Source organism: Paenibacillus sp. TSA_86.1 (assembly GCF_052691815.1).
In genome coordinates this window covers 115,344-161,698 of sequence record NZ_JBQZGE010000013.1, presented here as the reverse complement: position 1 = coordinate 161,698, position 46,355 = coordinate 115,344, and the positions used below count along the sequence as shown (strand labels likewise).

General features: G+C 46.5%; 39 protein-coding genes and 9 tRNA genes (1 of these 48 only partly in view). 46 read left to right on the top strand and 2 right to left on the bottom strand.

What is annotated here, in order from left to right:
- Positions 1-112 precede the first annotated feature (112 nt).
- The 40 genes from ACUTVW_RS21290 to ACUTVW_RS21095 all read left to right on the top strand — a co-directional run bounded on the left by ACUTVW_RS21290 (position 113) and on the right by ACUTVW_RS21095 (position 37,491).
- Positions 113-204, top strand: a tRNA-Ser gene (locus ACUTVW_RS21290).
- Between the two features lie 42 nt (positions 205-246).
- Positions 247-323, top strand: a tRNA-Met gene (locus ACUTVW_RS21285).
- Between the two features lie 9 nt (positions 324-332).
- Positions 333-408: transfer RNA gene (locus ACUTVW_RS21280), tRNA-Val, on the top strand.
- Between the two features lie 5 nt (positions 409-413).
- Positions 414-489 (top strand) — tRNA-Thr (locus tag ACUTVW_RS21275).
- 9 nt (positions 490-498) lie between these two features.
- Positions 499-576 (top strand) — tRNA-Asp (locus ACUTVW_RS21270).
- A gap of 24 nt (positions 577-600) precedes the next feature.
- Positions 601-673 (top strand) — tRNA-Phe (locus tag ACUTVW_RS21265).
- Positions 674-684: 11 nt separating this feature from the next.
- Positions 685-770, top strand: a tRNA-Tyr gene (locus ACUTVW_RS21260).
- A 7-nt stretch (positions 771-777) separates the two neighbouring features.
- A tRNA-Lys gene (locus ACUTVW_RS21255) sits at positions 778-850 on the top strand.
- Between the two features lie 151 nt (positions 851-1,001).
- A complete protein-coding gene (locus tag ACUTVW_RS21250; protein ID WP_445647602.1) occupies positions 1,002-2,198 on the top strand; it encodes a PucR family transcriptional regulator in 1,197 nt (398 codons plus the stop codon).
- Positions 2,199-2,301: 103 nt separating this feature from the next.
- Complete coding sequence (locus ACUTVW_RS21245) at positions 2,302-3,426, top strand: ABC transporter ATP-binding protein (RefSeq protein WP_090924764.1); 1,125 nt, start codon at positions 2,302-2,304, stop codon at positions 3,424-3,426.
- Between the two features lie 405 nt (positions 3,427-3,831).
- A complete protein-coding gene (hprK, locus tag ACUTVW_RS21240) occupies positions 3,832-4,770 on the top strand; it encodes an HPr(Ser) kinase/phosphatase (RefSeq protein ID WP_434748540.1) in 939 nt (312 codons plus the stop codon).
- A gap of 193 nt (positions 4,771-4,963) precedes the next feature.
- Positions 4,964-5,998, top strand: a complete 1,035-nt coding sequence (gene lgt, locus ACUTVW_RS21235; protein WP_445647601.1) for a prolipoprotein diacylglyceryl transferase — start codon at positions 4,964-4,966, stop codon at positions 5,996-5,998.
- 6 nt (positions 5,999-6,004) lie between these two features.
- Positions 6,005-6,661 carry a pyrophosphatase PpaX gene (gene ppaX / locus ACUTVW_RS21230; protein WP_445647600.1) on the top strand — a complete coding sequence of 219 codons (657 nt, stop codon included), beginning with the start codon at positions 6,005-6,007 and terminating at the stop codon, positions 6,659-6,661.
- Positions 6,658-7,200, top strand: a complete 543-nt coding sequence (locus ACUTVW_RS21225) for an acyltransferase (RefSeq protein WP_445647599.1) — start codon at positions 6,658-6,660, stop codon at positions 7,198-7,200. The genes ppaX and ACUTVW_RS21225 overlap by 4 nt, the downstream gene beginning before the upstream one ends.
- A 587-nt stretch (positions 7,201-7,787) precedes the next feature.
- Positions 7,788-8,987: an ATP phosphoribosyltransferase regulatory subunit gene (locus tag ACUTVW_RS21220; protein WP_445647598.1), complete on the top strand. Its 1,200-nt coding sequence runs from the start codon at positions 7,788-7,790 to the stop codon at positions 8,985-8,987.
- A gap of 1 nt (position 8,988) precedes the next feature.
- Entirely contained in the window at positions 8,989-9,651 is a 663-nt protein-coding gene (gene hisG, locus ACUTVW_RS21215; RefSeq protein ID WP_445647597.1) for an ATP phosphoribosyltransferase, read from the top strand.
- A 139-nt stretch (positions 9,652-9,790) separates the two neighbouring features.
- Positions 9,791-11,095, top strand: coding sequence for a histidinol dehydrogenase (gene hisD / locus ACUTVW_RS21210; protein WP_445647596.1), 1,305 nt, complete (start codon positions 9,791-9,793; stop codon positions 11,093-11,095).
- Positions 11,088-11,729: an imidazoleglycerol-phosphate dehydratase HisB gene (gene hisB / locus ACUTVW_RS21205; RefSeq protein ID WP_445647595.1), complete on the top strand. Its 642-nt coding sequence runs from the start codon at positions 11,088-11,090 to the stop codon at positions 11,727-11,729. The genes hisD and hisB overlap by 8 nt, the downstream gene beginning before the upstream one ends.
- Before the next feature lie 3 nt (positions 11,730-11,732).
- Positions 11,733-12,359, top strand: a complete 627-nt coding sequence (gene hisH, locus ACUTVW_RS21200) for an imidazole glycerol phosphate synthase subunit HisH (RefSeq protein ID WP_445647594.1) — start codon at positions 11,733-11,735, stop codon at positions 12,357-12,359.
- 62 nt (positions 12,360-12,421) lie between these two features.
- Complete coding sequence (gene hisA / locus ACUTVW_RS21195) at positions 12,422-13,156, top strand: 1-(5-phosphoribosyl)-5-[(5-phosphoribosylamino)methylideneamino]imidazole-4-carboxamide isomerase (RefSeq protein ID WP_445647593.1); 735 nt, start codon at positions 12,422-12,424, stop codon at positions 13,154-13,156.
- A gap of 30 nt (positions 13,157-13,186) precedes the next feature.
- Entirely contained in the window at positions 13,187-13,948 is a 762-nt protein-coding gene (gene hisF / locus ACUTVW_RS21190; RefSeq protein ID WP_253498773.1) for an imidazole glycerol phosphate synthase subunit HisF, read from the top strand.
- Positions 13,941-14,687 (top strand): bifunctional phosphoribosyl-AMP cyclohydrolase/phosphoribosyl-ATP diphosphatase HisIE, encoded by a 747-nt coding sequence (gene hisIE, locus ACUTVW_RS21185; protein ID WP_445647592.1) that lies wholly within the window; start codon positions 13,941-13,943, stop codon positions 14,685-14,687. The genes hisF and hisIE overlap by 8 nt, the downstream gene beginning before the upstream one ends.
- Positions 14,688-14,701: 14 nt before the next feature.
- A complete protein-coding gene (gene hisJ / locus ACUTVW_RS21180; RefSeq protein WP_445647591.1) occupies positions 14,702-15,541 on the top strand; it encodes a histidinol-phosphatase HisJ in 840 nt (279 codons plus the stop codon).
- 89 nt (positions 15,542-15,630) lie between these two features.
- The gene (locus tag ACUTVW_RS21175; protein ID WP_445647590.1) at positions 15,631-16,578 is read left to right on the top strand and encodes a ribose-phosphate diphosphokinase; all 948 of its coding nucleotides are present in this window, start codon (positions 15,631-15,633) and stop codon (positions 16,576-16,578) included.
- Positions 16,579-16,842: 264 nt separating this feature from the next.
- Positions 16,843-19,104: a helix-turn-helix domain-containing protein gene (locus ACUTVW_RS21170; RefSeq protein ID WP_445647589.1), complete on the top strand. Its 2,262-nt coding sequence runs from the start codon at positions 16,843-16,845 to the stop codon at positions 19,102-19,104.
- 494 nt (positions 19,105-19,598) lie between these two features.
- Entirely contained in the window at positions 19,599-21,203 is a 1,605-nt protein-coding gene (locus tag ACUTVW_RS21165) for an extracellular solute-binding protein (protein ID WP_445647588.1), read from the top strand.
- Positions 21,204-21,321: 118 nt separating this feature from the next.
- Positions 21,322-22,221 (top strand): ABC transporter permease, encoded by a 900-nt coding sequence (locus tag ACUTVW_RS21160; protein ID WP_445647587.1) that lies wholly within the window; start codon positions 21,322-21,324, stop codon positions 22,219-22,221.
- Between the two features lie 75 nt (positions 22,222-22,296).
- The gene (locus tag ACUTVW_RS21155) at positions 22,297-23,169 is read left to right on the top strand and encodes a carbohydrate ABC transporter permease (RefSeq protein ID WP_445647586.1); all 873 of its coding nucleotides are present in this window, start codon (positions 22,297-22,299) and stop codon (positions 23,167-23,169) included.
- A 56-nt stretch (positions 23,170-23,225) separates the two neighbouring features.
- A complete protein-coding gene (locus ACUTVW_RS21150) occupies positions 23,226-24,179 on the top strand; it encodes a sugar phosphate isomerase/epimerase family protein (protein ID WP_445647585.1) in 954 nt (317 codons plus the stop codon).
- Between the two features lie 129 nt (positions 24,180-24,308).
- Positions 24,309-26,054 (top strand): hypothetical protein, encoded by a 1,746-nt coding sequence (locus tag ACUTVW_RS21145; protein WP_445647584.1) that lies wholly within the window; start codon positions 24,309-24,311, stop codon positions 26,052-26,054.
- Positions 26,055-26,264: 210 nt separating this feature from the next.
- Entirely contained in the window at positions 26,265-28,004 is a 1,740-nt protein-coding gene (locus ACUTVW_RS21140; protein ID WP_445647583.1) for a tetratricopeptide repeat protein, read from the top strand.
- 194 nt (positions 28,005-28,198) lie between these two features.
- Positions 28,199-29,158 (top strand): thioredoxin-disulfide reductase, encoded by a 960-nt coding sequence (gene trxB, locus ACUTVW_RS21135; protein ID WP_445647582.1) that lies wholly within the window; start codon positions 28,199-28,201, stop codon positions 29,156-29,158.
- Between the two features lie 165 nt (positions 29,159-29,323).
- Positions 29,324-30,355, top strand: coding sequence for an AI-2E family transporter (locus ACUTVW_RS21130; protein WP_445647581.1), 1,032 nt, complete (start codon positions 29,324-29,326; stop codon positions 30,353-30,355).
- Between the two features lie 407 nt (positions 30,356-30,762).
- Positions 30,763-31,713, top strand: coding sequence for an ROK family glucokinase (locus ACUTVW_RS21125; RefSeq protein WP_445647580.1), 951 nt, complete (start codon positions 30,763-30,765; stop codon positions 31,711-31,713).
- A gap of 51 nt (positions 31,714-31,764) precedes the next feature.
- A complete protein-coding gene (gene rapZ / locus ACUTVW_RS21120) occupies positions 31,765-32,664 on the top strand; it encodes an RNase adapter RapZ (RefSeq protein ID WP_434748518.1) in 900 nt (299 codons plus the stop codon).
- A gap of 13 nt (positions 32,665-32,677) precedes the next feature.
- On the top strand, positions 32,678-33,664 hold the full coding sequence (locus ACUTVW_RS21115) for a gluconeogenesis factor YvcK family protein (protein WP_145335930.1): 987 nt from the start codon (positions 32,678-32,680) through the stop codon (positions 33,662-33,664).
- 6 nt (positions 33,665-33,670) lie between these two features.
- Positions 33,671-34,603, top strand: a complete 933-nt coding sequence (gene whiA, locus ACUTVW_RS21110; RefSeq protein WP_434748516.1) for a DNA-binding protein WhiA — start codon at positions 33,671-33,673, stop codon at positions 34,601-34,603.
- Positions 34,604-34,828: 225 nt separating this feature from the next.
- Entirely contained in the window at positions 34,829-35,098 is a 270-nt protein-coding gene (locus ACUTVW_RS21105) for an HPr family phosphocarrier protein (RefSeq protein ID WP_342553700.1), read from the top strand.
- A gap of 171 nt (positions 35,099-35,269) precedes the next feature.
- Positions 35,270-36,025 (top strand): SIMPL domain-containing protein, encoded by a 756-nt coding sequence (locus tag ACUTVW_RS21100; protein WP_445647579.1) that lies wholly within the window; start codon positions 35,270-35,272, stop codon positions 36,023-36,025.
- A gap of 368 nt (positions 36,026-36,393) precedes the next feature.
- Entirely contained in the window at positions 36,394-37,491 is a 1,098-nt protein-coding gene (locus ACUTVW_RS21095) for a stalk domain-containing protein (protein WP_445647578.1), read from the top strand.
- A 224-nt stretch (positions 37,492-37,715) separates the two neighbouring features.
- Here ACUTVW_RS21095 and clpP read toward each other — a convergent pair whose 3' ends face one another.
- Both clpP and ACUTVW_RS21085 read right to left on the bottom strand, forming a co-directional pair.
- Positions 37,716-38,312, bottom strand: coding sequence for an ATP-dependent Clp endopeptidase proteolytic subunit ClpP (gene clpP, locus ACUTVW_RS21090; RefSeq protein ID WP_434748513.1), 597 nt, complete (start codon positions 38,310-38,312; stop codon positions 37,716-37,718).
- A gap of 179 nt (positions 38,313-38,491) precedes the next feature.
- Positions 38,492-38,566 (bottom strand) — tRNA-Arg (locus ACUTVW_RS21085).
- Positions 38,567-39,063: 497 nt separating this feature from the next.
- Between ACUTVW_RS21085 and ACUTVW_RS21080 the strand changes: the two genes are divergently transcribed.
- The 6 genes from ACUTVW_RS21080 to eno form a co-directional block, all read left to right on the top strand.
- Positions 39,064-40,089, top strand: coding sequence for a sugar-binding transcriptional regulator (locus ACUTVW_RS21080; RefSeq protein ID WP_445647577.1), 1,026 nt, complete (start codon positions 39,064-39,066; stop codon positions 40,087-40,089).
- Between the two features lie 125 nt (positions 40,090-40,214).
- Entirely contained in the window at positions 40,215-41,222 is a 1,008-nt protein-coding gene (gap, locus tag ACUTVW_RS21075; RefSeq protein ID WP_062837744.1) for a type I glyceraldehyde-3-phosphate dehydrogenase, read from the top strand.
- Between the two features lie 149 nt (positions 41,223-41,371).
- Positions 41,372-42,553, top strand: a complete 1,182-nt coding sequence (locus ACUTVW_RS21070) for a phosphoglycerate kinase (RefSeq protein ID WP_445647576.1) — start codon at positions 41,372-41,374, stop codon at positions 42,551-42,553.
- A 33-nt stretch (positions 42,554-42,586) separates the two neighbouring features.
- Positions 42,587-43,339, top strand: a complete 753-nt coding sequence (gene tpiA / locus ACUTVW_RS21065) for a triose-phosphate isomerase (protein WP_221790108.1) — start codon at positions 42,587-42,589, stop codon at positions 43,337-43,339.
- A gap of 1 nt (position 43,340) precedes the next feature.
- On the top strand, positions 43,341-44,885 hold the full coding sequence (gene gpmI / locus ACUTVW_RS21060; protein ID WP_445647575.1) for a 2,3-bisphosphoglycerate-independent phosphoglycerate mutase: 1,545 nt from the start codon (positions 43,341-43,343) through the stop codon (positions 44,883-44,885).
- 244 nt (positions 44,886-45,129) lie between these two features.
- A protein-coding gene (gene eno, locus ACUTVW_RS21055; RefSeq protein ID WP_434748508.1) for a phosphopyruvate hydratase crosses the window boundary here: on the top strand, positions 45,130-46,355 show its 5' portion. 61 nt of this gene lie beyond the right edge of the window; 1,226 of the gene's 1,287 nt are visible here — the first part of the coding sequence; the start codon lies at positions 45,130-45,132; its stop codon lies off the right edge, out of view.

The following is a 46,355-nucleotide window of genomic DNA, read 5'->3' as shown; positions in this document are numbered from 1 at the left end:
ACCAGTACTAATCGGTCGAGGGCTTATCCAATAGCAAGTTCAAATTTGCGTGAGTTTCGTTTCGAATCTAGTTTTCAAGGAGCAATCCTTGAAAAACGTTTAGATTGTCTTTGGAGAGATACCCAAGTGGCTATAAGGGGACCCTCTGCTAAGGGGTTAGGCTGAGTAATCGGTGCGAGGGTTCGAATCCCTCTCTCTCCGCCATCTTTACCTAAAGATGGACAAGCAATCAAACATTAATAATATGGCGGTGTAGCTCAGCTGGCTAGAGCGTACGGTTCATACCCGTAAGGTCGGGGGTTCGATCCCCTCCGCCGCTACCATATTACCCAGGAGGCTTAGCTCAGCTGGGAGAGCATCTGCCTTACAAGCAGAGGGTCGGGGGTTCGATCCCCTCAGCCTCCACCATATACGCCGGTGTAGCTCAACTGGTAGAGCAACTGACTTGTAATCAGTAGGTTGGGGGTTCAAGTCCTCTCGCCGGCACCATTAATGCCTGGAACCGTGGTGTAGTTGGCCTAACATGCCTGCCTGTCACGCAGGAGATCGCGGGTTCGAATCCCGTCGGTTCCGCCATTAATTCTTAATTAAATATAATATGGCTCGGTAGCTCAGTCGGTAGAGCAGAGGACTGAAAATCCTCGTGTCGGCGGTTCGATTCCGTCCCGAGCCACCTTTAATCCTGGAGGATTAGCGAAGTGGCCAAACGCATCAGACTGTAAATCTGCTCCCGTACGGGTTCGGTGGTTCGAATCCATCATCCTCCACCAGTTTTATGAGTCATTAGCTCAGTTGGTAGAGCACCTGACTTTTAATCAGGGTGTCGAAGGTTCGAATCCTTCATGACTCATCTTAAATAAAGAGTGATCGATCATTAATTTGATCGATCACTCTTTTTTTGCATGGACAGAAATAGTTCAAACTACTGGATAAAGAGCGCCACACACCAAGATATGATAAACTAATGATAAAAAATAAAGCAGAGTGGTGACGTTCATTATATGAAGCTCATACCTGATTTAAAACAGCAAATTGAATTCGTTATAAACACCACATTGGACGAATATGAAATCACATTGCATGAGTGGATGCAATCTATTGATAATCTGATGGGTTTGGACGAAAATAAATCACAGATCATGCAAAGCGAAGCTGGTGAAGAAAAATTTGAGTCTGAAGCAGATTCAACCATTTCATCAGATATTGTAAGTTTACACAATGGTGAGCGTATTTTTTTTAAAGTTGCCATGAATGAGCAAGAAAAAAGCATTGTGTGCTGGGCATGTGATGCTGGATCAATTACAATGGAGAATCGTCGCTTGATCGAGTTACTGATTCTCAGCAATGCAAGGTCAACTCTTAGTGGTGACGCACCGCAACTTGTGAATGATACCGACAAACAACTATCCTCACTTGGAGTATGGCTTCAAGAGCAGATTAAGGCTTATCAGACAGGCAGTCCGGAACCATTGCCCGATCCATTCACTTCTATCGCGGGATTTCAGGAAGAGAAGGTTCTTTTTCTGTTGCAAGGTGAGACCCCGGATTCACAGCGTGTGGACACGAAAGTATTGAATAAGCTGTTGGAAAGCTATTTTGGTGAAGGGATTACATTAATTCCACTTGGAAAACAGGAATGGCTCTTCATGGGGGATGAAGAAATTGTCACCGGTGAGGCAGATGAAGACACAGCGGAGGCGAGGAAAGATTCGCTCAATGCGTTTTGTATGGGATTATATGAGCTGGTTGCCAGTGAGTTCGCAGGAGTATTTCATCTTTCTGCTTCACTGCCGTGTAATCCAAAAGAAGCGCTGGTTCAGGTGACGGCCCTACTCCAGGAAAGTATGTATCTTGGACGTTCCTTCCATGTTACACAGCACATTCATCTTCCATGGGATTTGCAGCTGGAGCAATTAGTGGATAGTATATCGGAGCACCAAAGGCTGCGCTTTATTCGCGATACTGGCAAGGGTACACTAATCTTTAATGACAGCGAGACGCTGGCTACACTGGAAACTTTCTTTACTCTGGACTGTAACGTCAGTGAGACAGCGAAGCGTTTATTTATCCATCGCAATACGCTGGTGTATCGTCTGGATAAGATCAAACAGGAGATTGGTTATGATGTTAGACACTTCAAAGGCGCGATTGTTGTGCAACTTTTATTGCTAATGTACAAAGTGACGAAAAAGGTTTGATATTTTTGTGCAGTTTGCGAATAGTCAGATAACCAAGGGATAGGGTATTATAAATATACAAATTGTATTCGATTACAAAATGATCTCTGAGGAGGCAACAATCATGGCAGGAGTACGTTTAGAGCATATTTTCAAAAAATACCCGGGTTCTGATAAAGCAACTGTAGTTGACATTAACCTGGACATTAAAGATAAAGAGTTTTTGGTACTGGTAGGTCCGTCCGGTTGTGGTAAATCAACAACACTGCGTATGATCGCAGGCCTTGAGGAAATTTCTGAAGGTAAACTCTATATCGGTGACCGTGTCGTTAATGATGTTGCACCTAAAGACCGCGATATCGCGATGGTATTCCAATCCTATGCCTTGTATCCGCATATGAGCGTATATCAAAACATGGCATTTGGTCTGAAATTGCGTAAGGTTAAAAAAGATGAGATCGACAAACGTGTACGTGAAGCAGCTAAAATCCTCGACATCGAGCATTTGCTTGAGCGTAAGCCTAAAGCATTGTCCGGTGGTCAACGTCAACGTGTCGCTTTGGGACGTGCGATTGTCCGTGATCCACAAGTCTTCTTGATGGATGAGCCACTTTCCAACTTGGATGCTAAACTACGTGGACAGATGCGTGCGGAAATCACTAAGCTTGCTAAACGTTTGGAAACAACTGTTATCTACGTAACGCATGACCAGATCGAAGCAATGACGATGGGTGACCGGATCGTAGTTATGAAGGATGGTATCATCCAACAAGCTGCTTCTCCAGAAGAGCTTTATAACCACCCAGCGAACCTGTTCGTAGCTGGTTTCATCGGTTCCCCGACAATGAACTTCATCTCGGGTAAACTGGCTGAGCAAGGTGCAAGTCTTCACTTCGTAGCTCCTGGCGTGGACGTTGAAATCCCGCAAGGTAAAGCACAAGTGTTGAAATCCAGAGGATATGTTGGTAAAGAAGTTATTCTGGGTGTTCGTCCAGAAGACATTCACGAAGAGCCAGTATTCCTGGAAGCTTCCCCGAACTCTGTATTCTCTACTCACGTAGATGTAACAGAGAACCTGGGTCACGAAATGCTCCTCTACTTGAGCGGTGTAGGTAACGACACTACAATCGCACGTGTAGACGGACGTTCCAACACTCGTGATGGTTCAACAGTTAAAATGGCCATTGACATGAACAAAGTTCATATCTTTGACAAAGAATCCGAAGTTAACGTACTCCTTCAAGACTAATCCTACTACTCAGGGTCCTCGGCAACGATGGAATCTGGCAGTAACGCAATTATATAATGTAAATCGAGCCCCTTCCGTTTTTGCTGGAAGGGGCTTTTTTCAAGATTATTGGACGCATAATTATTTTAGTGGAGAAGCAGGTTCAGTACCGTTTTTCATCAAGAGGCGTTTATTAATGAGAAGCAGGGATAGCGGGGAGTCTGCGATTGCATTCGATCCAAAATTCATTTAAGATTATTTGAAGGTCTGTCCTTAAAATGCTGTACGTTGGAGCACAAAAGATCAACATCTTAAAGACGAAACGACCTGATGATGAGTCCTGTTGTGAATACGCTAATAATGGAAAGAAATGATACACGAGTTGAGGTACATAGAGGCACAGCGAATGCTGAAAGGAAGAGAAAAATGGCGAAAAAAGTGAAAGTATCCGAATTGGTACAGCAGTTTCAGATGGAAGTGGTTTCGGGGTCTCAGGGACTGAAAAGATTCATCACAGTAGATGATCTTAACCGTCCTGGACTGGAGATGGCCGGTTACTTTGAATATCATCCAAAAGAACGAGTACAACTGCTAGGAAGAACAGAGCTGGCCTTTTTTGCAATGCTGCCTGAACAAGATCGTCGTGAACGTATGCAGCGTCTTTGTACAGAGGAGACACCTTGTATTGTAGTGACACGCGGACTGGAAGTTCCACAGGAACTGATTGATATAAGTGAAGAGCAGAATCTGGCTGTACTCCGCAGCAACATGGCGACAACCATTCTTTCCAGCCGCATTACTGGCTTTCTGGAAGGAAAGCTGGCACCAACAGCTACTATTCATGGTGTATTGTGTGATGTATATGGTGTAGGTATGTTGATCACAGGCAGCAGTGGTATTGGTAAAAGTGAAACCGCTCTTGAACTTGTTAAACGCGGTCACCGCTTGATTGCCGATGACGCTGTAGAAATCCGCCAAACGTCCGACTTTCAACTTCACGGCACGGCACCGGAATTAATTCGTCACCTGCTTGAGATCCGGGGTGTCGGTATTATCAACGTGATGACTTTGTTTGGTGCGGGAGCTGTACGGAATAATAAACGAATCACATTGGTTGTTCGTCTTGAAGCATGGCAACAGGATAAACAGTATGACCGTCTGGGATTGGATGAAGAGACCACACGTATTATCGATACCGATGTACCTCTGGTTACCATTCCGGTTCGTCCTGGACGAAATCTAGCTGTAATTATTGAAGTGGCGGGTATGAACTATCGTTTGAAACAGATGGGACTTAATGCTGCACTCCAATTCACGAACAAGCTGACAGCAACCATTTCAGAAGATATGGAAGATATGGACTAGGATGAACGAAGAAAAGTTGCACCAATCAGCTGGAATAGTAGGGTAGGAAAATACCAGGCAATGGGCTATAAATATAAAGTTTAATGTTTTCATGAAGCATGACATTTGGCAGTCTGCGCGCTTTCTAACATGAAGGTTGTTGCAGGCTCCAACTGGCATGCTTACCGATGTGAATTGATAGGAGTGTGAATGAATGGATACATTATTACTGTTGAACCCGATTGCGTTCTCTATTGGCGCTTTAAAGGTTCACTGGTATGGGCTTATCTTGGGTACTGCGGCGCTGTTAGGGTTGCTGCTTGTTATTCGGGAGGGCAAACGATTTAATATTCCGCAAGAAGTGTTCATGGATATGGTTTTGCTAGGTGTACCTTCTGCAATTATTGGAGCCCGGATCTATTACGTGGCATTTAAGTGGGAAGATTATAAGGACAACTTCTGGGATGTCTTTAAAATATGGAATGGCGGTATTGCGATCTACGGCGCACTGATTGGTGCCATTATATGTGCAGTCATTTTCTTCCGTCGTAAAGGATATAACTTCTGGCGTATGGCGGACATCTGTGCACCTGGACTGATCGTTGGACAGATGATCGGACGTTGGGGTAACTTTGTCAACCAAGAGGCGTATGGCGGTCCTGTAGAGGAATCATTTTTAAGAGACAAGCTGCACTTGCCAGACTTTATTGTAAATCAAATGAACGTGGAAGGTGTATTTCATCATCCAGCCTTTCTGTATGAATCCGTATGGAGTTTTGCAGGGTTGATCCTGTTGCTGGTGCTTCGTCGTCAAAAGTTCATGCGTGCAGGTGAAATGTTCATGTCTTATTTCATCTGGTATTCCATTGGACGATTCTTCATTGAAGCTGTGCGTACGGATAGTCTGGCATTCCAGGCTCCGGAATGGGTCGCTTCATTCGTGAACGGATTATGGTCTCCAATGACTGCACTCGGCTTCGAACAAGGATATTTAGATCCCGCGTACGGTAACGTGCGAATTTCACAGCTGCTTGCAATAGGCATTATTGTTGCTGCTGTTGTGTTTATTGTTGTGAGAAGATTGACGGGGAAAGCAGATGCACGATACAGTGATCCGATTGTCTCATCAAAAGTTGCTGTAGATGACATTGGACATACGGCAACGGTAACTGGTGAAGAGGAGAAGGTAACAACCATACCAAGCTCTGCTCAAGATGATTCGAAGCAAGTTGAAGATAAAAAGGAGTAATGCAACGTGATTAACACGGTACTGTTCGATCTGGACGGAACGATTATTGATACCAATGAGCTGATTATCAATTCCTTTCTGCATGTAATGCAAGGCTGGAATCATGCTGCCCCATGGACAAGGGAACAGATTATTCCGCATATGGGAGGCACATTGGAGCAACAAATGCGAACCTTTTCAGGTCAGGAAGAGGTATCGGAGTACGTCAAAGGTTATCGGGCTTATAATGATATCCACCATGAAGCGATGGTTAGACCTTTTCCCCACGTAATCGAGGTGGTTGAGGCTTTGGATCAAGCAGGTATTACGATGGGTGTGGTGACGACCAAAATTCGTCCTTCTACATTAAAGGTGCTGGAGCGCTTTGATTTGCTGAAATATATGAAATCCATTGTGACCGTGACGGATGTAACTCATCCTAAACCTCATGCCGAACCGGTGCAGAAAGCGATGGCGGAGCTGGGGTCTAATCCTGCGCGCACCTTGATGGTGGGTGACAGTCCTGTCGATATTCAATCGGCACAAAATGCAGGGGCTCTCTCCGCTGGGGTACCCTGGTCGCTTAAAGGAGAGCAAGTGCTGAGCGGGTATAAGCCGGATTACATTTTGCATGATATGAGGGACTTGCTGGATATGGTTCTTGCAGGAACAGGCCGTTCATGAGAAAAGTAACCCGCTATCCGGTGGACAGCCAAAATGCGCTTTGGCATATCTACAAGACAGTGAGTCCGTGGAAGGGCGTTCATAATTTTATCTGGATTCAGTTGTCACGGTACTGCCCTGTTTTGCCTCTCAAGAACTGGATTTATCGGCGTATTCTCGGTATGAAGGTAGGGAAACATACGGCCTTTGGCCTGATGGTGATGGTGGATGTATTTTTTCCGGAAAAAATAACGATTGGTGAAAACTCGGTGATTGGTTATAATACCACGATTCTGGCTCACGAGTATCTTATCAAGGAGTACCGGCTTGGTGAAGTCATTATCGGAGATAACGTCCTGATCGGAGCGAATACAACGATTCTTCCAGGGATAACGATCGGGGATGGAGCGGTAGTGGCTGCCGGGGCTGTGGTACATAAGGATGTTGCCCCAGGGGCTTTTGTTGGAGGAAATCCTTTGCGTGATTTGTCACGTTCGGCAGAGTCGACAGAAGAAATGGTGTTCAAAACGGATGAACCTTCTCAGCGCAAGTTGCATTAAGTGAAGAGGTCATTACGTTTTCCAGTTTAAGGGATATAACAGAGGGTGTATGAAGTGATACACGGTGATACATGACCAATACATGAATCGTTTTATGAACGGATGTATGGAGGGAAGAGCTGCTGAGGGCAGCTTTTTTCGTATACAAAACTTGAATTGAAGCAAACGGTGAGGGGCATTAAGATATGGAAATGATAAGGTTGCCTAGCCAAGATAGGTTGCCAAGAGCAGTCATAGCCTAAGTTTGTTGACGATACAACGGAATCCATGTTATCATATCCCATATCCTTTAGTTTGTTAGCACTTTACCATGTGAAAGTAATTGAGACTAAAGAGGACAATCATTCTATAGAGAAAACGAGTTATTAATGTAAAAGGTGGAGCCTTCGTTGAGCTAGGGGAAATGGCTTTGCTGTAAATTAGGGTAACTAACATAGAACGGGGATTTGTCATACATAAATCCTGTTGAGATAGAGCTTTTAAAAGGTAAAGCAGTTATATAACTTCTGTCATCAAAGTGAGTATGCAAATATCTTCAGTCAACTTATATAACAATCCAAATTCTCGACTCGGGGTGAATTATATCCATGTCCAAACCAAAAGGCTTTGAAAAACCAACGGGCTTCCGTGACTATACACCACATGTGGTATCCAAGCTGCGTAAGATTGAACGAAATGTACTGGAGTGCATGGAGCGCTGGGGTTATCGCCAGATCATAACTCCAACGATTGAATATTACGACACGGTAGGAGTGGCTAGCTCTACATCGGATCGCAAATTGTTTAAATTGTTGAACAGCCGGGGAACGACACTGGTTCTGCGCTCTGATCTGACAGCTCCAATTGCACGTGTCGTATCATCGATGCTCAAAGATGAGGCGTTGCCGCTGCGTCTATCCTATCATGCGAATGTATTTCGTTCCATTGAAGAGGAGGCCGGACGTGAGGCTGAATTTTTCCAAACAGGTGTTGAACTTGTTGGGGACGATTCACCTGAGGCAGATGCTGAAGTGGTTGCACTTGCGATTGCCTCTTTGCAGGCCGCGGGTGTGTCTTCCTTTAAGATAGCGATGGGACATATGGGATTTTTGAATGGACTGCTGGAAGAAGTAATTCCGGGGCAGACCGCTGAGCAGGAGCAATTGAAGGAAGGTTTGCTTGGACGTGATTACGTGGGCTACCGCCAATCGATTGAAGCATTGAGCCTGGAATCTAAGCAGAAACAGCAGCTTGAAGCGATTTTGCGTCTGCGTGGCGGGAAAGAAATCTGCACACATGCGAGCGAACTTAGCTCAAGTGCTGAAGCTGCACAATCCATTGCACATCTGTGTGCGGTATTTGAAGTGTTGGAGGCTTACGGTGTCTCCGAGCATGTGTTGATTGATCTGACGATGATCGGGGATTTCTCCTATTATACAGGCATGACATTTGAAGGTTACGCGGCAGAGCTGGGATCACCTGTGTGTAGCGGCGGACGATATGACAATCTGTTGCAGCAGTTCGGGCGAGCTCTTCCGGCTACGGGATTTGCATTAAAAACAAACCGGATTATTGATGGTGTCCATGGCATTACTATTGAAGAGACGAAACCGGTACGTATTGAATATAGCCCGGATCGCCGTGCTGAGGCATTGGCCGAAGCAGCGAGATTACGCAGTTTGGGTCAAAATGTAGTTACATCTCTTCTTGCTGATAAAAAGGAAGAGACGACGCCTGTAACGAGCGAAACATCTACAGGGCAGGATGAACAGGTCATCATCTATGGATCGCAAAAAGGAGGACACTGAGATGTCGGATATTCTAAAGGTGGCAATGCCCAAAGGCCGCATCTATAAAAAGGCCTCCAAATTGTTCCGCGAGGCAGGTCTGGATATTCCTGAGGACGTGGATGATACACGCAAACTGGTCATTGAGGTACCAGAAGCCGGGATGGAGTTCATTATGGCCAAACCTGTGGATGTGCCAACATACGTGGAGTATGGTGTTGCCGATATCGGCATTGTCGGGAAAGATGTGTTGCTTGAGGAAGATCGGGATGTGTATGAACTGCTGAATCTGGGCATTGCCCAGTGCCGTATGTCGGTGATTGGGCTACCGGACTGGAAGGCAGGTATCCAGCAGCGAGTGGCGACCAAATATCCGCGAATCGCGTCCCAGTATTTCCGTGAGCAAGGGCAGCAGGTTGAGGTTATTAAGCTGAATGGTTCGATCGAGCTTGCTCCCCTGATTGGACTGGCTGATCGAATCGTCGATCTGGTTGAGACAGGGCAGACACTGCGTGAGAATGGACTTGTGGAAATGACGGAAATTCTGAACATTACCAGCCGTCTTATTGCGAATCGCGTTAGTTATCGAATGAAAAATGCCCGGATTCAGGCGCTGTGTGATGCACTTCAATTGGTGATTCCTGACGGGAATGAAGTATCTGCGGGAAGTTCGAGAAGATCATGAACAGATCAGTGAAGAATGATAGCGAATAGATCCGTGAACAGGGATAATGGATAGTTAAGTATGCACTTACAATGAAGTAGTCAAGTGACGTTAACATATACGCACCAATAGGAAATCGATACGTAAGGAGGTTGTACGTGTGAAGATTGTACCAGCACGGGAATTTGATCTGAAGCGGGAAGTGGAGTACGGCACGCCAGAGCAAAATGAAACGGTACGGCGCATTGTCGGTGACATTCGCCGGGAGGGTGATGCGGCACTGCTGCGTTACACGGAGCAGCTGGACCGCACGAAGCTGACGGCTGCGCAATTGCGCGTGCCGCAGGAGGAGCTCCAGGCGGCATATGCAGCCGTGGAGCCATCTTTTGTGACGGCGATTCGTCAAGCCGCCGTCAACATTCGTGCGTTTCATGAGAAGCAGAAACGCAATTCGTGGATGGACTGGCAGCCGGATGGCAGTCTGCTCGGCCAGGTTATTCGGCCGCTGAAGCGAGTCGGCGTGTATGTCCCTGGGGGGAAAGCAGCGTATCCATCGTCGGTGCTGATGAATGTGATTCCGGCACAGGTTGCAGGCGTGCCGGAGATTGTGCTTGTCACACCGCCGTCGACAAACGGTGGGGAAGGCATTAACCCGTACATTCTCGTGGCTGCCGCGGAAGCGGGCGTGAACGAGATGTACCGGGTTGGCGGCGCGCAAGCTATCGCCGCCCTCGCTTACGGCACGGAGAGCATTGCACCGGTCGACAAGATCTGTGGACCGGGGAATATCTACGTGGCGCTCGCGAAGCGCGAGGTATATGGGGCAGTCGATATCGACAGTATCGCCGGGCCGAGTGAGATTGTGGTACTCGCCGATAATACGGCGAACCCGGTGTATGTCGCCGCGGACTTGTTGTCGCAGGCGGAGCATGACGAGATGGCATCGGCCATTCTCGTCACGAATTCGGCCACGCTGGCGGAAGCCGTGCAGGCCGAGGTGCAGCGGCAGCTGCATGTGCTGCCGCGGCGCGATATCGCTGCTGCTTCGGTGGAGCAGTATGGCGCGATCATCGTGGTCGATTCCATTGATGAGGGAATCGATGTTGTGAACCGGCTTGCACCGGAGCATCTGGAGATCATGGTGCAGGAGCCGATGGCTTACGCCGGACGGATCGAGAATGCTGGAGCCATCTTCCTCGGGCCGTATAGTTCCGAGCCGGTGGGTGATTATTTTGCTGGGCCGAATCACATTATTCCAACGAACGGAACCGCCCGGTTCAGTTCACCGGTGGACGTGGATGATTTTATCAAAAAATCAAGCTTGATATATTATAGTAAAGAGGCTTTGCTGCAGAACGGCGCGGCCATTATTGAGTTAGCTCGCCATGAGGGGTTAGAAGGACATGCTCGTGCAATCGCTGTACGTTTAGAACAGGAAGGAAAGGCGGAATCGGATAATGGATAATCAGAATAAGAATGCAGACCAGAGTGTGGAGCTTCAACATCAAGGTACAGTTCGCCAGGCAGAGGTCGACCGCAAAACGAACGAAACCAATATTCAGCTATCATTCAACGTGGATGGCACAGGACAATCCAATATTGAAACGGATGTGCCGTTTCTGAACCATATGCTTGATCTGTTTACCAAGCACGGCCAGTTTGATCTGAACGTACAGGCTCGCGGAGACATTGATATCGATGATCACCACACGGTTGAAGATATCGGCATCTGTCTGGGACAGACGTTATATCAAGCGTTGGGCGACAAACGTGGCATTAAGCGTTATGCTAGCGTATTTGTACCGATGGACGAAGCACTCGCTCAGGTTATCATCGATGTGAGCAACCGTCCGCACTTTGAATACCGTGCCGAGTACCCGTCACAACAAGTAGGCAGTTTTTCGACTGAGCTGGTGCATGAATTCTTGTGGAAACTGGCACTCGAAGCGCGGATTACGCTGCATGTCATTGTGCACTACGGTCAAAACACACATCATATGATCGAAGCCGTCTTCAAGGCTCTCGGACGTGCGCTGGATGAAGCGACGATGATCGATCCACGAGTAACAGGTGTGCCTTCCACGAAGGGAGTGCTGTAGGCGATGGCGATTGCAATTGTCGATTACGGTATGGGGAACCTGCACAGCGTCGGCAAAGCGGTCGAACGTCTTGGCTATGAAGCGCTGGTTACGGGTGATCGGGAAGCTATCCTCTCAGCAGATGGTGTTATTTTGCCAGGGGTTGGTGCCTTCGGTGATGCAATGGTGCATTTGCGAGAAACAGGTCTGGATGCAGTCGTTAAAGAAGCAGCTGCTGGAACAAAACCGCTTCTGGGCATCTGTCTGGGCATGCAGCTGTTGTTCAGCTCAAGTGAGGAGCACGGCGAACATGAGGGACTGGACATCTTACCGGGAAAAGTGGTGCGCTTCGCACCAAGTGAACTGAAGGTTCCGCATATGGGGTGGAACCGTTTAGAATTTCTACACCCCGACAATCCGCTATTCGCGGGTTTGGACGCAGGTCATGTATATTTTGTACACTCATATCATGCGCTTACGGAGAATAAAGGCGATCTGCTGGCCGTTACGGATTACGGACATCCGGTTACAGCGATTGTGGGCGGAGGATCCAACTTTGGCATGCAGTTCCATCCTGAGAAGAGTGGTGAGCTTGGCATGAAACTGCTTGGCAATTTTCTGTCTTTGACGGGTGCATCGGGATCAGCGTAATTTAATTGCTATTCTAGTAAATTAAATAAATTTCAATCTAATCCATACTCAGGAGGCTTTGTATGTCATCTTTTATCCTATATCCGGCGATTGATATCCGGGACGGCAAATGTGTAAGACTGGTGCAAGGAGATTATAATCAAGAGACAGTATACAACGATGATCCGGTTCAGGTTGCAGTTGAATGGGAGAAGCAGGGCGGTACATATGTTCATCTGGTGGATCTGGATGGGGCAAAAGCGGGACACCCGGTCAACGATGAGCTGATTGGACGTATTGCGTCCGTAGTGAATGTACCTGTGCAGGTAGGCGGCGGGCTCCGTACGGTAGCAGATGTGGAACGTTTGTTAGGGCTGGGTGTGAGCCGATTGATTATTGGCACAGCGGCGATTGAGGATCGTGCTTTTACGGAAGAAGTATTAGGGCGTTATGGAGATAAAGTGGCGATTGGTATTGATGCGCGGGGCGGATATGTTGCAACCCGCGGATGGCTTGAAACTTCTGAGGTACAGGCTGAGGTGCTGGCGAAAGAACTCGCCGCTTATGGAGCGGAAACGTTTATCTTTACGGACATTTCCCGCGACGGTATGATGCAGGGGCCTAATGTTGAGGCGATTGTGTCCCTTGCCAAAGCGAGCGGCCGAACGGTCATTGCATCTGGTGGTGTCAGTGTGATGGATGATCTGCTTCGCTTGAGTCGTCATGCAGCTGATGGTGTTGGCGGGGCAATCGTGGGTAAGGCCTTGTACACAGGCAGTATTGATCTGGCTGAGGCGGTACGTTTGGTGAACAAGTAACGGATATTCGGGTAGAGAGGAAGAGGCAGCATGCTGGCAAAAAGAATCATTCCCTGTCTGGACGTGAAGGACGGCCGGGTTGTTAAAGGCGTGAACTTCGTCAATCTCCGCGATGCGGGTGACCCGGTAGAGCTGGCGGCACTGTATGACCGCGAGGGCGCGGATGAACTCGTATTTCTCGATATCTCCGCCTCGGTGGAAGGACGCGAAACGATGGAGGAAGTCGTAAGGCAGACGGCAGGTGAGATTGCCATTCCGTTTACAGTAGGCGGTGGGATCTCCAAAGTGGAGGACATGAAGCGTATATTACGTGCAGGCGCGGATAAAATTGCAGTTAATACAGCGGCAGTACTTAATCCGCAGATCATTGCGGATGGCGCACGCCGCTTTGGCTCGCAATGTATCGTGGTTGCTATAGATGCCAAGTATAACGAGGCTTGGGGCGAGTGGGAAGTATACACCCATGGCGGGCGGAAACCATCGGGCATTAAAGCATTGGAGTGGGTTAAACAAGCCGAAGAGCTTGGCGCGGGAGAAATTTTGCTAACCAGTATGGACGCTGATGGCACCAAGGACGGTTTTGATCTGAAGCTGACCGCAGCCGTGTCCGAATCGGTAAGCATCCCGGTTATTGCATCAGGTGGTGCAGGTAAGGAGTCTCACTTTTACGATGTATTCACAACAGGCAAAGCGGATGCAGGTCTGGCCGCAACGATTTTTCATTACAAAGAGATTGCTGTACCGGCACTAAAACAACAATTAAGAGAACAAGGGGTGGAAATCCGTGACTAAAGTAAGCGATGAGATCAAGGAACAACTCTCCTTGGAGCAGGTTGTGGAGCACATCCGCTGGGATGAAGGGTTGGTTCCTGCGATTGTGCAGGATGTGGATACCCGCGAAGTGTTAATGATGGCTTATATGAATCGTGAATCCCTGAAGCTGTCGCTGGAATCCGGAGAAACCTGGTTCTGGTCACGTTCACGTCAGGAGCTCTGGAATAAAGGAGCTACATCGGGCAACGTGCAGAAGATCGTTTCTTTGAAGTATGACTGTGACGGTGATACGCTGCTGGTTGAGGTTAAACCGAAGGGGCCGGCTTGTCATACAGGTGCGATGACCTGTTTCCACAATGAAATTATGGGTTTGCCAGCAAATGAAACGGAGAAAAACACAAAAGAAGAAGTGGGAAGCGTGGTAAACTCCAGTACGACATCTTCATCTAATGCTGAGAGCCGCTTTGGAGTATTGGCTGAGCTGGAATCTGTCATTGCAGAGCGTGAACGCGAGCGTCCGGAAGGTGCGTACACCACGTATCTGTTTGATAAAGGTGTCGATAAGATCCTGAAGAAGATCGGTGAGGAAGCTTCCGAGACCATTATTGCCGCGAAAAATAAAGACAACGACGAGCTTCGTCTCGAAGTCAGTGACCTGATGTACCATTTGCTCGTGTTGCTGCAAGAGCGCAAGCTGCCGCTGGATGACATCATGTCCGAGCTGAGTGGCCGTCACGAACGGCCGCGCCGCGATTAGGAGGCGAAGGCTGAATGCGTATAGACTACCATACCCATCATGAACGCTGCGGGCATGCCGTTGGCCAGCTTGAAGAATATGTGCAGCGTGGAATCGAGATAGGCCTATCCCAGATTGGCCTATCTGATCATATGCCGCTGCTGCATGTTGATCCAGCAACGTATTATCCGGAGATGGCTATGCCTATGGATGAACTGCCTCGATACATTGAGGAATGCTTCTCCTTGAAGGAGCGGTACCGAGGACAGATTGATGTTCGTGTAGGCCTCGAAGGTGATTATATTGAAGGCTGGGAAACAGAGATTGGCTCCATTATTGAGCGTTATCCATGGGATTACGTCATTGGTTCGGTACATTTCCTTGGTGAATGGGATATTACCGATTTTCGGCAGACCCACCATTGGGAAGGTAAGGATGTCCTTGGAGTATATCGTCAGTATTATGATGCTGTAAGCAAAGCAGCCGCGACAGGGTTGTATGACATTATCGGACATGCGGATGTGATCAAACGTTTTGGTTATGTGCCATCGCCTGAGCAGACCGAGGAACGTATTGCACTGGAGAATGCGGCCTTGCAAGCCATTGCGAAAAGCGGCTGCGCTATGGAGCTGAATGCGTCAGGCTTGTCCAAGCCTTGTGCTGAGATGTTTCCGAGCCGGAGAATGCTAACCGAGGCGCTTCGTTTGGGCATTCCTCTTACGATGGGGTCGGATGCACATGATCCCTTGAAGTTAGGCGATTATTTGCCTGAGGCGGAGGCACTTTTACATGAACTCGGATGTGAGCAAGTTGCTGTGTTTGAAAGCCGTCAGCGTACGTTCATTCCTTTAAATGTAGACAGCAGTGGAGTATAATAGGGGAAAGTGAACCTTTTATACGAGTTGAATTGTTCAACTTAACTATACAAGGGAATATGATAGGGGATAACCCTCGGGAGGGCATTATGCAGCATTCGTTACGTATTTTTTCCGGTTCATCTAACCCTAAGCTTGCAGAACAGGTATGCGATAAGCTGGGAGTACAACTGGGCAAGATTAAGCTGTCCCGGTTCAAGAGCGGAGAAATATACGTTCATTACGAAGAAACGATCCGCAATTGCGATGTATTTTTAATACAGTCTTTGTCTCATCCCATTAATGAGCTGTTTGTCGAACTGCTTGTTATGATCGATGCGGCAAAACGAGCTTCTGCACGTACCGTGAATATTATTGTTCCGTATTATGGTTATGCTCGTCAGGAGCGGAAGTCGGCTCCGCGTGAGCCAATCTCGGCCAAGATGGTAGCCGATGTATTAACGACAGCCGGAGCGAACCGGGTCGTTACGATTGATCTACATGCAGCAGCTATTCAGGGCTTCTTCAACATTCCGGTCGATCACATGACATCACTGGATCTGATCAGTGAGTACCTGCTTAGCAAAGAAATCAAAAATCCGGTAGTCGTTTCTCCTGATGCAGGACGAGCATCCATGGCAGAGAAGCTGGCGAATCGTCTGGATTCTCCTTTTGCGATCATGATCAAGAAACGCCCAAGTCATAACGAATCCATCATTACGCATGTGATCGGCGACGTTGAGGGACGAACACCGATCATTATCGAGGATCTGATCGATACAGGTACAACCATTGTGAATGTGGTTGAAGGTTTAAAGGAACGGGGTGCAGAGAACGCATATGTTTGCGCAACTCACGGCTTGTTCTCGGATGGAGCAGTAAGCAAATTAAATCATCCATCGATTACCGAGGTTGTGGTAACAGACTCGATTGCATTGCCGGAGGATCATCCGGACTGTTTTAAAGTTTTACCCGTTGCACCTATGCTCTCACGAGCCATCCGCATCATTGTAGATGGCGGTTCCATGGCTACGCTGTTTAAGGATTCCGGTATTTAATTTTAATTAACGGGTGTTTTACAGCCCAATCGGGTTTTACGTTCCGTGTCTGAGTGCCTTTTTGCTCAGCACGGTATTTTTGTTTTGACCCTACCTGTTCAATTCCGTGCTTGGCTGTTTGATCGCTTGTGATATAATAACTATATATATTAAGAAATGAGAGCGTTTTATTATAGATGAATCTGGAATGGTTTTGTTACGGATACTAAACAGTAGAACCACGGCTGTAGGATATTGACATCGTGGAGTGAGGAGTGGGGTCTATTGTCGCGAACTTGGTATTATCGGTTACTCTTTTCGTATTTCCCTATATTTTTCTTTACGATGACGATACTCATCTTTATTGCCTTTGTGTTTATTAATGATATTTCCAGAGAGGAAACACGGAAGGCTGACCGGATATCCACTAGTTATCTGGCTACAACGCTGGATCATACGATCCGGGACATTGAACTGGCTGTGACAGAAAAAGTGCAATATGAGCCAGCATACAGGCTTTATTTCAACGATAACAATCCTTATAACTCGGATACAGTATATACTATTGCACAAAGTTTACGGGAGATGATCAATTCTTCTTCATGGATTCAGTCCATATACCTGTATGACAAGCAACATGAACGCGTGATAACGCTAAGTGGTTCAAGGGACGTGGGAAATTTCTCGGATAAGGCATGGATTGATCAAATTCTAGGCGGTACAACGGGTCAAGGCTGGCAGCCTGTTCGGGAGATTGAACCGGAAGAATTCCAGAGGACACCTGTAGAAGTGTTGACTGTAAATAAAGAAATGCCGTTGCCATTTGGCTCAGAGGGTGTATTGGTCATCAATATCAAGATGAGCAGTATCAAGCAAAGTGTTGATAGCATGGTTAATGGAAAGCTCTCTTTCCTGACGATAAGCGATCAGGAAGGCAGGGTGGTCTATGATGCCCATTCGGATAGCGAAAGTGCTACTGAAGGTACCAAATTAAATGAGTTATCTTTGGAAAGATTAGGATGGAGCCTTACTAGTGGCATCAAAGCCGGCAATTTGTTTGGCTGGGTGTCTGTTATTTCTTATGTCTGGGTATTCATTGCCATCTTGACGGTCATCTGCGCAATAATCTACTTCGTGTATGTGACACGACGTAACTATAAGCCGATTCAGATCATCATGAACCGGATTGAATCCCAACAGATTAAGGCATTTGAACAATCCGGTGCTCGTATGGACGAGATGAAGATGATCGATGGTGTGCTTGAAAATCTGATCAATCATATGATGGATTATGACAAAAAGAGTCGCGAAAATGTGCTGATGCAGCGTAGTAAACTGTTTAGTGCTCTGTTACATGGTGACCATGTGGACAATGCCGCAGGACAATTGTATGAGGTATCCCCATTTGATGGGGCTCATGAAGCTTCTCGCTTTATCGTGGTTGTTGGCGATATTAACCGATATGAGAAGGGGTTTCAAGAGAAATTCACCAGAGGAGAGCAAAATACACTGAAGTTCGCTCTGATGAATGTATTGCAGGAGCTATCTCGGGATACGGAAGTGCAATGCTGGACAGAATGGATCACTGCTGATCGTATTGCGATTCTTTTCTTTTCGAAGGAGGACGGGCAGGAGGGTCAGGATTTATCGAAGCAGATCCGAATTGTTGCTGAGGAATGCAAATCCTGGGTTGAGCAGAATCTTCGAATTTCCCTCAGTTTTGGTATTGGGCCAGTTGCCGAAGGAATCGAAGCAATCCATCAATCGTTTACAGCTGCTGAAGCAGTGATGCAGCGGAAGCTCCTGATGAATGGTGATGTGGGCGAAGCAGAAACGAACGAGATGCAGCATCCATTGCTGGAGACTTACACGTATTTGCAGATGATTGCAGACTTTGTTAAACGGTTCAGAATGTCGAGTGGTCAGTGGAGAGAGCAACTGGAGGATATTTTCAAGGAATTTGAGCGAAACAAACTGCCAGATGATGAGATTCGATCCCTGATTCAGGCGATGCTCCAGATGCTGAGCCGGGAAGTTTCCATGATGTCAGAAGGATTGCAGAAAGAACTATCGGAAGACAACATCAATAATTGGCTAAATGCAATGGAAGAAGCAGAGTCATTAGAGGATGTTAAGGTATTGTTGTTTGATAGTCTTACCGATCTGTTCCGGACATACGTTGCCGTTACGGAAACCAAGAGTTACAAAGCAATGGTGAACGAAATGAAAAAGTATATCGAGGAGCAGTTCACCAATCCAGATCTGTCGCTTAAACATCTGAGTGACCGTTTTCAGATTTCGGGCAAACATGCCAGCTATCTGTTTAAGACTGAATTCAACATGAAGTTTGTTGACTTCGTGACTGAGCTGAGGATGAAAGAAACGGAGAGGTTGTTGCTCGATACAGATCAATCTTTACAGGATATCGCTGTGAAGGTTGGTTATGCGAACGGCATCACACTTGGACGTGTATTTAAACGGGTCACAGGGATTACACCTGGAGATTACCGCCGGATGAAAAAGGATCAACAAGCGTCGGAAGAATAATGGAATGTGATTGTTTCAAGATAACCAGGAAAAAACATGTTATGTTTTCGTACATGACTAATCAAATATTTAAATAAATCAGGGTGAATCAACAACGTGAATCTCCATAAATTAGGGGGGGATCATCGATTGTGATTCACCCTGTTTATTTAGTTTTGAAACCGAAAAATGAAAGCGCTTGAAAAATCATGACACATACGCGAAACTTTCATGGTTATGTCAGAAGATATATCATGGGTGTGTTCTTGTGTAATATACGAATTTAGTCAGTGTGGGAAAATGGTTTGCCATAACCCGATGGGGAGAAGGGGGGATAATGCCCCTAAAGCCTGCTCCCATGCGGGTTTGTGGAATTCAGGCAGTCTGCGAAAATAAGCTACCATGCAAACCGTAACTCGTTTGCCAATCCACACGAATTTAGTATGTTGTCAGAGCGCACATTAGTATGGAATACTCAGGGCAAGCTTTAAAACATTCACGTAAAGCCAAAGGGGATGAACAGAATGACAAGAAAAGGGAGTCTAAAGAAGTTGATGGGTTTGGCACTTACAGCAGTAATGGGTGTCTCACTACTTGCGGGGTGCGGATCTTCAGACAACAAATCAGCAGAAGGCGGGGCAGCATCTGGTGATGGGAAACGCGTCACATTAAAAGTAGAGCTTTTTGATCGAGGTAACAGCCCTTCGCCTTACACGATCACGAACAGCTATCTCACGAAGATGATTCAAGAGAAGTTCGGCGACCCTAACAACATTGATGTACAATTTGTTCCTGTTCAACGTTCCGAGGAAGTAACCAAGCTGAACGTCCTGATGGCTAGTGCCTCAGATGTTCCGGATGTTGTCTTTGTTTACGACTCTACTGTGTTTTACCGTTATGCACAGCAAGGAGGTCTGACAGATGTAGGTGATCTGGTGAACCAGTATGGACCGAATCTGAAGAAATTCCTGGGTGAAGATACTTTAAAGTTTGGACAGTTGGAAGGAAAGCAGTTTGCTATTCCGGGTAAACGTGCCATCACTGGCCGTTACAGTTCTTATATTCGTCAAGATTGGTTAGATAAACTGGGAATGCCAGCACCTAAGACAACGGATGAGTTGTACACAACATTGAAAGCATTCAAGGAAAAAGATCCAGCGAAACTGGGAAGCAAAAACATCCCTATGGGCTTTGCGCTTGCACCAGCTCAGTATGAGACACTGATCTACTCCTTTATCAAACCTGTAAGTGGCGATAAAACATACGGCCAACGTTATGAATTGCCGCTCCACGAGGGATTCAAAGAATCCATGCAATTCCTGAACAAACTCTACAATGAAGGTTTGATCAGTAAAGATTTCAGTTTGGATAAAGACAAAACGCAACTGAATAAAGATATTCAAAATGGTAATGTAGGCTTCTGGTCTGAAGACGCCGATGCTATGTTCGGTAAAGAGGCTACAATGGATCTCATGCGTGCAAATGTAAAGGACGGCAAAGTTCTGCCATTAGATGCCTATACTAACCCGAACGAAGATAACAAACACATCAAGTCTCGTTACGGATCTAATGGTTTGTTCATTATGATTCCGAAAAGCAGTGAACGTGCCGTGGAAGCGGTTAAATACCTGGACTGGATGGCGTCTGACAACAACCTGATGGATATCATCAGCGGTGTGAAAGGCGAGAACTATGATCTGGTAGACGGTATTCCGGTTGCAAAAGAAGATGTAGCCCAAGATGCAGCAGATCGTTTCTATAACGCAAATGACTTTGCGATTATCTCCAACGGTAAAAACATCGGAGATCAAGCTACAAACGAAAAAGCATGGATTCTGGGTTACCCTAAAAACAACCAGGAACTGTTGAAGCAATCTCTTGATATTGCAAACACAGATACAGTAGGACCGATCATCTTTGATAAACCGATTGCGGCAGAGATGAAATATGGTACCACACTCAATGACAAGCTTGATGTCATTATCGTAAAATCCGCTATGGCAAAACCGGCTGATTTCGACTCTGTATTTGAAAAAGAAATGGCTGATTACATGTCCTTGGGCGGTAACGATTTGAAGAAAGAACTGGAAGAAGCTTTGCAGAGTATGGGTGGAAAGTAAGCCTTAGTACGCTTAGATAATATTAAAAAAAGAAACCATACAACTGTTACGAATTAGAAAGGAACGTGTGCCGCCGGATCGGCGGCACAAACGTTTCTTATGATAGGAGGAAACCGTCTTGAACCTCACATATTTGAAAAGATATTGGCAATTATACGCACTGATTTCCCTGCCTATAATCTACTTTTTAATCTTCCGTTACGGACCGATGTACGGTGTCCAGATCGCCTTTAAAGATTTCAACCTGTTCCAGGGTATCAACGGTAGTGAATGGATCGGTTTCGATGCTTTTCGCGAAGTATTCGCAATGCCCGATTTCTACACGACATTACGCAATACGTTTATGCTGAATTTTCTTGATCTGATCGTTTCATTCCCTGCTCCAATTATTCTGGCGATTATGCTCTATGAGGTAAGATTCAAATGGTTTAAGAAAATCTCGCAAACCATTCTGTACATTCCTCACTTTATCTCCTGGGTTATCATCGGGGGGATTGTGTACCAATTGTTTGGCAATCAATCCGGTATGGTAAACGGTTTGCTGGAGAGTATGGGGTTTAACTCCATTCCGTTTTTGACAGAAAAAAATCCATGGCTTGTTACCTATCTGTTCACAGGTGTGTGGCAAAGTGCTGGGTGGGGAACCATTCTATATCTGGCTGCATTAACCGGCGTGAACAAGGAATTGTTCGAGGCAGCTGAGATTGATGGTGCAACGCGGCTGAAGAGAATCTGGCATATTACACTGCCAAGTATTAAACCAACCATTATAACCCTGCTTATTCTTAATCTCGGAAATATGGTCAGCATCGGTTTTGACCGGCCTTTTGTTATTGGTAATACGGCTGTTCGTGAATATTCCGATGTACTTAGTACCTTTGTATATAGAGTCGGTCTACAGTCTGGACAGTATACTCTTGCAACCGTTGTTGGCTTGTTCCAGGCAGTTGTCGGATTGATCTTTGTACTCGGATCCAACTATCTCTCTAAGAAAACGACAGGTGAAGGAATTCTCTAATTCCAGAAAAATAGTGAAATGTGTGCCAATGGGCTTGTTGTACCTATAGACCATCAGTAAAGGAGTTGTGCGCAGATGAGTGACCGCACCTCGAACCGGATTTTTGACATTGTGAATGTCACCATTATTTCTTTGTTCGTACTGTTTTGTCTTGCTCCATTCCTACACACCATCGCAATATCGCTTAGTTCGAACCGGGCGATTACGTCAGGTGAGGTTACAATTTTCCCTAAAGAGTTCACATGGAGTGCATATGGTCAGGTGTTTTCGGATAACTCCATGCTCTACTCACTAGGTTTTACAACGCTTCTTACGATTGGAACGACAATACTCTGTATGTTGTTTACCATTGCCGCAGCATACCCGTTAACGAAGAAAAAATTAAAAGGCCGCAAGCTGTTTATGTATATCATCATCATTACGATGTTTTTCAGCGGCGGGATCATCCCTGAGTATTTGCTAATTCGTGACCTGCATTTGCTCAACTCGGTTTGGGCATTGATTCTACCAGGCTTAGTTAGTCCATTTAACTTGATTATCCTGATTTCCTTCTTTCGCGGTATCCCGGAAAGTTTGGAAGAGTCTGCCGAGATCGACGGAAGTTCTCATGTACACACGCTGTTTAAAATCATTTTGCCACTGTCTATGCCGGTACTCGCTACACTAGGTCTGTTCTATGCGGTGGGACGCTGGAATGGCTTCCAGGATTCCCTGATGTACATCACGGATCCGAAGTTATATCCTTTGCAACTGAAGCTCTTCCAAATGGTACAGAACAACATGATAAGTGAGCTTACATTGCTTGAGGGTGCTAGCCGTACAAGATTAACACCTGAGAGTCTTAAAGCTGCAACTGTAGTCTTTGCAACGTTACCGATCCTGCTCGTATATCCATGGCTGCAAAAGTATTTCGTCAGCGGTTCTATGTTGGGAGCAGTAAAGGGTTAATTCGTACTTCCCATACATGCTAAAACTCATATTCAGGGAAGGAGAAGGAATGTATTATGCAAGGAAATGACAAGGGAGAATACTCATTCTCGACATGCTGGAACATCAGGAGGCATCCTGTAGGAGAAGACATGATTCGAGAGATTGCAGGACTCGGCTTTCGCCGGGTGGAGCTTAACTATAATGTGACGAAGGAAATGCTCACTACAATCGAGCCGATGATTGAGCGGGGAGAGATTGGGGTATCCAGTGTGCACAACACATTCCCTCATGATCCTGATCCTGATTACGGGACGGATTCTGTGCTGCTCGGTTTTGAGGATGAAGTCAAGCGCAAACGGGCCATTGATCTGCTGGTTGGATCAGCTGAATATGCGCATCGTTATGGTGGGGAAGCTGTTGTTGTGCACCCAGGTGAAGTACCTTTCCCGCATGACATCAGCAAGGATCTGGAGAAGTTGTACCGTGAGGAAGGGACGGATTCGCCGCAATATCGCAGCAAATGGGCAGAGTTAATGGAACGGCGGGAAGCTCTGAGTGCAGGCTACATTGAGAAAATTATCATCAGTCTGGATGAGGTTTGCAACCGGGCGGTGTCCAAAGGACTGAATGTCCGTTTTGGGATCGAAACTCGCTCAAGACCACAACAGATTCCGACTCTTGCTGAAGCGAAGACGATCATTCAGGCTCTCAAGGGTGCGCCAGTGGGAATCTGGTACGATACGGGTCATGCGATTATGATGGATCGATTGGGACTGTATGATAGTGTAGGTGAGATGCAGGGATTGATGGATGATATCGTTGGCGTTCATATCCATGAAACGCTAGGGCTCTCCGATCACTGGTGTCCATACGTTCACAGTAAGGATATGCACTTCTATGATGCATATCTCCCCATGATCCGTAAAGCACAGGTGAAGGTATATGAACTGAAGTCAGCCTGTGAACCGGAAACGATTCACGAAAGTCATAATCTGCTGATGCAGAAAATGGCACATTTAGAAGCATAAATAGGTATAGCGATAAGATCGGTTGGCTTGGGCTGCAAGAGCGCATAGCCTGCTGATCTTATCTTTTGAATAGGGCTTTATTTGTATGGATTGAAGGCAATGAATGCATGGATTGAAGGGGGACTGTAGATGTATAGACAATTGGTAGAAAGCAACGACAGAGCCACTGAGCGAGGCATAGAGCGGCAGGTACTTGATCCGGAAAGTCGTTACTATGGTGGAACAATCGATCCTTATTCAGGTGTGGCTTGGGTTAATCATACGACGGGAACACCTACGGATATGTGTTTCTGGGGAGCGGCAATTTCTAATCAGGACTCCAAGTATTATCGAGACGGGGACTTGCTGGAAAGATTGCGACTTGCTAGTGAGTTTGTGTTGCGTCACCAGCACAGTGACGGATCGATATCACCCGGCTGGACCAACTATCATTCCCCGCCGGACACTGCGTTTGTTGTTGTAGGGTATTCGCAGTTATATCAACTCTTGAATCAACAGGATTGGGCTCCACTGAAGCCTGTACTGGATAATATGCGATTGTTTCTGGAACGGACGATTCCGGTGATGTTAACAGGAGGCTGTCATACACCAAACCATCGTTGGGTTTTATGTGCCGCACTTGGTTTTCTACATGAAATTTTCGGAATAGAGGAAGCAGTACAACGCGCGGAGCAATGGCTGGCGGAAGGAATTGATATTACCCCGGATGGGGAGTGGACCGAACGCAGCAACGGGATCTACAATGCGGTGAGTGATATTATGCTGATTCATGCAGCCCGTTTGTTAAACCGCCCTGCATTACTGGAGCCAGTACGTCTGAACCTTCGGATGATGGTATATCTGGTACACCCTACAGGGGAAATTGTCACCGATTATTCAGGTCGCCAGGATCTGGGCAGTATACATGGCTTGTCTTCCTACTATTTACCTTACGCAATTATGGCCAAACTGGATACAGATCCGCTTTTTGCAGGTATGGCGGCATGGGCAGCGAACGATTTGACAGATCCGGGCGTGTGTTCGGTGAATGCTCTTGTAAAGTTAATGTTAGAACCGGAACTCGTGCAGATTAATGGGTTAAAAGATACATTACCCCAAAAATATAATATTTTGCTTAATGAACATTTTGTTAGGGGGGGGTATCTGGAGCGAATCGATTTGGTGGGGCACCATCAACGAATCTCGCATAGCCGTATGCACACAGATTTTGGTGCCCCGGTTGCCCGAATTCGCGATGGAGAGACCAGCGTAACCGTCATGACGGAGGTGCCGTCGATTTTTGCACTTCGTCACGGCAAGGTGCGCTTGCTGGCAGTTCAATTGGCTTCGTACTTCAACCCTGGATATGTACCGATGCAAAATATGACCCGTCTCCCTCAGGGATATCGGCTGACTGGGGAACAGAAGAAAGGATATTATGGTCCTGTTCCTTCGGCAGATCTACCAGCATCAGCTTCTTCATCGATCAGCCCATGGTATTTGCTGCCGCATCAGAGCCGGGCACTCACACATGAGCAGACGTTCCATGTTGGTGCGGAAGTGCTGCAGACCGCGAACGGATGGACGATGCATCTGACCGGAGAGGAACCGCAGGACATCATGATGCAGTTATCCTTTGTATTTGGAAGTGAAGGAGAGCTTAGCTGTGAGGATGGCATAGAAACCAGTGATGGGAGCATTCTGTGGAAAGGCGGCAAGTTGCGTTACAGCTGCGGGGAAGACTGGCTTGAGATTGATGGGGGCGAGATGGGGCATCTGGCGGCAAATGTTCGTGAAGCTAAGACGCCTGAGAATTGCAAAATTGTACTGGTTAATTTCATGACTCCGTTTGATAAAACGATAACTATAACGCTCTCACCGTCGCTGACGAAATAGAAGGTTAAACTCCATTTCTTTAAAGTAGAAGTAACGGATTAACCAAGAACCTGAAATAAAGATGGTAATTCATTCAAACGGGGATGAAATGCCATCTTTATTTTTTGTATTTTTTTCATAAACGACATGAAACTACATATAGCGAAGAGGCCCTAAAGATGTGGTATACTGAAGAGTATGAATGAAAGCAAAGAGGAGGTGCCTTGGAAGATGAAGGGCAAGCTAGTGCGGACCGAGGGTCACCTTGCCAATATTATACCGATTCACTTGGATGCTTCTTTCTTTTTTGAAAGAGCTGTCCGCTCGCTGGACCGTAATCATGTCGACAAGGCATTGAAATATTTTCGTAAAGCTGTTGAATACGAGCCGGAAAATCCGGTGAATCATTGTAATATGGCGGGTATATTATCTGAAAAAGGGGATTACGAAACCTCCAACGCCATTTTGGCGAATGTGTTGGAAGTGGTTGACCCATCAATGACGGAATGTTATTTCTACATGGCTAACAATTATGCCAACATGGATCAATTTGAGGAAGCCGAGCGTGCACTGGTTACCTATTTGGAGGAAGACACACAGGGTCAGTTTATGACGGAAGCAGAAGAAATGATGGAGCTTTTGTATTATGAGCTGGATCGCCCGGCCAAATTAAATCGAATCAAATCACGCAAAGGTGTTGTGGAGCATGATCAGGCGCGTGAATTGCTGGAAGAGGGCAAGTTTGCCCAAGCTGCGGAGCTGCTGGAGGACATGTCACCCGATTATCCGGATTATCTCGCTGCCCGTAACAATCTGGCTCTTGCGTATTATTATATGGGACTGTTCTCCAAAGCAAAAGAGACTATCGCTGAAGTGCTGGAACAGGAACCGGGCAATCTGCACGCACTCTGTAATCTGGCGATCTTTTACCAAAATGAGAATCGGACGGACCAAGTACTGCTGTTGATTCAAAAACTGCGTGTGATCGTGCCATACCAGCACGAACAGGTGTACAAGCTGGCTACGACGATGGGAATTCTAGGCCAGCATGATGCAGCCTATATTCATTTCCGCCGGTTGCTCAAGGTAGAGGAGACAGCTGCTGATCCAGCCCTTGCGCATTACGCAGCAGTGGCGGCATACAACACGGAACGTTATGACATTGCGAAGCGGCTGTGGCATCATGTGAACAAGCTTGATCCTGGTTCAGAGGTGTCTCGTTATTACCTGGAAGGCCTCGAAGCGGTACTTCAAGGGGTACAGGAGCCGAACAAGTTAAGCTACCATTACCACCTTCCTTTCGATGAGCAGTTCAAGCAATGGGAGGATTATGGCAACGGCATTCCGGAAGAGATGAAAAATGATCCATTGATTCGTTCGTCTTTCTTTTGGGCACTGCGACATGGTGATCAGGCAACCAAGCTGCAAGTTATTCATGCGCTTGGCATGATTGGCGATTACGAAGTACAGCAGGCGCTGCAACTTTTTATGGAAGAACCCGGCGAAGAGCCTTCTTTGGTTAAGGCGGCACAGGATATTTTACATGATCTTCAGATGGCTGAGCGCCTTGAACCTGAATCTAAAGTATCCCGCCCCTTTGCTTCGGAGGCTCTGAAATTCATTCCTGAGAATGGCAAAACGGAGATCACGGAGAAGTTGGAAACAGGAACACTGCCCCATTGGCAGGCTGTTGTTGATCGGGCTCTGCAAATGTCTGAGGCGAAAACGGAGCTGCAGCAGGAGATGGAACGAATCTGGATGGATTACGTCTCCAGGGTACGCCCGGATCTTGCTGGTTCCAAACAGATTGAAGGGTGGGCTGCCGGACTGGAGTATCTGGCCTCGAAAAACCGCAGCCGGCCAGTGACGTATCAAAGTATTGCTGAACGTTACGGCATATCTGCATCGACCGTCAGCAAATATGCGAGACAGCTCAATCAAATATGCAGCGCAACTCCCCCAAATGGGTAGATCCACTCAGATCCAAGCCTTGTAAAACGTTGTAACTAAGTTTGCAAGCATGCTCGTCTTGAGGAGAAGGATACATTAACCGTGAAAACGGGTAAACTTAACGAATAGGTCTCAAAATGCCTGTAGGATATCATCTTGGCAAGTTATTCGCGACCATTACACATCTCAACCTGATGAAGGAGGCTGTATCTAATATGTCTAAATACAGAACGATTGTGATCGGAACCGGACCTGCGGGTCTGACAGCAGCGATATATCTGGCTCGTGCAAATCTGAATCCGCTGGTGATTGAAGGTCTGCAGCCAGGCGGGCAATTGACGACGACTACTGAAGTTGAGAACTTCCCGGGTTTTCCGCAAGGGATCATGGGCCCGGAACTGATGGACAACATGCGAAAGCAAGCGGAGCGTTTTGGTGCTGAATTCAAGAATGGTTGGGTGGAAGAGGTTGATTTCAGCAAGCAGCCTTTCAAAGTGAGCGTAGGTGGTATGGGGGAGTTGGAAGCAGACTCTATCATCATCTCCACAGGTGCTTCGGCTCGTTATCTCGGCATTCCGGGAGAGCAGGAGAATGTAGGACGGGGAGTAAGCACATGTGCGACATGTGACGGATTTTTCTTCCGTGGCAAAAAAATCGTTGTAGTCGGTGGCGGCGACTCCGCCATGGAGGAAGCGAGCTTTTTGACTCGTTTTGCCACAGACGTTACACTGGTTCACCGCCGGGATGAACTGCGTGCATCCAAGATTATGCAGGATCGTGCTCGCAGCAACGAGAAAGTAAAATGGGCCTTGAATCGAACACCGCTTGAGGTTGTACCTGAAGCAATGGGTGTCAAAGGGTTGAAGGTGCGTAACAATGAAACCGGTCAGGAAGAGCTGCTTGAGGCAGACGGGGTATTCGTTGCCATCGGGCATACACCAAACACCGGATTCCTTGGCAATGCAATTACGCTGGATGAGCATGGTTATGTTGTGGTTAAGCCAGGTACAACAGAGACGAATATTCCAGGTGTGTTTGCTTGTGGAGATGTCCAGGATACGAAATATCGTCAGGCGATCACAGCGGCAGGATCAGGATGTATGGCAGCGATGGATTGTGAAAAGTTCCTGGAGGGAAGCATCGTGCACGATTGGAGCGAAACGCTGGATAAGTAACCAACATGATTGCCTTCTGGCTTGGAATAAATTAGCTACAAGAGACAACGGGAAGTCTCATAAACTGAGAGAAGCCGGAGGGCTTCTCTTTTTTTGAAACGAATACGGGCATGGTTTCGTATACATAAGGGGTATATTAGCTGTGAGGTGAAGAAGTTGGGGGAAATGATAAAAGATTGGTTGCATAATGCGACAGTTAGACGTTTCTTGATCTTGCTGTTGTTCTGTTTAATTTTGTTCAGTATGGGGAGTATGCTTCACATGATTTTGCTGTTGTTCCTGGTGACCTACGTCATGAACAGGCTGCAGCATCTCATTACCAAAGGTTTGAATCGCTTTTTTCCAATCGACTATAAAGTCGTGGTCATTCTGCTGTATATCATTGTGATTGCCGGAATTGTGCTCGGTATATCCAGGTATTCACCACGGATTGTGGATCAGGTTGTGCAGTTGACGAATGAAATCATGAAATTTCTCGACACAGCCGATGGCGATAATTTTGCCTCTAAGATCGCAGGATACCTGCAGTCTTTCGACATTAAAAATTATACGAACGAAGCGCTGAAATACATTTTTGCCTTTAGCAAATGGCTGGAATTCATCCTGCTGGTTATTATTTTGAGTCTGTTCTTCCTGTTGCAGAAAAAAGAAATTTATAAATTCACGTCCAAATTCAAAACAAGCAAAATCGGCTGGTTTTATAATGAAGTAGCATACCTGGGCGACAAATTTGTATCTTCTTTTGGTAAAGTCATTGAAGCGCAGCTGTTAATTGCCGTATTTAATACGGTGCTGACGATGCTCGGATTGTGGATCTTAGGTTACCCTTATCTGTTCGCATTAACGATTATGGTCTTCCTGCTCAGTCTGATTCCTGTTGCGGGGGTTATGATCTCCCTTGTGCCGCTCTGTCTGATCGGGTATCAAATGGGCGGACTGCAGATGAGTATCATCGTGATCATTATGATCATTGTTATTCATGCGCTTGAAACCTATTTCCTGAATCCAAAACTGATGGCACACAAGACCAAATTGCCGATGTTCTACACCTTTATCGTGCTGATTCTGTCTCAGCATTTCCTCGGCATTTGGGGCTTGATCATTGGTATTCCAATCTTTGTCTTCCTGCTGGATATTCTGGATGTTAACAAGATGGAGAAGACCGATGAGCCTGTGCGCGTAGAGTCGAAGCTTTAGTTAGTGTTTGGTTGAGTGAATGGTTGAAAATTGTAAAAACGCCTCCAGTACTTCGCTGGAAGGCGTTTTTTTCCTGTACCCGCATCTGAGCTAATGGGTATATTGAGTGATTTTGTAAACATCGTCATGAAGTTCAGATGACAATTGTCATTTTATATGAATGGAACGAGTGCTGATGAAATATCATGAGTTGAGGCTTCCCTTTCTATCAGGGAAGGAGGAAGCGTAGTGTTTTAATAGATTATAAGGAGGATGTATACGTATTCAAAACGGTGTGTGATGTCGTTCACAACCCTGCCAAAGCATGATGTGCGTGAGGTCTTCTCGTCTTGACCCCGGCGTATCCTTCAATTATAGTTGGTACGTAGGACTTAAACTATTTTAGATAGATAAAGGTGGCTTGCAGCATGTCTGAGAAAATCTACGTTGGGGTCGATCTCGGCGGAACAGCAATCAAGGTCGGTATATGTGATGATCAAGGTCAGCTTATGCATACGTATGAAGGGCCGACGGAAGTAGATCAGGGCGTTGACACCGTTATCGCCAACATCGAGAAGTATGTCCGTCATATCGTTGCCGAATCGCCATACAGCTGGGAACAGCTTGAAGGTGTCGGTGCAGGAGTTGCCGGGTTCACCAATGTACGCGAAGGTATTATTGTTCATGCTCCTAACATTGGATTTCGGAATGTAGCCATTCGTTCGGTTCTGGAAGAACGTCTGGGCAAGCCTGTTAAAATAGATAATGATGCAAACGTTGCTGCACTCGGGGAAGCTTGGGCTGGAGCCGGCAAAGGTGTAGACAATTGTGTATGCTTTACACTCGGTACTGGTGTTGGCGGCGGTCTCATCCTGAATGGTAGGATTTATCAAGGTTTTTCAGGTATGGCAGGGGAGCTGGGCCACATCAGTGTGGTACCTGATCTGGAAGCGATCAAGTGCGGCTGTGGTAAAATGGGATGTGTAGAGACGGTATCATCTGCAACAGGTATCATTCGTATGGCGAAGGATGCTGTTGAGCGTGGGGATCATACGTCACTTGCACTGGTAGACAAAATTGCTGCCAAGGAAGTATTTGATGCGGCCAAAGCAGGCGATGAAGTGGCACTGCGGATTGTAAATCGTGCAGCGTACTATTTGGGCAAATCTATGGCAACCGTAGCAGCTGTGCTGAATCCGGAGTTGTTCATTGTTGGTGGTGGTGTATCCAAGGCAGGTGACTTCCTGTTTGATGAAATTCGTACCGTATTCGCTCAATTGACACCGGAACCGCTGCAGCAGGGCGTTCAGATTCTAGAAGCTACGCTGGGTAATGATGCAGGTATCGTAGGTGCAGCAGGTCTCCTCTTGCGTTCGTAGTAATTTCGTAACACGATAATCCGACATCAATATGATAAGGAGGGGACATTTATGCTTGACGGTGAGGGATCACCAGGCACAGGCGCCACGCTCATTATCATTACGGGCATGTCCGGAGCGGGTAAAACGATAGCTGTGCAGAGCCTGGAGGATCTGGGTTTTTTCTGTGTAGACAATTTACCACCTGTTTTAATTCCCAAATTCGCAGAGTTGATCGAACAGTCCAATGGTAAGATCGGCAAGGTGGCGCTGGTCATCGACCTGCGAGGACGTGAATTCTTTACGGCATTGTCCGAGTCTTTAAATTATATTAAGGATCATTTTACGATCCACTGTGAAATTTTATTTCTGGATGCCACAGATTCTGTGCTGGTTCAGCGTTACAAAGAGAGTAGACGCAGACACCCGCTGGCCCCGGAAGGAATGCCGCTCGATGGCATTAAGCTGGAGCGCAAGATGCTGGAGGAACTCAAAAATTCAGCAACGCAGGTGCTGAATACTAGTACGATGAAGCCGGCTCAATTGAAAGAGCGCATCATCTCACGTTTCTCCCATTTGGAGACCCAGATGTTGTCGGTGAATATAACGTCTTTCGGATTCAAATACGGTATTCCGATTGATGCGGATCTCGTATTCGATGTTCGTTTTTTACCGAATCCGCATTATATTGATCATCTGCGGCCGAATACAGGACAAAATAGTGAAGTGTACGAATATGTAATGAAATGGCCGGAAACGCAAGCGTTTCTGACCAAACTGCTGGATATGCTGCATTTTCTGATTCCGCAATACCGGAAGGAAGGCAAAAGCCAGGTTATTATTGGAATCGGCTGTACCGGGGGCAAGCATCGTTCGGTAGCAATATCGGAATATTTGGGCAAAATGCTGGGAAGCAGTGAGACTGAAGCTGTTACCGTAAGCCATCGCGACGCTGACCGGGATCGTCATTAAAGAGGGTGAAGGGATGAAAGAGGCCGGACCACGGAGAGAACGTCCGAGAATCGTTGTAATGGGCGGTGGAACCGGATTATCCGTGATGTTGCGTGGTTTAAAAGAAAAGCCGATGGATATCACGGCCATCGTTACGGTTGCCGATGACGGTGGGAGTTCGGGCATCCTGCGTAGTGAGCTGCAAATGCCGCCTCCTGGCGACATTCGTAACGTGCTTACCGCGCTGGCGGATGTGGAACCACTGCTTTCAGACATGTTAAAATATCGTTTCAATACAGGCGCGGGGCTTGCAGGCCACAGCCTGGGCAATTTGATATTGGCTGCGATGACGGATATATCAGGCGACTTTGTGACTGCTGTGCGGGAACTTAGCCGCGTGTTTGCCGTTAGAGGTCAGGTGCTTCCGGCAGCGGGTCAGGCTGTTGTATTACATGCCGAGATGGAGGATGGGTCGATTATAACAGGCGAGTCCAAAATCCCGGAGGCAGGCGGACGCATTAAACGTGTTTTCCTTGAACCGGATCACGTGGAGCCGTTGCCAGAAGCTGTAGAAGCGATACGCCAGGCGGATGCGATTCTGATTGGTCCAGGCAGTCTTTATACAAGTATCCTTCCTAATCTGCTTGTGCCCAAACTGGCTGAAGCTGTTGTCGAAACGGATGCAGTGAAGATGTTTATCTGTAACGTTATGACACAGCCAGGTGAAACCGATAATTATACGGTGAGTGATCATCTTAAAGCGGTTCACGAGCATATCGGTCATCAGCTCTTTGACTATGTGATCGTTAATAATGGTGATATTCCGCTGCAAGTGCAAAATAAATATGCGGAAAAAGGAGCAAAGCCGGTTGTTCTCGATATGAATGTGCTGAAAAGCTCGGGTTATCAGGTTGTCGCAGACACCCTTGTTTTGTTCAAAACCTACCTGCGCCATGATGCCGATAAGCTCAGTCATCATATTTATCAGCTGGTTCAAAATTGGATGTTACGGAAGAGGTGAAGTCCCATGTCATTTGCAGCACAGACCAAAAAAGAATTAACGATGATTGAAAGTGAAGCGTGCTGCGAACAGGCGGAACTTTCAGCCCTCATCCGTATGCTGGGTTCGGTGCAGTTATCGAATAAAAAGGTCATCTTGGATATTTCGACAGAGAATGCTGCCATTGCAAGAAGGGCATACTCTCTGCTTAAAAAACATTTTCAAGTGCATACGGAATTGTTGGTTCGCAAAAAAATGCGGCTGAAAAAGAACAATGTGTACATTGTTCGTGTTCCGTCTATGGTTCAGGAGATCCTGAAGGAGTTACACATCGTCTCCGAAGGGTTTTTGTTTACTCCCGGCATTAATGCAGAGCTACTGGAGAAGAACTGCTGTAAGCGAGCATATCTTCGCGGTGCGTTCTTGGCGGGCGGATCGGTTAATAATCCAGAGGGGTCTTCATATCATCTGGAGATTGCGTCCATGTATGAGGAGCATTGTCAGGCACTGGTAGACCTAGCGAATGAATTTCATCTCAATGCCCGGTGTATAGAAAGGAAAAAAGGATTCATCCTATACATTAAGGAAGGTGAGAAAATCATTGAGCTGCTTAGTATCATTGGTGCTCACCAGGCCCTGTTTAAGTTCGAAGACGTACGAATTATGCGGGATATGCGTAACTCCGTCAATCGGATCGTCAATTGTGAGACAGCTAATCTGAACAAAACGATTGGGGCGGCGGTCAGACAAATCGACAATATCCGTCTGCTGCAAAGGGAAGTAGGCCTGGAGTCTCTTCCGGATAAGCTGCGTGAGGTGGCCGAGGTAAGGCTTGCTCATCCAGATATCAATCTAAAGGAAGTTGGCGAGTTACTGAAGGGCACGGTGAGCAAATCAGGCGTGAACCATCGGCTTCGGAAAATTGATGAACTGGCTGAGAAAGTGCGTGCGGAACGTTAGGGTTAATCGTTCGAATGAAAGGTCTAAGTTGTAGATTTATGCTACTCAATCAGGGTGGCCTAGATGGTTCAGGACAGAAGAAGAGAGAGCTTTGAGGCTCGTTTTCTGCTTGTGGAAGCAGGCTATGTTTTTTCTTCTAGTGTCCAGCACGGGTTAATGGTATAATGTTGTATAAATATAATTGTGTATTTAATGTCCAGATTTCATAATAGGGGGTAAGTTTCTATGACAAAGCACCCGGTAGTTGTCCGTTTGAAAACGGGTCTCCATGCCAGACCTGCAGCACTGTTCGTTCAAGAAGCGAATAAGTACTCATCTGAAGTGTTCGTCGAGAAGGACGATAAAAAAGTAAATGCTAAAAGTATCATGGGAATCATGAGCCTTGCAATTAGCACAGGTACAGAAATCCAGATCAGTGCAGAAGGCGCGGATGCCGATCAGGCTGTAAACGCTTTAGTTAGTCTGGTGAGCAAGGAAGAGCTTGAGAATCAATAAAAGTAAATCCGCATTAATGATTAAAGAAGTCCCGCAAGGGGCTTTTTTGCGTTTCATATAAATTTTATATAATCGGGGCCGTCAAGTGCAACATTATGGAATTTGTCCCGTCTGTTAAGGTATCAAATCGCTTCAAGTTTGAGAAGTTAACATATGAGGAGGTAATTCGTAATGCGTAAACAATGGATGAAACCGATTGGTGCTGTGTTGGTGGCAAGTTCTTTGCTCGTTGGAGGTACAGCTTGGGTTACGCCAGGAAACTATGCTTATGCCGCAGAGGTTCAGGGAGTACAGCAAAATGTGATTAATGTCGTTGGTAAAGGTGAGATTCAGGTAAAACCGGATATCGCCTATCTGTCTATTGGAGTGAACAGTACTGCTGAAACCGCAGCATCAGCTCAAAAGGCCAATGCGGCGAAAATTCAAAAAGTCACCAATCTACTGAAAAACACATGGAAGATTAGTGCAGACGATATCCAAACCAGTCAATTCTATGTGCAACCAAACTACACGTATAGTGAAAAAGATGGAGAGAAAATTAAAGGGTATACAGCACATCATACATTGACAGTGACATACCGCGATATGAACAAGATTGGTGAATTGCTGGATGCAGCATCCCAGGCAGGTGCCAACAATATCGAAAATGTACGTTTCACAGTAGAGAATCCGGAGAAATACGAATCCGAGGTTATTGCTAAGGCGGTAGCTAATGCAGATGTAAAAGCCGGAGCAATTGCCAAAGCGGTGAAACGCCAGCTTGGAACTGTTCTTTCGGTAAGTCAACCGGATGCTAATGTTCCTGTGTTCTATGCGAGTGAATCTCTAATGGCGAAAGCAACAAGTGATTCGAATGCAGGTACACAGATTGAAGCGGGTCAGGTGAAAGTCAGTACTGTTCTCAATATCACGTATGAGATGAAATAAAAGATTCTGCTTGATAGAGAACTAAAATGATTAAATATCAAGAATTTAAAATAATGACAAAAACACTGCCGTTCAGGCAGTGTTTTTTTTGTTGCACATGCTGGCTTTGAGGAAGTGAGGGCTGGAAAATGTCAGTGTTACTTATTAAAAAGCAGACGCAATCATGTCGTTTTTGTAGCATTGTTCGTGACAAAACATTCATTTTCTACAGTTTTTATCGTACGATTTTCATCAACATTGTAACTGGAGCTGTAAACCTTTCCGAAAACGGGTTAATTATAATAAAGAGGTAAGCGTATGGCCTATTCAATCTAATTCAATTTACATACGCAATAAACCTGATGGAAAAGTAGAGAGGAGTTTTATATATGAAAACATGGAAAAAGTGGACGAGTGCATTATTGGCAGCAGGCGTAATTATGGGGGGCAGCACAGCTTGGGTGGATCAATCGGTTCAAGCCGCTTCTGTAACTTCCAAAGTGACTACACCGGCTGAGGTGACGCTGAAATCAGGCGGTAAAACGATGACGCAAAAAGGTTTGCTCCAAGGTGGGTCAACTTGGGTGTCGCTGACAGCGGTCAAAGATGTAGCGGGCGGTACACTGACATATGATGCTAAAACCAAGTCATATACAGTAACAGCAGCAAGCAATGCGATGACCATCGGCCTGATGGATGGACAGCCAAACGTCTACATTAACGGTTATTACCCTCAGGTGGAAGCCAAATTGATTCAGGGTCGTTTGTACATCCCGTTCTCTGCAATGAGAGATTATTTGGGTGTACAAGGTAGCTGGGATGCCAAAACCAAAACACTAACCTTGAGCAAAGTGAGACAAAATAACGTACAGGTGAAATCGACCAAAGCGAATGTAACCGTTAAAAATGCTGAGGTGGATGTGCAGTACCCGCAAGTGAGTGGACTAGCTAGCAAAGAGGCCGAAGCGGCGATTAACAAAGTGCTCAAAGATGAAGTAGACACCGCTGTTGCTGCGTTCAAAAAACAAACGTCCGAATTCGGTGGAGCAACTGCAAAACGCCCGTATGCGTTCGAAGCTTCGTATGTGGTGACTTACAATGAGAACGGCGTACTGGGTCTGATCACTCAACGTTATGAGGACTATGCTGGAGCACATGGCATGACGACTCGCACCGGTCATACGTTTGCTCTCGACACAGGTAAAGAGCTTACACTGGATGATGTAATTGCAAACAGTAAATCGATGCGTGAAACGATCAGCAAAAAGGTTGGCGAGCAATTGAAAGCGAACACGGGATACCTGAGCGGTTACAAAGGTCTGAATAAAGACCAGGATTTCTACGTGACGCCAACAGGTGCAGTGGTATTCTTCCAGTTGTATGAGTACACAGCGTATGCCGAAGGTTTCCCTGAGATCAAATTCACGTATAAGGAAATTCTGCCTAAGGGCACAGCGCCGTTTAGCAACGTAACGTCAGACAAGTAAGTTCGTCCAGGTTAAATCAAGAGCAATTATACCATTCTTCTAGTAAAAAAATAATAAACAAAAAGTCCCCGTCAAGCAAGATGACGGGGACTTTTTGTTATGCAGGCAACACACCCCACTGACGGGTGTGATCTTGCCTGTTTGCTTGAATATAACGCAGGGCGGGCTCACCTATATCGGTGAAGCCCGCCCTGCGATGATTCCGCTAGCCACCAGGCAGCAGTTTAGATGCCTTGAGCGCCTACGTTTTGGATTACTTTATCGATGATACCGTAATCGGCTGCTTCAGCAGCACTCATGAAGTAGTCACGATCTGTATCTTTCTCAATACGCTCCAGGGGTTGACCTGTGCGCTCGGAGATGATGCGGTTCAGCGTGTCACGCATTTTCAGAATGCGACGTGCACGAATTTCGATGTCCGACGCTTGACCTTGTGCACCACCGAGTGGTTGGTGAATCATGATTTCACTGTTAGGCAACGCAAAACGTTTACCTTTTGCACCAGCATTTAGCAAGAATGCACCCATAGAAGCCGCCATACCTACACAGATGGTAGATACATCCGGTTTGATGAACTGCATTGTATCGTAGATCGCCATACCCGCTGTGATAGATCCGCCTGGGCTGTTGATGTATAAGTGAATGTCTTTCTCCGGATCTTCGGCTGCCAGGAACAACATCTGTGCCATGATGGCATTCGCCACAACGTCATTCACGTCGCTACCAAGAAAAATGATACGATCCTTCAGCAATCTGGAATAAATATCATAAGCGCGCTCACCCCGGTTGCTCTGTTCAACGACCATTGGAATATAACTCACGTGAAAAACCTCCTCGGAAATGTAAGTGTTAAATGGGTGTTTATATTTAAACTGTTACCGTATTAACCACATAATAAACAATCTCAAACAAAAAGTCAAAGAAAGTCAAACTAACTTTGAAAAAAAAGAAACCTTTTCGGTTTCGTTGGTTAAATGCATTATGAGCTGTTAAAAATAAGTGGCGCGCCCGCCAAGAATCGAACTTGGATCTCAGGCTTCGGAGGCCTACGTCATATCCATTGGACCACGGGCGCACATCATGTGACAGCAATAATGATTATAGCCTATGAGTTAGTGAAATGCAAGCAGTTGCTTTGGTTAGAGGTCTTACGAATTAGGTTAGAGTGAATACATTAATTCACCCGATATGCAGGGTTTGAGTTATTCCATAGGTGGTTTGGAATGGTTCGGAAATGATCATGATAAAGAAGAAGGGATAAAGCCTTTATTTCGGTACATGCTATAAGAGGTTTTGGACATGCCATATGAAAATGAAACAAAGCAATATATAGATACTATTTATGTATCTCTTCTATATATGGTATGAGATCCGTTGCTTCTTGTCCAAACGTGTAGAGGTTGTGAAAACAGGCGCGTATAGACGCCTGCTGACGTATCGAAATAAGCATTCGAAACACTTGCATATCGCGTCAGTTTTAGGTAGAATGAACGTGGGACTTAAAAAGTTAACCCGGGACGTTTTGAGGCCATGATTGAAGCTTGGAACAAGAAGCTTGCGGGAGTGGAAAGCATGCGAACGATCTTAGAAGTGCAAAAGCAGCTTCTGCCCGATCTCATGGATGTCTTGAAAAAGCGGTATACGATTCTGCACCAGATCATGTTATCGGATGTGATTGGGCGGAGAACGTTAGCCAATTCCATGCAGATGACCGAGCGGGTTCTGAGAGCTGAGACTGATCTGTTAAAGGCTCAGGGACTTATCGAAATTGACAGTGCTGGCATGAAGATCAGTGAGGCAGGGTACAATCTGCTGCAGCAGTTAGAACCTGTCGCGAAAGAGCTGTTTGGATTATCCGAGCTGGAAGAACGAATCAAGCAAGCCTACGGTTTACAAAAGGTAGTTGTAGTTCCCGGCGATTCGGACGTATCTCCTTATGCCAAGCGGGAACTTGGAAGAGCCGGAGCGAAGGCTCTCGGCAGCATCATGAGTGACAACGACGTTGTCGCCGTTACAGGCGGATCAACAACGGCTGGAGTCGCAGAGCAACTCACACCGCCCACTTCGCTGAAGGGTGTCTGGTTTGTACCAGCGCGCGGCGGATTGGGAGAAAGCCTGGAAATTCAGGCAAATACGATCGCATCCACGATGGCAAAGCGGGCAGGGGCGCAGTACAAACTTCTGCATGTACCGGATTTGCTTAGTGACCATGCCTATGAATCGCTGATCCAGGATCCGGGTGTTCAGGAGATTTTACAGCTGATCAGGCAATCACGCATCGTAATCCATGGCATTGGTGATGCTGTGGAGATGGCGAAGAGACGCAAGCTTGCACCGGAGATCATCGAAGAACTTCAGGAGCAGGGGGCCGTATCGGAGTCCTTCGGGTATTATTTCAACGGTCAGGGTGAGGTGGTACATACCATGCTTACACTGGGTATGCGGCTTCAGGATATTGAACGCACCGATGTTGTCATCGGTATTGCGGGTGGCAAAAGCAAGGCAGCTGCCATTCATTCCGTACTGCGATTCGGGCAGGAGGATATCTTGATTATTGATGAGGCTGCGGCCGAGGTCATTGTCGCAGATATGGAATAGTTATCGTTGCCAGAGATGAGATCAGTTTTATTTTCAACATTACTCTTGTTGTCTTGACGGACTTCACCGTCTGTCTTGAATATATAGTTTCATAAAATTAATCAAAACTTGGGAGGAACTTACTCATGATTAAAGTAGGTATTAACGGTTTTGGACGTATTGGACGCTTGGCATTCCGCCGTATTCAAAATGTAGCAGGCATCGAAGTAGTAGCAATCAACGACTTGACTGACGCTAAAATGCTGGCTCATTTGCTCAAATATGACACAACTCAAGGTCGCTTTGATGGCGATGTTGAAGTACACGATGGCTTCTTCAAAGTGAACGGCAAAGAAGTTAAAGTGCTTGCTAACCGTAACCCGGAAGAACTTCCTTGGGGCGACCTGGGCGTAGATATCGTTCTGGAATGTACTGGTTTCTTCACAACAAAAGAAGCAGCTGAGAAACACTTGAAAGGTGGAGCTAAGAAAGTTGTTATCTCCGCACCAGCTACTGGCGACATGAAAACCATCGTTTACAACGTAAACCATGAAATTCTCGACGGTACTGAAACTGTAATCTCCGGCGCATCTTGCACAACGAACTGCCTGGCACCTATGGCAAAAACACTGCAAGACAAATTCGGAATCGTTCAAGGTTTGATGACTACAATTCACGCTTACACTGGCGACCAAAACACGTTGGATGCTCCACACCCTAAAGGTGACTTCCGTCGTGCTCGTGCAGCAGCTGAAAACATCATCCCTAACACGACTGGTGCTGCTAAAGCAATTGGTCTGGTTATTCCTGAACTGCAAGGCAAATTGGATGGTGCAGCTCAACGTGTACCAGTAGCTACAGGTTCCCTTACTGAGCTTGTAACTGTTCTGGGCAAAAAAGTTACTGCTGAAGAAGTTAACGCAGTAATGAAAGAAGCTTCCGATCCACAAACTTTCGGATACACTGAAGACGAAATCGTATCTTCAGATATCCAAGGAATCACTTTCGGTTCCCTGTTTGATGCAACTCAAACTAAAGTTCTGACTGTTGGCGACCAACAATTGGTTAAAACTGTAGCTTGGTATGACAACGAAATGTCTTACACAGCTCAATTGGTTCGCACATTGGAGCACTTTGCAAAAATGATCAAGTAATATCTGTAATAACATAGAGCGGAAACAGATTGTCATTGTTTCCGCTCTTTATATATGGATATTTAGTAAATTTCTCATGAACACCAGGACTAACAAGGGATCCAGCTCTTGAAAGGTTCACCAAATACATGGGTGCGGAGGAAATAGAGATGAACAAAAAAAGTGTACGTGATATCGAATTGAATGGAAAACGGGTATTCGTGCGTGTAGATTTCAATGTGCCGCTCGAAGATGGTAAAATTACAGATGACAAACGTATTCGCGCAACACTGCCTACGATCAATTTCTTGATTGAAAAAGGTGCTAAAATCATCTTGGCGAGCCACATGGGACGTCCAAAAGGCGAAGTTGTAGAATCTATGCGTTTGACTCCAGCAGCGGAGCGTTTGTCTGAATTGCTGGGCAAACCGGTTACTAAAGCGGATGATTCCGTTGGCGAAGCGGTTAAAGCTCAAATCGCGGCGATGAACGATGGCGACGTGTTGTTGCTTGAGAACGTTCGTTTCCACGCAGGCGAAGAGAAAAACGATCCGGAATTGGCAAAACAGTTCGCTGAACTGGCTGACGTATTCGTTAACGATGCGTTTGGTGCGGCGCACAGAGCACATTCTTCTACAGAAGGTATCGCTCACCTGCTGCCAGCAGTATCCGGTCTGTTGATGGAAAAAGAGCTTGAAGTGTTGGGTAAAGCGATCTCTAACCCTGAGCGTCCTTTCACAGCGATCATCGGTGGTTCCAAAGTAAAAGACAAAATCGATGTGATCGACAACCTGCTGAACATTGCAGACAACGTAATCATCGGTGGCGGTCTGTCCTACACTTTCATGAAGGCTCAAGGTTACGAAGTAGGTCAATCCCTGCTGGATGAGTCCAAATTGGATGTAGCACTTGGCTTTATCGAAAAAGCAAAAAAACTGGGTAAAAACTTCTACCTGCCAGTGGATATCGTAATCTCTGACGACTTTAGTGCGAACGCAAACACCAGAATCGTTGAAGTTGGCGACATTCCTGCAGATTGGGAAGGTATCGACATCGGTCCTAAAACACGTGAGATTTATGCTGACGTTGTTAAAAACTCCAAACTGGTTGTATGGAACGGACCAATGGGCGTATTCGAAATTGAGCCATTCTCCCACGGTACTCGTGCAGTAGCAGAAGCTTGTGCTACGACATCTGCATACACCGTAATCGGCGGCGGCGACTCTGCAGCAGCAGCTGAGAAGTTCAAATTGGCTGACAAAATGGATCACATCTCCACAGGTGGCGGTGCATCGCTTGAGTTCATGGAAGGCAAAGTGCTTCCAGGCGTAGTTGCATTAAACGACAAGTAAGCTTTAAGCTATAGCATGAAGGAGTTGAAACCAATGAGAACACCAATTATCGCGGGTAACTGGAAAATGTTCAAAACGGTTTCCGAATCCAATGACTTCATTCAGGAAGTTAAAGGAAAAGCGGAAGTCGCAGGCGTAGAAACAGTAATCTGCGCACCTTTTACAAACTTGCCATCCCTGGTAGAGGCTGTGAAAGGCACTAACATCAAAATCGGTGCACAAAACCTTCACTTTGAAGACAATGGTGCATTCACTGGTGAAATCAGCGGTATCATGCTGAAAGAACTGGGTGTAGATTACGTGATTATCGGTCACTCGGAGCGCCGTCAATATTTTGCGGAAACCGATGAGACTGTCAATAAAAAGTTGCATGCAGCATTCCGTCACGGACTGACTCCAATCTTCTGCCTTGGCGAAACGCTTGAAGAGCGCGAAGCGAACCAAACAAAAGATGTATGCAAAGTACAAACAGAAGCGGCTTTTGCAGGTCTTTCTGCAGAGCAAGCGGCACAAGTCGTTATCGCTTATGAGCCAATCTGGGCGATTGGTACAGGCAAATCCTCCACATCCCAAGATGCGAATGAAGTTATTGCTTACATCCGTACACTGGTGAAGGATCTGTACAACGAGCAGGTTGCTGATGCAGTTCGTATTCAATACGGCGGCAGCGTTAAACCGGAAAACGTAACAGAATACCTCGGACAAAGCGACATCGACGGCGCACTTGTTGGCGGTGCCAGCTTGCAGCCGGCTTCGTTCATCGCGCTTGTTGAGGGGGCGAAGTAAGATGACAGCTCCAAAACCTGTAGCACTGATCATTATGGATGGCTTCGGTCTGCGTAACACGGTGGAAGGCAATGCGGTAGCGCAAGCCAAAAAACCGAACTATGACCGTTACATGAGCCAGTTCCCACATACAACTTTGACTGCTTGCGGTGAGGCTGTAGGTTTGCCGGAAGGCCAAATGGGGAACTCCGAGGTAGGTCACCTGAACATCGGTGCCGGCCGGATCGTATACCAGGATTTGACCCGTATCTCCAAATCGATTCGTGACGGCGAGTTCTATGACAATGAAACACTTGTCAAAGCGGTGCGCGAAGCGAAACAGAGCGGTAAAAAACTTCATCTTTACGGCTTGTTGTCCGATGGTGGCGTACATAGTCACATCGACCACTTGTTCGCGATGCTGGATCTGGCTAAAAAAGAAGGAATGAATGACGTGTATATTCATGCCTTCTTGGATGGCCGTGACGTTATGCCAGACAGTGGTAAAGACTTCATGCAGAAGCTGATCGCTAAAATTGATGAAGTTGGTGTAGGTAAAATCGCAACGGTGCAAGGTCGCTATTATGCCATGGACCGTGACAAACGCTGGGAGCGTGTGGAGAAATCCTACCGCGCTATTGTTTACGGCGATGGACCGAAATACACTGATCCACTCAAAGCGGTTGAAGAATCATACAATAAATCCGTATTTGACGAGTTCGTTGAACCAACGGTCATCGTTAAAGCGGATGGTGAGCCGGTAGGTCTGGTGGAGAGCGGTGATTCCGTCATCTTCCTAAACTTCCGTCCTGACCGTGCAATCCAGTTGTCGCAAGTATTTACGAACTCCGATTTCCGTGGTTTCGAACGTGGACCGAAGTTCCCTGTAGGCTTGCACTTTGTGTGCTTGACGTTGTTCAGCGAGACGGTTGAAGGTTATGTGGCGTACTCGCCTAAAAACCTCGACAATACGCTGGGTGAAGTGTTGGTACAGAATAACAAAAAACAACTGCGTATTGCAGAAACAGAGAAATACCCGCACGTAACCTTCTTCTTCAGCGGCGGCCGTGATGTAGAGCTTCCGGGCGAAACTCGCGTGCTGATCAACTCACCTAAGGTTGCAACGTATGACCTGCAACCAGAGATGAGCGCTTATGAAGTAGCCGATGCAGCAGTCCGCGAGATCGAAGCGGATAAACATGATGCGATTATCTTGAACTTTGCTAACCCTGATATGGTTGGACACTCCGGTATGCTGGAGCCAACGATCAAGGCGGTTGAAGTAACAGATGAGTGTATGGGTCGCGTTGTCGATGCGGTACTTGCCAAAGGCGGCGTGGTACTGATCACAGCCGATCACGGTAATGCGGATATGGTGTTTGATGAGCAAGGACGTCCGTTCACGGCTCATACAACAAACCCGGTTCCATTTATCGTGACTGATCCGAATGTAACCTTGCGTGAAGGCGGAATTCTGGCCGATATCGCGCCAACGATTCTTGACCTGATGCAATTGCCGAAACCGGTAGAGATGACAGGAACTTCTGTTATCGCTACCCGTAAATAAACTGTACAGCAACCATATATGAAATTGGGAAGTTTGGCGTTTACCCCTGAACGGAGGCAGCAGAAATCGTCTGAAGAAGCGTTTAGCGTTCGCCTTTATCACATGATTCCAACTTATGAGAATAAGTTCAAAGGAATCCGGGGATAACAGCGATCGGAAGACGATTCTGCTGACGTAGTGGATAAGGGGAAACACAAGTGGTCCTAATTTTTAATAAATTCAAAATTAAAGGAGATTATCACACATGACTATTATTTCTGACGTGTACGCTCGCGAAGTCCTCGACTCCCGCGGTAACCCTACAGTTGAAGTTGAAGTATACCTGGAGTCCGGCGCAATCGGACGCGCAATCGTTCCATCCGGTGCATCCACTGGTGCCCACGAAGCCGTTGAGCTTCGCGATGGTGACAAATCCCGTTACCTTGGTAAAGGTGTACTGCAAGCTGTTAAAAACGTAAATGAAACCATCGCTCCAGAAGTTATCGGTATGGACGCTTTGGATCAACTGGGTATCGACAAATTGATGATCGCTCTGGACGGTACGCCTAACAAAGCTAAATTGGGTGCAAACGCAATTCTGGCTGTATCCATGGCTGTAGCTCGCGCTGCTGCTGACGCTCTGGAACTGCCACTGTATGTTTACCTGGGCGGATTCAACGCTAAAGCATTGCCAGTACCAATGATGAACATCATCAACGGTGGTGAGCACGCGGACAACAATATCGACGTACAAGAGTTCATGGTATTGCCAGTTGGCGCACCAAGCTTTAAAGAAGCTCTTCGCGTAGGCGCAGAGATCTTCCACAACCTGAAATCCGTACTGAGCTCCAAAGGCTTGAACACAGCTGTAGGTGACGAAGGTGGATTTGCACCAAACCTGGGTTCTAACGAAGAAGCAATCACTACAATCATCGAAGCAATCGAAAAAGCAGGTTACAAACCAGGTGTTGACGTATTCCTGGGTATGGACGTTGCTTCCACTGAGTTCTACAAAGATGGTAAATACACGTTGGCTGGTGAAGGTAAATCTTACACTTCCGCTGAGTACGTTGACCTTCTGGCTTCATGGGTTGAGAAGTACCCTATCATCACGATTGAAGACGGTATGTCCGAAGATGACTGGGATGGTTGGAAATTGCTCACTGAAAAATTGGGTGACAAAGTACAACTCGTTGGTGACGACTTGTTCGTAACAAACACGGATCGTCTTGCTAGAGGTATCGAGCAAGGTATCGGTAACTCCATCCTGATCAAAGTAAACCAAATCGGTACATTGACTGAAACATTCGATGCAATCGAAATGGCTAAACGTGCAGGATATACAGCTGTAATCTCCCACCGTTCCGGTGAGTCCGAAGACAGCACAATCGCTGACATCGCTGTTGCAACAAACGCGGGTCAAATCAAAACGGGTGCTCCTTCCCGTACAGACCGTATCGCAAAATACAACCAATTGCTTCGTATTGAAGA

Excerpts from the sequence above, each read along its gene's own strand:
- ACUTVW_RS21125 (WP_445647580.1), top strand. The coding sequence starts at position 30,763 with ATGTCTGAGAAAATCTACGTTGGGGTCGATCTCGGCGGAACAGCAATC.
- tpiA (WP_221790108.1), top strand. The coding sequence starts at position 42,587 with ATGAGAACACCAATTATCGCGGGTAACTGGAAAATGTTCAAAACGGTT.
- hisA (WP_445647593.1), top strand. The coding sequence starts at position 12,422 with ATGTCATCTTTTATCCTATATCCGGCGATTGATATCCGGGACGGCAAA.
- ACUTVW_RS21105 (WP_342553700.1), top strand. The coding sequence starts at position 34,829 with ATGACAAAGCACCCGGTAGTTGTCCGTTTGAAAACGGGTCTCCATGCC.
- whiA (WP_434748516.1), top strand. The coding sequence starts at position 33,671 with ATGTCATTTGCAGCACAGACCAAAAAAGAATTAACGATGATTGAAAGT.
- gap (WP_062837744.1), top strand. The coding sequence starts at position 40,215 with ATGATTAAAGTAGGTATTAACGGTTTTGGACGTATTGGACGCTTGGCA.
- ACUTVW_RS21225 (WP_445647599.1), top strand. The coding sequence starts at position 6,658 with ATGAGAAAAGTAACCCGCTATCCGGTGGACAGCCAAAATGCGCTTTGG.
- hisF (WP_253498773.1), top strand. The coding sequence starts at position 13,187 with ATGCTGGCAAAAAGAATCATTCCCTGTCTGGACGTGAAGGACGGCCGG.
- gpmI (WP_445647575.1), top strand. The coding sequence starts at position 43,341 with ATGACAGCTCCAAAACCTGTAGCACTGATCATTATGGATGGCTTCGGT.
- ACUTVW_RS21140 (WP_445647583.1), top strand. The coding sequence starts at position 26,265 with ATGAAGGGCAAGCTAGTGCGGACCGAGGGTCACCTTGCCAATATTATA.
- ACUTVW_RS21250 (WP_445647602.1), top strand. The coding sequence starts at position 1,002 with ATGAAGCTCATACCTGATTTAAAACAGCAAATTGAATTCGTTATAAAC.
- ACUTVW_RS21245 (WP_090924764.1), top strand. The coding sequence starts at position 2,302 with ATGGCAGGAGTACGTTTAGAGCATATTTTCAAAAAATACCCGGGTTCT.
- hisB (WP_445647595.1), top strand. The coding sequence starts at position 11,088 with ATGGATAATCAGAATAAGAATGCAGACCAGAGTGTGGAGCTTCAACAT.
- lgt (WP_445647601.1), top strand. The coding sequence starts at position 4,964 with ATGGATACATTATTACTGTTGAACCCGATTGCGTTCTCTATTGGCGCT.
- ACUTVW_RS21145 (WP_445647584.1), top strand. The coding sequence starts at position 24,309 with ATGTATAGACAATTGGTAGAAAGCAACGACAGAGCCACTGAGCGAGGC.
- ACUTVW_RS21080 (WP_445647577.1), top strand. The coding sequence starts at position 39,064 with ATGCGAACGATCTTAGAAGTGCAAAAGCAGCTTCTGCCCGATCTCATG.
- ACUTVW_RS21095 (WP_445647578.1), top strand. The coding sequence starts at position 36,394 with ATGAAAACATGGAAAAAGTGGACGAGTGCATTATTGGCAGCAGGCGTA.
- ACUTVW_RS21100 (WP_445647579.1), top strand. The coding sequence starts at position 35,270 with ATGCGTAAACAATGGATGAAACCGATTGGTGCTGTGTTGGTGGCAAGT.
- ACUTVW_RS21220 (WP_445647598.1), top strand. The coding sequence starts at position 7,788 with ATGTCCAAACCAAAAGGCTTTGAAAAACCAACGGGCTTCCGTGACTAT.
- ACUTVW_RS21115 (WP_145335930.1), top strand. The coding sequence starts at position 32,678 with ATGAAAGAGGCCGGACCACGGAGAGAACGTCCGAGAATCGTTGTAATG.
- rapZ (WP_434748518.1), top strand. The coding sequence starts at position 31,765 with ATGCTTGACGGTGAGGGATCACCAGGCACAGGCGCCACGCTCATTATC.
- ACUTVW_RS21070 (WP_445647576.1), top strand. The coding sequence starts at position 41,372 with ATGAACAAAAAAAGTGTACGTGATATCGAATTGAATGGAAAACGGGTA.
- trxB (WP_445647582.1), top strand. The coding sequence starts at position 28,199 with ATGTCTAAATACAGAACGATTGTGATCGGAACCGGACCTGCGGGTCTG.
- ACUTVW_RS21150 (WP_445647585.1), top strand. The coding sequence starts at position 23,226 with ATGCAAGGAAATGACAAGGGAGAATACTCATTCTCGACATGCTGGAAC.
- hprK (WP_434748540.1), top strand. The coding sequence starts at position 3,832 with ATGGCGAAAAAAGTGAAAGTATCCGAATTGGTACAGCAGTTTCAGATG.
- hisJ (WP_445647591.1), top strand. The coding sequence starts at position 14,702 with ATGCGTATAGACTACCATACCCATCATGAACGCTGCGGGCATGCCGTT.
- ACUTVW_RS21165 (WP_445647588.1), top strand. The coding sequence starts at position 19,599 with ATGAACAGAATGACAAGAAAAGGGAGTCTAAAGAAGTTGATGGGTTTG.
- hisG (WP_445647597.1), top strand. The coding sequence starts at position 8,989 with ATGTCGGATATTCTAAAGGTGGCAATGCCCAAAGGCCGCATCTATAAA.
- ACUTVW_RS21130 (WP_445647581.1), top strand. The coding sequence starts at position 29,324 with ATGATAAAAGATTGGTTGCATAATGCGACAGTTAGACGTTTCTTGATC.
- hisH (WP_445647594.1), top strand. The coding sequence starts at position 11,733 with ATGGCGATTGCAATTGTCGATTACGGTATGGGGAACCTGCACAGCGTC.
- ACUTVW_RS21175 (WP_445647590.1), top strand. The coding sequence starts at position 15,631 with ATGCAGCATTCGTTACGTATTTTTTCCGGTTCATCTAACCCTAAGCTT.
- ACUTVW_RS21155 (WP_445647586.1), top strand. The coding sequence starts at position 22,297 with ATGAGTGACCGCACCTCGAACCGGATTTTTGACATTGTGAATGTCACC.